This window comes from Alteromonas sp. PRIM-21 (genome assembly GCF_027563165.1).
Taxonomy (GTDB): domain Bacteria; phylum Pseudomonadota; class Gammaproteobacteria; order Enterobacterales; family Alteromonadaceae; genus Alteromonas; species Alteromonas macleodii_A.
In genome coordinates this window covers 57,672-115,342 of the sequence record NZ_JADOEK010000004.1, presented here as the reverse complement: position 1 = coordinate 115,342, position 57,671 = coordinate 57,672, and the positions used below count along the sequence as shown (strand labels likewise).

At 45.0% G+C, this 57,671-nt stretch carries 48 protein-coding genes; 17 read left to right on the top strand and 31 right to left on the bottom strand.

What is annotated here, in order from left to right:
• Positions 1–107 precede the first annotated feature (107 nt).
• From IW644_RS08315 to IW644_RS08285, 7 genes are all read right to left on the bottom strand, one after another.
• Positions 108–1,424, bottom strand: a complete 1,317-nt coding sequence (locus tag IW644_RS08315) for a methyl-accepting chemotaxis protein (protein ID WP_269917220.1) — start codon at positions 1,422–1,424, stop codon at positions 108–110.
• Between the two features lie 302 nt (positions 1,425–1,726).
• Entirely contained in the window at positions 1,727–2,713 is a 987-nt protein-coding gene (locus IW644_RS08310) for a glycosyl transferase family protein (protein WP_269917219.1), read from the bottom strand.
• Positions 2,697–3,674: a uroporphyrinogen-III C-methyltransferase gene (gene cobA, locus IW644_RS08305; protein WP_269917218.1), complete on the bottom strand. Its 978-nt coding sequence runs from the start codon at positions 3,672–3,674 to the stop codon at positions 2,697–2,699. Before cobA ends, IW644_RS08310 begins: the two co-directional genes overlap by 17 nt.
• 12 nt (positions 3,675–3,686) lie before the next feature.
• Positions 3,687–6,626, bottom strand: a complete 2,940-nt coding sequence (locus tag IW644_RS08300) for a nitrate reductase (protein ID WP_442864432.1) — start codon at positions 6,624–6,626, stop codon at positions 3,687–3,689.
• 88 nt (positions 6,627–6,714) lie between these two features.
• A complete protein-coding gene (gene nirD, locus IW644_RS08295; RefSeq protein WP_269917216.1) occupies positions 6,715–7,083 on the bottom strand; it encodes a nitrite reductase small subunit NirD in 369 nt (122 codons plus the stop codon).
• A gap of 57 nt (positions 7,084–7,140) precedes the next feature.
• Positions 7,141–9,690: a nitrite reductase large subunit NirB gene (gene nirB / locus IW644_RS08290; RefSeq protein WP_269917215.1), complete on the bottom strand. Its 2,550-nt coding sequence runs from the start codon at positions 9,688–9,690 to the stop codon at positions 7,141–7,143.
• A gap of 328 nt (positions 9,691–10,018) precedes the next feature.
• Positions 10,019–11,584: a SulP family inorganic anion transporter gene (locus IW644_RS08285; RefSeq protein ID WP_269917214.1), complete on the bottom strand. Its 1,566-nt coding sequence runs from the start codon at positions 11,582–11,584 to the stop codon at positions 10,019–10,021.
• Positions 11,585–12,055: 471 nt separating this feature from the next.
• Here IW644_RS08285 and IW644_RS08280 point away from each other — a divergent pair, with 471 nt between their 5' ends.
• Positions 12,056–12,343, top strand: a complete 288-nt coding sequence (locus IW644_RS08280) for a hypothetical protein (protein ID WP_014948232.1) — start codon at positions 12,056–12,058, stop codon at positions 12,341–12,343.
• Positions 12,344–12,650: 307 nt separating this feature from the next.
• A complete protein-coding gene (locus tag IW644_RS08275; protein WP_269917213.1) occupies positions 12,651–13,991 on the top strand; it encodes a nitrate regulatory protein in 1,341 nt (446 codons plus the stop codon).
• A 94-nt stretch (positions 13,992–14,085) separates the two neighbouring features.
• On the opposite strand, the gene IW644_RS08270 is transcribed toward IW644_RS08275, so the two are convergent.
• The 6 genes from IW644_RS08270 to IW644_RS08245 all read right to left on the bottom strand — a co-directional run bounded on the left by IW644_RS08270 (position 14,086) and on the right by IW644_RS08245 (position 17,490).
• On the bottom strand, positions 14,086–14,289 hold the full coding sequence (locus tag IW644_RS08270) for a helix-turn-helix transcriptional regulator (RefSeq protein ID WP_025256580.1): 204 nt from the start codon (positions 14,287–14,289) through the stop codon (positions 14,086–14,088).
• Positions 14,282–14,764 carry a hypothetical protein gene (locus tag IW644_RS08265; protein WP_269917212.1) on the bottom strand — a complete coding sequence of 161 codons (483 nt, stop codon included), beginning with the start codon at positions 14,762–14,764 and terminating at the stop codon, positions 14,282–14,284. The genes IW644_RS08270 and IW644_RS08265 overlap by 8 nt, the downstream gene beginning before the upstream one ends.
• 377 nt (positions 14,765–15,141) lie before the next feature.
• Positions 15,142–15,783, bottom strand: a complete 642-nt coding sequence (locus IW644_RS08260) for a nucleotidyltransferase family protein (RefSeq protein ID WP_269917211.1) — start codon at positions 15,781–15,783, stop codon at positions 15,142–15,144.
• 2 nt (positions 15,784–15,785) lie between these two features.
• On the bottom strand, positions 15,786–16,478 hold the full coding sequence (locus IW644_RS08255) for a phosphatase PAP2 family protein (protein WP_269917210.1): 693 nt from the start codon (positions 16,476–16,478) through the stop codon (positions 15,786–15,788).
• Between the two features lie 32 nt (positions 16,479–16,510).
• On the bottom strand, positions 16,511–16,831 hold the full coding sequence (locus IW644_RS08250) for a BolA family protein (protein ID WP_269917209.1): 321 nt from the start codon (positions 16,829–16,831) through the stop codon (positions 16,511–16,513).
• A gap of 5 nt (positions 16,832–16,836) precedes the next feature.
• Complete coding sequence (locus tag IW644_RS08245) at positions 16,837–17,490, bottom strand: alpha-ketoglutarate-dependent dioxygenase AlkB family protein (protein ID WP_269917208.1); 654 nt, start codon at positions 17,488–17,490, stop codon at positions 16,837–16,839.
• 306 nt (positions 17,491–17,796) lie between these two features.
• Here IW644_RS08245 and IW644_RS08240 point away from each other — a divergent pair, with 306 nt between their 5' ends.
• Both IW644_RS08240 and IW644_RS08235 read left to right on the top strand, forming a co-directional pair.
• Positions 17,797–19,029 (top strand): methyltransferase, encoded by a 1,233-nt coding sequence (locus IW644_RS08240; RefSeq protein ID WP_269917207.1) that lies wholly within the window; start codon positions 17,797–17,799, stop codon positions 19,027–19,029.
• A 74-nt stretch (positions 19,030–19,103) separates the two neighbouring features.
• Positions 19,104–19,712, top strand: coding sequence for a peptidylprolyl isomerase (locus IW644_RS08235; RefSeq protein WP_269917206.1), 609 nt, complete (start codon positions 19,104–19,106; stop codon positions 19,710–19,712).
• A gap of 55 nt (positions 19,713–19,767) precedes the next feature.
• Here the strand turns inward: IW644_RS08235 and IW644_RS08230 are convergent, their stop codons facing one another.
• From IW644_RS08230 to efp, 5 genes are all read right to left on the bottom strand, one after another.
• Positions 19,768–20,286: a GNAT family N-acetyltransferase gene (locus IW644_RS08230; protein WP_269917205.1), complete on the bottom strand. Its 519-nt coding sequence runs from the start codon at positions 20,284–20,286 to the stop codon at positions 19,768–19,770.
• A gap of 39 nt (positions 20,287–20,325) precedes the next feature.
• On the bottom strand, positions 20,326–20,949 hold the full coding sequence (locus IW644_RS08225) for a gamma-glutamylcyclotransferase (RefSeq protein WP_269917204.1): 624 nt from the start codon (positions 20,947–20,949) through the stop codon (positions 20,326–20,328).
• A 189-nt stretch (positions 20,950–21,138) separates the two neighbouring features.
• Positions 21,139–23,613, bottom strand: a complete 2,475-nt coding sequence (locus IW644_RS08220) for a TonB-dependent receptor (RefSeq protein ID WP_269917203.1) — start codon at positions 23,611–23,613, stop codon at positions 21,139–21,141.
• Between the two features lie 179 nt (positions 23,614–23,792).
• A complete protein-coding gene (gene epmA / locus IW644_RS08215) occupies positions 23,793–24,761 on the bottom strand; it encodes an elongation factor P--(R)-beta-lysine ligase (protein ID WP_269917202.1) in 969 nt (322 codons plus the stop codon).
• A gap of 102 nt (positions 24,762–24,863) precedes the next feature.
• Positions 24,864–25,433 carry an elongation factor P gene (gene efp, locus IW644_RS08210; RefSeq protein WP_179982333.1) on the bottom strand — a complete coding sequence of 190 codons (570 nt, stop codon included), beginning with the start codon at positions 25,431–25,433 and terminating at the stop codon, positions 24,864–24,866.
• Positions 25,434–25,469: 36 nt separating this feature from the next.
• Here efp and epmB point away from each other — a divergent pair, with 36 nt between their 5' ends.
• Positions 25,470–26,495, top strand: a complete 1,026-nt coding sequence (gene epmB / locus IW644_RS08205) for an EF-P beta-lysylation protein EpmB (protein WP_269917201.1) — start codon at positions 25,470–25,472, stop codon at positions 26,493–26,495.
• Between the two features lies 1 nt (position 26,496).
• Here epmB and IW644_RS08200 read toward each other — a convergent pair whose 3' ends face one another.
• Positions 26,497–26,688: a hypothetical protein gene (locus IW644_RS08200; protein ID WP_269917200.1), complete on the bottom strand. Its 192-nt coding sequence runs from the start codon at positions 26,686–26,688 to the stop codon at positions 26,497–26,499.
• 278 nt (positions 26,689–26,966) lie between these two features.
• Between IW644_RS08200 and IW644_RS08195 the strand changes: the two genes are divergently transcribed.
• A complete protein-coding gene (locus IW644_RS08195; RefSeq protein WP_269917199.1) occupies positions 26,967–27,299 on the top strand; it encodes a hypothetical protein in 333 nt (110 codons plus the stop codon).
• A gap of 95 nt (positions 27,300–27,394) precedes the next feature.
• Here the strand turns inward: IW644_RS08195 and IW644_RS08190 are convergent, their stop codons facing one another.
• Positions 27,395–28,690 (bottom strand): hypothetical protein, encoded by a 1,296-nt coding sequence (locus IW644_RS08190; RefSeq protein WP_269917198.1) that lies wholly within the window; start codon positions 28,688–28,690, stop codon positions 27,395–27,397.
• 169 nt (positions 28,691–28,859) lie between these two features.
• Positions 28,860–29,564 carry an HAD family hydrolase gene (locus IW644_RS08185; RefSeq protein ID WP_269917197.1) on the bottom strand — a complete coding sequence of 235 codons (705 nt, stop codon included), beginning with the start codon at positions 29,562–29,564 and terminating at the stop codon, positions 28,860–28,862.
• A gap of 295 nt (positions 29,565–29,859) precedes the next feature.
• Between IW644_RS08185 and IW644_RS08180 the strand changes: the two genes are divergently transcribed.
• A complete protein-coding gene (locus tag IW644_RS08180) occupies positions 29,860–30,453 on the top strand; it encodes a hypothetical protein (RefSeq protein ID WP_269917196.1) in 594 nt (197 codons plus the stop codon).
• A 96-nt stretch (positions 30,454–30,549) separates the two neighbouring features.
• Here the strand turns inward: IW644_RS08180 and parE are convergent, their stop codons facing one another.
• The 5 genes from parE to nudF all read right to left on the bottom strand — a co-directional run bounded on the left by parE (position 30,550) and on the right by nudF (position 35,089).
• On the bottom strand, positions 30,550–32,445 hold the full coding sequence (gene parE, locus IW644_RS08175) for a DNA topoisomerase IV subunit B (RefSeq protein ID WP_269917195.1): 1,896 nt from the start codon (positions 32,443–32,445) through the stop codon (positions 30,550–30,552).
• 119 nt (positions 32,446–32,564) lie between these two features.
• A complete protein-coding gene (locus IW644_RS08170; RefSeq protein ID WP_269917194.1) occupies positions 32,565–33,146 on the bottom strand; it encodes a YqiA/YcfP family alpha/beta fold hydrolase in 582 nt (193 codons plus the stop codon).
• Between the two features lie 61 nt (positions 33,147–33,207).
• The gene (locus IW644_RS08165; RefSeq protein ID WP_269917193.1) at positions 33,208–34,029 is read right to left on the bottom strand and encodes a metallophosphoesterase; all 822 of its coding nucleotides are present in this window, start codon (positions 34,027–34,029) and stop codon (positions 33,208–33,210) included.
• On the bottom strand, positions 34,026–34,421 hold the full coding sequence (locus IW644_RS08160; RefSeq protein ID WP_269917321.1) for a DUF1249 domain-containing protein: 396 nt from the start codon (positions 34,419–34,421) through the stop codon (positions 34,026–34,028). Before IW644_RS08160 ends, IW644_RS08165 begins: the two co-directional genes overlap by 4 nt.
• Positions 34,422–34,462: 41 nt before the next feature.
• A complete protein-coding gene (gene nudF, locus IW644_RS08155; RefSeq protein ID WP_269917192.1) occupies positions 34,463–35,089 on the bottom strand; it encodes an ADP-ribose diphosphatase in 627 nt (208 codons plus the stop codon).
• A 296-nt stretch (positions 35,090–35,385) separates the two neighbouring features.
• Here nudF and tolC point away from each other — a divergent pair, with 296 nt between their 5' ends.
• Positions 35,386–36,783: an outer membrane channel protein TolC gene (tolC, locus tag IW644_RS08150; protein WP_269917191.1), complete on the top strand. Its 1,398-nt coding sequence runs from the start codon at positions 35,386–35,388 to the stop codon at positions 36,781–36,783.
• Positions 36,784–36,900: 117 nt separating this feature from the next.
• On the opposite strand, the gene IW644_RS08145 is transcribed toward tolC, so the two are convergent.
• Positions 36,901–37,053, bottom strand: a complete 153-nt coding sequence (locus tag IW644_RS08145) for a hypothetical protein (RefSeq protein ID WP_179982321.1) — start codon at positions 37,051–37,053, stop codon at positions 36,901–36,903.
• Positions 37,054–37,241: 188 nt separating this feature from the next.
• Here IW644_RS08145 and IW644_RS08140 point away from each other — a divergent pair, with 188 nt between their 5' ends.
• Positions 37,242–38,078 carry an ion transporter gene (locus IW644_RS08140; RefSeq protein WP_269917190.1) on the top strand — a complete coding sequence of 279 codons (837 nt, stop codon included), beginning with the start codon at positions 37,242–37,244 and terminating at the stop codon, positions 38,076–38,078.
• A gap of 172 nt (positions 38,079–38,250) precedes the next feature.
• Here IW644_RS08140 and prsT read toward each other — a convergent pair whose 3' ends face one another.
• The gene (gene prsT, locus IW644_RS08135; RefSeq protein ID WP_269917189.1) at positions 38,251–41,025 is read right to left on the bottom strand and encodes an XrtA/PEP-CTERM system TPR-repeat protein PrsT; all 2,775 of its coding nucleotides are present in this window, start codon (positions 41,023–41,025) and stop codon (positions 38,251–38,253) included.
• 305 nt (positions 41,026–41,330) lie between these two features.
• Between prsT and IW644_RS08130 the strand changes: the two genes are divergently transcribed.
• From IW644_RS08130 to IW644_RS08120, 3 genes are all read left to right on the top strand, one after another.
• On the top strand, positions 41,331–43,112 hold the full coding sequence (locus IW644_RS08130; RefSeq protein ID WP_269917188.1) for a DEAD/DEAH box helicase: 1,782 nt from the start codon (positions 41,331–41,333) through the stop codon (positions 43,110–43,112).
• Positions 43,113–43,241: 129 nt separating this feature from the next.
• Complete coding sequence (cysG, locus tag IW644_RS08125; RefSeq protein ID WP_269917187.1) at positions 43,242–44,627, top strand: siroheme synthase CysG; 1,386 nt, start codon at positions 43,242–43,244, stop codon at positions 44,625–44,627.
• A gap of 207 nt (positions 44,628–44,834) precedes the next feature.
• A complete protein-coding gene (locus tag IW644_RS08120; protein WP_269917186.1) occupies positions 44,835–45,812 on the top strand; it encodes a hypothetical protein in 978 nt (325 codons plus the stop codon).
• A gap of 113 nt (positions 45,813–45,925) precedes the next feature.
• On the opposite strand, the gene IW644_RS08115 is transcribed toward IW644_RS08120, so the two are convergent.
• Complete coding sequence (locus IW644_RS08115; RefSeq protein WP_269917185.1) at positions 45,926–47,323, bottom strand: PhoH family protein; 1,398 nt, start codon at positions 47,321–47,323, stop codon at positions 45,926–45,928.
• 307 nt (positions 47,324–47,630) lie between these two features.
• Positions 47,631–49,706: an extracellular solute-binding protein gene (locus tag IW644_RS08110; RefSeq protein ID WP_269917184.1), complete on the bottom strand. Its 2,076-nt coding sequence runs from the start codon at positions 49,704–49,706 to the stop codon at positions 47,631–47,633.
• Positions 49,707–49,927: 221 nt separating this feature from the next.
• On the opposite strand from IW644_RS08110, the gene IW644_RS08105 reads away from it, so the two are divergent.
• The gene (locus IW644_RS08105) at positions 49,928–51,292 is read left to right on the top strand and encodes a hypothetical protein (protein ID WP_269917183.1); all 1,365 of its coding nucleotides are present in this window, start codon (positions 49,928–49,930) and stop codon (positions 51,290–51,292) included.
• 9 nt (positions 51,293–51,301) lie between these two features.
• On the opposite strand, the gene IW644_RS08100 is transcribed toward IW644_RS08105, so the two are convergent.
• Entirely contained in the window at positions 51,302–52,093 is a 792-nt protein-coding gene (locus IW644_RS08100) for a DUF4019 domain-containing protein (protein WP_269917182.1), read from the bottom strand.
• Positions 52,094–52,491: 398 nt separating this feature from the next.
• On the opposite strand from IW644_RS08100, the gene rapA reads away from it, so the two are divergent.
• The 4 genes from rapA (at position 52,492) to IW644_RS08080 (ending at position 57,615) form a co-directional block, all read left to right on the top strand.
• Positions 52,492–55,353 carry an RNA polymerase-associated protein RapA gene (gene rapA / locus IW644_RS08095; RefSeq protein ID WP_269917181.1) on the top strand — a complete coding sequence of 954 codons (2,862 nt, stop codon included), beginning with the start codon at positions 52,492–52,494 and terminating at the stop codon, positions 55,351–55,353.
• A gap of 50 nt (positions 55,354–55,403) precedes the next feature.
• Positions 55,404–56,120: a bifunctional tRNA pseudouridine(32) synthase/23S rRNA pseudouridine(746) synthase RluA gene (rluA, locus tag IW644_RS08090; RefSeq protein WP_269917180.1), complete on the top strand. Its 717-nt coding sequence runs from the start codon at positions 55,404–55,406 to the stop codon at positions 56,118–56,120.
• A gap of 141 nt (positions 56,121–56,261) precedes the next feature.
• Positions 56,262–57,149: a DUF3530 family protein gene (locus IW644_RS08085; protein ID WP_269917179.1), complete on the top strand. Its 888-nt coding sequence runs from the start codon at positions 56,262–56,264 to the stop codon at positions 57,147–57,149.
• A 142-nt stretch (positions 57,150–57,291) separates the two neighbouring features.
• On the top strand, positions 57,292–57,615 hold the full coding sequence (locus IW644_RS08080; protein ID WP_179982310.1) for a hypothetical protein: 324 nt from the start codon (positions 57,292–57,294) through the stop codon (positions 57,613–57,615).
• Positions 57,616–57,671: the final 56 nt, after the last annotated feature.

Below are 57,671 nucleotides of genomic sequence, written 5' to 3'. Positions count from 1 at the left end.
GCACCAAAACGGGGGAGGTGTTCAACCGTGGTGCGAGTTAGTAAGCACCACTATTGAATAAATTTAAACGAAGAAATGCGCCCAACACGAGTGGTAGGCGCTATGCCCTATAGACGTTTTGTGAACTGTCCGATAGCGCTCACTACCTCATTCGCTCCACTTTGAATTTCACTCATCGCGTTACCCGATTGTGTTGAATATTCTAATGCGTCGCGGGCTTTTTCCTGCCCAGCCTCAATAAGCTGAACGGCATTTTCAGTAAGTTTTCTGTTCTCTACCACCACGTTGACTATCTCTTCCGTAGCGCTACTTGTCCGTGAAGCCAATTGTCTTACTTCATCGGCCACTACAGCAAACCCTCTACCCTGATCTCCTGCGCGAGCGGCTTCAATAGCGGCGTTCAGCGCAAGTAGATTGGTTTGGTCGGCAATTCCACTAATACTTTTAACCAAATCAGCAACTTTTTGAGATTGCTCATCGAGGTCTTTGATGCCTTCGCTCGCATTACCCATCTGTGCGGTAAGTTCGTTCATTGCTTTCACTGTAGCATTAAGTACTTCATTACCTTTGCGGGCTTGCTCACCCGTCTCTTGCGATATGTTAAACGCGACGTTAGCCGCTTCAGAAATAGCAAATTCACGCTGCATTTGCTCAGTAATTACAGTGGCGAACTTAACGACTTTATAAAGATTTCCGTCTTCATTTCTAATTGGGTTATACGACGCCTCTAACCAAACTTCGTTGCCTCTACTGTCTATTCGCTTAAACCTACCTGACTCTAATTTCCCTTCAGATAAGTCCCGCCAAAAGTGCTTATATTCTTCTGAGTTAGCCTCTTGTTCGGTGCAGAAAATTCTGTGATGCTTACCTTCTATTTGCTCTAGGGTGTAACCCATACCTTTAAGAAAGTTGTCATTCGCTGTTATTATTGTTCCATCTAGATTGAACTCGATGACAGCAGAAGAGCGGTGAAGCGCATCAATCATATCGCGCAGTTCGTTGCTAAGAGTGATATTTCGCGTTTGTTCGGCCATGTAGAAGGCGATATACTTTACATTACCGTTTGCATCATCAACGGGCTGTACAATACCTCGCACCCACATTTCTTGGCCTTTCGCATCGATAAAGCTGACAGCACCGTGCCAATGGCGGTGCGTTTTAATGGCACCTAGCATATCCTGACCGGCAGGCTTTCTGAGCGCATTTTGGCTCATCATATTCTCAAGAGACTTTCCCTCTAATTCACCTATTGAGTAGCCGGTTGCTTGAGAACACAAGTCATTAATAGCATTAACCCTACCGTCAGGGTTCAACTCTATATAAAGCATTTCTTCGCGCAGCTCCTCCTGAACTGTCTGATATGCTTCAATTTCCTTTTGCAAACGTGAGTTTTCAGCTATCAACTCTTTATTTTTGAAAAACATCCTCTGCTCCTGATGAACTAAGCGCGCTTATTCTTCAGCCTGTAAGTCTTCGGTGAGGCAGCACACTACAGATAAGACGTGCAATATCACTCACAATTACGGTTAGTGTCTGAAACGATAAGCTAATTTTTTCGGTTTTGATTAAAGATAGCAGAGGAATTGAAGTTTATAGTGAAATATCAAAAATAAGATACAAGTGGCAAAATTAATTAGTGTTTTCACAGCGCTTACTAGAAACGCTGCGAGCAAGAAATATTAAGCTGCAATTTGTTAAAAATAAGGGCTGTTTCGCCCACGAAAAGCTAGAATGGCAATGCCGTTTTTTGTCTTTTTGACCAAAGCTCCTTAGCTTGAGATAAGGCATCCGCCACATCACAATTATGAAGAAGTACTAAGTAGCTGCTAAGCGTACTTAAAATGGCCTGTTCACCGTAAAGGCTATTCGCTTTACCTGTCCACACATCAAGCATGTCGTCTACGTTCATATCTCTATCTTTAAGCGCCCACTTGTCAGCAACCACCGGCATTATTACTTCGTCAGTTTTACCATTACGGGTAATGAAGAGTTCGGTTTCTCGTTCTCCGTTAACCTCGGGGTCGCCACCATCGCCGCGAAAACAAAGGGCGTTTATCGACGGGTAATTTTCATTAACGCGACAATGCTTATGGTCAAGGTGCATGTGGTAAACCCCCTGCACACAAAACTCTGCGTGAGTGGGGTTCAATAGCCTGGCTAGGGTGTTAGCACAAGAGCGCAGCCCAAACACGTCGCGCAGCTTAATAATGGTATCAAGCGCGGGCAGTAAGTATGATAGGTCGAGATAGGTTACGCCTTTATCAGCAAGCTGCTGGTTTGCCTCAGCGATACTGGTGACCTCAACAAGGCCTAACTTGGGTAGCGCTATGCTTGCATAAAGGCGCCCTGAACCCGGCTCATGGGCACCGTGAAGCATAATGGAATAGCCGTTTTTGGCCAGTACGGCTACCGCCAGTAAGTACCAAGGAAGCTGGCGACGTTTTCCTGCATAACACCCAATATCTAACGTTGGGGTAAGTGTCTTAACTTCTGGCTCAATCAGTTCTCGGCACGCATCGACAAAACCAATCACTTCTTCTGGCGTTTCTTCACGGGTGCGAAGTAACATAAGAAATGCGCCCCGTTGATCGCCGGTCACTTCATTGGCCAATACCATTTTCATGGCATGATAAGCTTCATCACGGGTAAGGCTGCGCCCCCCTTTTTGACCCTTACCAATAATTTTTATGTAATCGCTAAATGGTTGCTGCATGCTCGGATGAATGTAGTAGAAGTGTATTTACCTGTTGTCGAGACTCTACCACCTTTCCAAATATAAGTAACGTGGGCCCAGTTAAATTTGCAGCCTTTACTTTGCCATAAATATTAGCAAGCTCGCCAGTAATTACGCGCTGTTGAGGTGATGTAGCATTTTCAATTGCCGCTACCGGCCACGAACATGGTACCTTGTGCTGCATCAAACCTTTGCAAAGCCCCTCAAGGCGGCTTAGCCCCATATAAACCACCATGGTTTGCTTTAATACATTCTGCGCCATTGGCGCCATTTCAGGCCATTGCTCTGCATCTTTAAAATGTGCAGTCATAAAACTCACCGATTGGGCACAGCGCCTGTCGGTTAGAGGGATACCCGTATAGGCAGACACGCCCGAGGCGGCTGTAATACCAGGGACAATAGCAAAAGGAATGTTAGCTTTTGTTAGCGCATCGGTTTCTTCACAGGTTCTCGCAAACAAGGCTGGGTCACCACCTTTTAGTCGCACTACGGTATGACCCAAACTGGCAAGTTCAACCACCCGCTTGCAAATAGCGTCTTGGGTAAAACTATGCTTCTTACAGCGCTTTCCTACGTACTCTTTCGCTACACTAGATGGAATGAGCGAAAGAATATCTTCGCTTACAAGTGCGTCAAACAATACCACATCGGCTTGCTGTAAAAGGCGAAGCGCTTTTAAGGTAAGTAGCTCTGCATCGCCAGGACCTGCGCCTACAATAAATACTTGGCCCTGCTTCTGACGCTCATCGCCAAGGTTTGTTGTATTCAGCCACTTGTTTAGGTACGAATACTTAGCTAAAGATTCGAAATTGTCATTACGCTTGCGAGTGGTCGAAGTCTTAGTCGAAGTTGCATCGCGATAAAAAAGATTAAACAGAGGTTTCTGCTGTTTGAATAAGGTGCGCAAAAACGGTAAAGACCAACTAGATGCAATTGACATAATTTAACGCTCCTAAACAGATTGGGTTTCTATAACTAAATGCTTGTCTATAAGCTCAGACAAGGCGGGCTTGCAAGAACCACAGTTCGTGCCGCATTTTAACTGCTTACCAAGTTCGCTTACCGATGAACAGCCTTTGGTGATGACATCTGTAATCGTCTTTTCACGCACTTCAAAACAGCTACAAACTACATCGCCATTTAAAAATGCTTCATCCGCTTGGCCTCGTAATAAATTGCGTTGTGACTCAGTGGAAATCGCCGTATTTAATAGGCTGGCAAGCCACGCATTTGGTACTGACCAAGTGCTTTGTGTGTGTGCCTCCGCTTGAGCGGAACCTGTTTTTTCTGGCTCATCACCTAAAAATGCGGCGAAGCACAGTATGTCATCGACAAGCGCAAGGCATACCGAAAAAGTGTGATGATGAAACTGTAATAGCACCGCGTTTTCCGGTAACTGTGGTATCAAGCTTTGAGTAAATTCACGCCGGCTTTTGTTCGAAGCTACGTTTAACACTGATAGTGCTTCTTCAGAACTACTTCCTTTTGATGTAGCGCCTTTGGCCTCAAGCGGTGTTTTATTCCAGTAATCACATACTTTCTTTAGCGCTTCTTGATTATCGATGCTGGGATTATCAATGCTGGGATTATCGATGCTAGGATTATCAATACTGGGGTTATCAATACTGGTTTTTGAGTCATGTGACGAATGTAGTTTTGATGATAAAAAGAGTTTTCCATACGTAGCGTAACGTACAGGTGCAATAGCCACTGCAGCATGTTTTAATTCCGGCTGCCCTGAAATCGGATCTACCGCGCTCGCGTAAAGTGCACCTAGCTTACTGTGAGAACCCCATTGCGCCGACCAGTGTATGGGTATAAACACTTCTTTTTTGCGCATGTTCGCATCTGTTTTTACCGGATAGATAACTGGGGCGTCTTGACACACCGCACTTGTCAGAGAAACGAGGTCATTATTTGCAACACCTAACTCAGCGGCGTCTTTAGGGTTTATGTAGACAGAGGCGCTCGGCATATGGGCAAGTAACTTTGCAGCTTTCCCCGTGCGCGTCATGGTATGCCATTGATCTCGAGCCCGACCGCTGTTAACGACAAAAGGGTAAGCGTCTGACGTAACCTGCAATGGGGCTTTATAGGTTACGGGAATGAGTTTAGCCTTACCGCTAGGCGTGGAAAACTGCTTATCTTCAAAAGGACGCTTACTGATAAGGTTGGGCTTAGTGTTTTCGTTAAGCTTGGTACCGGATGAAGGCGTATTCAAAACTGTGTTTTGAAAAGGCCACTGGATAGGTGATAGAGCGTTGTACTGCGCTTCATTTAGACTTTGCAAAGGTGATAAGTCTAACTGGCGTTTGCCATTATTGTGATAGCCAGTTAAGCCAGCGTATTCACAGAATATTTGCGACGGATGAGTAAAGCTAAATGCCTCGCCAAAACCCATTTTAGCCGCCACCTCGCACATAATTTGCCAATCGTGTTTTGCACTTCCAGGCGGGGGCAATATGCCCCGCTGACGTGATATACGGCGCTCTGAATTCGTTACTGTGCCGTCTTTTTCTGACCATCCCGAGGCAGGAAGGGCAATGTGGGCGTAGTTAAGCGTATCATTCGATTCGACAATATCAGACACTACGACCATCTCGCACTTTGAAAGTGCGCGCTCAACTTGACCTCGGTTGGGCATACTGACAACAGGATTAGTCCCCATTATCCAAACGAATTTCACCTTACCACTTTCTATTGCGTTAAAGAGGTCTACGGCTTTTAGCCCCTGACCTTTGGGCATAACCGGTGCATCCCAGTAGGTTTTTACTGTTTCGATATGCTCAGGGTTTTCTAAATCCATGTGGGCAGCTAGCATGTTAGCTAAACCACCAACTTCACGTCCCCCCATAGCATTGGGCTGACCTGTGATGGAAAATGGGCCACAACCGTCTTTGGCAATTAAATCTGTAGCCAGGTGGCAGTTAATAATGGCTTGGGCTTTATCTACGCCAGCGGAAGACTGGTTTACGCCCATTGAATAAAAGGTAATGGCACTAGATGCTTCACAGAATGCGTCGAAAAAGGCCTTAACGTTGCTTTTTTCTATATCGCATACGCTAGCCACGTCATCCAGCGTTAAGCCATTTAGACTTTCAAGCGCTTCATCAAGCCCCTCGGCATAGCTCTCGACGGTGGTTCTATCTATTCTACCTTGTGCGTCTGCATAGCTAAGTAAGCCGTTAAACAGCGCCACGTCGCTACCTGGTTTTATAGGAAGATGTAAATCGGCTATCGTACAGGTTTCAGTTTTGCGCGGGTCAACAACAATGACCTTCATATTTGGGTTCTTCAGCTTTGCCCGCTGAATACGTTGAAAAAGCACTGGATGGGCCCACGCCGTGTTACTTCCCGTAATTACCAATAAATCTGTACACTCTAAGTCGGTGTAATCGCAAGGCACCACATCTTCACCGAAGGCGCGCTTATAAGCAGCTACGGCTGATGACATGCAAAGACGAGAGTTGGTATCGATATTGGCACTGCCGATATAACCTTTCATAAGCTTATTGGCAATGTAGTAGTCTTCAGTAAGAAGCTGGCCTGATACATAAAAAGCAACGGCATCCGCGCCATACTGCGCAATGGTAGATGTGATCTTATCCGCAATCACATCGGTGGCCGTGTCCCAATCCACCGATTGACCTGCTATGGTTGGGTGAAGCAAACGCCCATTTAGGTCGTTTGTTTCAAGCAGGTTTGTTCCTTTAACACACAATCTTCCATAATTGGCGGGATGCTCTGGCGTGCCTTTAACAGTGTCCAGGGTTACGGCACGCTTGCTTACGTTGCAACTGATATCTACACCACACCCTACGCCGCAGTATGGGCATGTTGTTTGTCTTAATTGTTCAGACATCATGTCGGGTTGTCGTGTAGCCATATTCATTTCATTACCTTTTTCGATATCGAAGTAGTTGAATGCGTTTTTGCAAGAAGGCTCTATTTATTTGGGCATTCAAATAGGATCTGCTTGCTTAAATGCCTACAAAGACCTTCTCGCCCTCGACCTTCACAGGGTAAGCCGTTACGGATACATCATCGTGTTCTTTACACAATCCTGTTTCTAAAAAGTAATGCTCTTTGTACAAGGGCGAAGCGACAACTGGCGCGCCGCCTATCGACCCCAAAAGCCCGCGATAAAGCACATTTGCTTTACCAATAGGGTCGTAGTTACTAATGGCAAAAACCTGAGTTTCGCCCTTTATTTTCAAGCAGAAAATGGCCACTTGCTGTGAGTCAACAAGGGCGCAAACGCCACTGTTTGTCACTAGGTCCTTCGTCTCACAAACTAGGTGCCATTGCACTGCCTGTTCCGACGCTATTACGTTTTGCGCAGCTGTCATAATTTGTATCTCCTAACAAGGTTGATAAGCCAATGGCTACACCATTAAGTCTATGGACTACACCATAGAGACGGGAATAAACTGATCTTTCCCCGCTACTTTTTCAGCTTCAGTGGCTGGACGAACCTGCCCTCGCTCTGAAACAAACTGAATATTGGTGTCGCTGGCACTACTGTTTACAAATTGACGGAAACGCTTACGAGATTCAGGATCTTCAATCGTGGTTTTCCACTCACATTGATAAGCGTCCACTACAGCATCCATCTGTGCTTCAAGCTCTTCATTAATGCCAAGTGCATCGTTAATCACAACATCTTGCAGATAAGCTAACCCACCTTCTAGGTTGTCCATCCACACCGATGTTCGCTGTAAGCGGTCGGCCGTTTTCACATAAAACATCAGCACGCGGTCGATGTATTTAATTAGCGTTTCCGTATCTAGGTCGGTGGCGAACAAGTCTGCATGTCGTGGTTTCATACCGCCGTTTCCACACACATAAAGGTTCCAACCTTGCTCGGTAGCGATAACACCAATGTCTTTGCTTTGAGCCTCTGCACACTCACGGGTACAACCCGATACGGCAAATTTGATTTTGTGCGGTGCACGTAGGCCTTTGTATCGGTTTTCTAAATCAATAGCCGTGCCTACTGAGTCCTGCACACCGTAGCGACACCATGTACTTCCCACGCACGATTTCACTGTACGCAGCGCTTTCGCATACGCGTGACCGGTTTCAAACCCACCGGCTACTAGCTTTTCCCATATATCAGGTAAGTGCTCTACGCGTGCGCCAAATAAATCGATGCGCTGCCCACCAGTGATTTTGGTGTAAAGGTTGTATTCTTTCGCCACTTCTCCTAACAAAATGAGCTTCTCGGGCGTAATTTCTCCGCCAGGAACGCGAGGCACTACAGAATAGGTACCGTCTTTTTGCATGTTGCCAAGATAGATGTCGTTGGTGTCTTGCAGGGGTAGGTGTGAAGCTTTTAGGATGTAGTCGTTATAGACTGATGCCAGAATAGACCCCACAGCAGGCTTACAAATTTCACAACCTAAACCTTCACCATGCTGTTCAAGTAGCTCGTCGAAGGTGCGAATGCCGTTAACCTTAACAATGTGAAACAGCTCTTGTCGGGTGTAATTGAAGTGCTCACAAATCGCTTTTGATACTTCAACACCGCGCTTTTCAAGCTCGCTATCTACTACATTTTTAAGCAACGCAGCACATCCACCACAACCAGTACTGGCTTTAGTTTCACCCTTTACATCGCCAACGCTGCAACAGCCACCTTCAATAGCTGATACAATGTCGCCTTTCGTTACATTTAGGCACGAGCATATAGACGCGGTGTCTGGCAGTGCATCGGCACCTAATGCTGGTGCGGCATCGGATGATGGCAGAATTAGGCTCTCTGGGTGTTCAGGCAATTCGATGCTGTTAAGCGCATATTGTAATAGCGTATCGTAGTCGCTGGTATCGCCAACGAGTACGGCACCAAGCACGAGCTTTTGCTCGCTATCTACTACCAGCTTTTTATACACGCCTTCAGGCTGATTTAAGTAGGTGTAACTTAGAGCACCTTCCGTACGTTCATGCGCATCGCCAATAGAACCCACTTCTACGCCCATTAGTTTGAGTTTGGTACTCATGTCTGCACCAGCGAACTCGGCATCGCCACCTGTTATATGACTTACTGCCGTGCGCGCCATGGTATAACCAGGTGCAACCAAGCCAAAGATTTTGTTATCCCAAAGCGCACATTCGCCCACTGCGTAAATATTAGGGTCAGAGGTCAGGCAGTGATTATCAATGACAATACCGCCGCGCTCACCAAGTGTTAGCGCTGATTTTCTGCCGAGCTGATCGGAAGGTCGAATACCGGCAGAGAATAAAATCATGTCAGTTTCTAACGCAGTGCCGTCTGCAAACACCATTTTATAGCGGCAGGTATCGCCAGCTTCGATAGTTTGGGTTGCTTTTTGGGTATGAACGGTTACGCCTAAATCTTCAATTTTGTCTTTAAGTACGGCACCACCGGTTTGGTCTAGCTGCACCGCCATAAGCTGTGGTGCGAATTCAACCACGTGAGTATCTAGCCCAGCTTGCTTTAAGGCATTCGCTGCTTCTAAACCTAGAAGACCGCCACCAACGACAACGCCTACTTTGCTCACCGCTGCTGACGCTTCAATAGCGAGTAGATCGTCTATGGTGCGGTACACTAAGCAATGCTCTTGGTCGTTCCCGGGAATGGGGGGCACGAATGGATAAGAACCAGTGGCAAGAACCAGCTTATCGTAGCTAAACACCTGCCCTTCTGAAGTCGTGACTTTATTATTATCACGGTCAATATCGGTCACTAAGGCATTGGTGACTACGTTTACGCCCCATTCAGCGTATTGAGCGGGTGTGGTAAGCGCTAGGTCATCAGCACTAGCGCCACTAAAAAATGATGACAGATAAACGCGATCGTATGCGAGGCGAGACTCGCCGCATAAAACGGTTATTTCTACATTGGCATCGCTTTGGTGAAGCTGCTCTACAAAATGATGCCCCACCATGCCGTTGCCTACGACGACAATTTGCGTTTTTGAGTCCAATGAAGTCATGATATTCCCCTTTTTTCGGGACAAAAAAAAGCCCGCTTCAACTTTCGTTGATGCGGGCTTCGTTGCCTATTTTGCTAGTACTGACACTTAAGATCAGCATGCTCTAGCTAACACATTTTACGGAGTGTTATAAATCACACAATTTTCAGCGATTGACACAAATCACCAAAACACACTTTACGCTTATAGCTATCCAAGTTCAGTGCCAAAATCGTAATCTATTGTTTTTATTTGATTTACTACAAAATAGGCATTATTCAGACTTCACAACTGCACCAAACAAACGCAAATCTGTGTTTACTTGGTGCATTAAGCGCTATCAAATAAACTAGGCCAGTTTATCCGTTGCTACGCGGTAGCGAGGATCTTCGACTACGTTAATTTCAACAAACTTGTCGGCCTTGCGAAGCAACGAACGACACTCATCGCTGATATGACGAATGTGTAGCTTCTTACCTTGCTCTTCATATTTATCTGCAAGGGTATCTAGTGCATCGATGCCTGATGAATCCCAGATACGAGAGTCTTTAAAATCGATAACTACATCTTGCGGGTCGTTAGCGATATCAAACAAGTCTTTGAAATGCGATACCGAGCCAAAGAAAAGCGGACCGTCTAGCTCGTAGACTTTCCAGCCGTCGTTATCAATGTGCGACTTCGCTTCTATATGACGGGCGTGTTTCCATGCAAACACAAGGGCAGAAACGATAACACCGACAACCACCGCAATAGCAAGGTCAGCAATAACGGTAACGCCTGTCACTAGAAATAGTACAAAGGCATCTTCTTTGTTTACGCCGCGAATAATTCTGAATGACGCCCACTCAAATGTTGCAATAACCACCACGAACATAACGCCAACAAGGGCAGCGAGAGGAATCATTTCAATTAGCGGAGCTGCAAATAGAATGAAGCCTAATAATACAACCGCCGCGGTGATACCAGACAAACGGCCACGGCCACCAGAGTTAATATTAATCATACTTTGACCAATCATGGCGCAACCGCCCATACCGCCAAAGAAACCGTTAACAGTATTTGCAACGCCCTGGCCAACACACTCTTTATTACCGCGACCACGGGTATCGGTCATTTCATCAATTAATGAAAGCGTAAGAAGCGATTCAATAAGACCCACCAAGCAAAGAATCACTGAGGTTGGTAGTACTATCATGAACGTTTCCCAGGTGAACGGCACCATAGGGATAGCGAAGCTAGGAAGCTCGCCAGCAAGCGTTGCAGTGTCGCGCTGGTCAGCCGGTAGCAAGTCACGAACAAAGTCGATTACCGTACGTGCTTCTAAGTCGAGGCCGTGTACTAATGCTGTTACCGTAACAATCGCTACTAGCGATGCAGGAACAGCTTTGGTTAGCTTAGGCAGTAAATAGATAATGGCCATGGTTAACGCCACGAGCCCTAGCATCCAGTAAAGCAGCGTACCTTCCATCCACTGCAATTCTCCAGCAGCGTTAGTAACTTTAAACTGGCCTAGCTGAGCTAAGAAAATAACGATTGCAAGACCGTTTACAAAGCCAAGCATTACCGGATATGGCACTAAACGAATAAACTTACCGAGCTTGAATATACCGCACATTATTTGCAGTAAACCTGCCAAAATAACCGCGGCAAATAAATACTGCACGCCGTGTTGGGCAACCAGTGCCACCATTACAACGGCCATGGCGCCGGTAGCACCAGAAATCATTCCAGGGCGACCGCCAATAGCAGAGGTAATCAACCCCATCATAAAGGCCGCGTATAGACCAATCATTGGTTCTACGCCGGCTACAAATGCAAATGCGACGGCTTCAGGGACCAGGGCAAGTGCCACTGTAATGCCTGATAGCACGTCGTTCTTAACGTTGCTGTCTTTACTGGTAATTAAATCGAACATGTTCTCTCAGAAGCTAAGATGTTAAACACAACAACCCACCGTGGCGTAAACCGCGTGATAGCAGTACACCAAGTAGGCAGGATGATTTTTCGGCGATTCTATCACCATTGTAGCTTAAAATCTTTTAATAGATTGTTACTGACGTATAAACACAGTTCAGAGGGCCCAGCGGCAAGACAACAAAAGCAAAAGCCATTTAGTTTCTTGTTAACACCGCTTCTCGTTTAGTTTCAGGTGCGCTAAATTTTTAGGGTCTTTGCTGACAAAAGGCCTCTTACGTGGCATCGTATTGCAGTATTTTAATAACCTAGCCCATCGGTGCGCTTAGCTCGTAGCATTAGCTCGTAGCTTTAACTCGTAGTATTAGCTCGTAACTTTAGCTCGTATTATTGGCCCGCTACTTCGCGTTAAGTTGCACTTAATGATGTGGCAATGATGTAAGGCATAGGTCTTATTTAACGAGGAGTTTACGTGGTACCTTATATTCTTACCATTTTGTGCGTGTTAGTTGCAGGCGCTATTCATTGGATGTCGCCAAAGGCTTATTGGAAAGCCACCATTATGTCTACCGCCGTTATCTTACTATTTTCTGTCGCTGCGCTGTTTATTTTCAAGGCTTCAGGAATGCTGGTAAGTGAACATACCGGGGAAAATGCAGACTTCTCAGGACAGATGCTCACCATTACAACGATGATTGCCTTCTTCGGCTTCTTGATTTCTCTCTTTGTCGGTTGGTTTCTTCGCGTAGTAAGAAACTAGCTTTTGAAATTAAATCTAAGTATCTACAGGCGGATTGCACCACTAAAGTGCAATACCGCTTGCGCTCTCTCCTAAAGTGCCCGTCATTTTTTGACTCATCAAATAGCAATTAATTTTGCTTAACACCTATAAAAGTCACGCCTGTTGCGTATTCAGCACATTACAAACCCGTCTAAGCCTTGCCTAACTACATTTTTATAAACAGGGCATAAGTGTTGCTTAATTTAGTGTGCTTTGAAGCAATACTTCGCAAAAAACTATCAATAAAAAAGCGAATTGCGTAAACCAACATTTAGCAGGACCTCTTATGCTGCACGAACCTGAACAAAGCATTGCGCTTTGTAGCGATGCGACCAAACGTTTTTTGCTGGCCGCAAAACATGCAGAAATCACGGTGTTAGAACAGCTTTCTAGTAACTGTCGTATTGTTATTGCGGTTCGTGAGCTTATACATGAACTGCAAAAAGAGCGCGGAGCCAGCAATATATTTCTTGCGTCTAAAGCCGAGCGCTACCAAGTTGAGCGAATGCAGTATGTCAGTGCTAGTGAACAAGCAGAGTCAATGCTAAAAAGCCATTTGAAGTCTCTTTACTTAACTGATGAGATCACCTCTGGTAACCCGCGCTTATTAAGCAGTATTACTTTAGCCATGCAGGCGACAGACTATTTGCCACGCTTAAGAGAACAAGTCAGTAAGCAGCAGCTAACGCCACTAGAATCAACACGAGCTTACAGCCGCTTAGTGGCAAGTTTGCTTACTGTCATTTTTGAAGCAGCTGATATAGCAAGCGACCCAACCATTACCCGTTTACTTGTTGCTTTGTTCAACTTCATGCAGGCCAAAGAGTATGCTGGGCAAGAGCGAGCGTGGGGAGCAATTGGTTTCGCAGAAACCCATTTCGACGCGCGTTTATGTGAAAAGCTTACTGCGCTTCAGCACGCCCAAGAACATCACTTTAATATATTCTGTGAGTTTAGCTGTAAGCCGCATAAAGAGGCATTCGAAGCTTTAAATAAAAGCCCTGCCGCAATAGATATTACACAGCTTAGAAATATGATCGCGCAGCTTGGAGACGGCAGCCCGATTGCCGGTGAAATATCAGAAGTTTGGTTCGATGTAGCGACTCGTCGCATAGATGCAATGCAAGGTATCGAGGTAGCACTGACCGAAGCCTTAACACAGCAAGCTAACAGTAAAGTAGCCAATGCAAAAAATGAAATGGCCAATCATCAACAGTTACTTACGCGCTTTAACGATGAGCACGCCAATGATGGCTCTCCGCTCACCTTACTGTTTGACCCCAGCATGCCCGGTTTAGCAGAAGATACAAAAGACGACGAGATTAAAACGCTATCACTCGATGAGCAGACTAAAACCTTATCGGCCCACCGCTCTTTTTACGACTTACTGCGTTCACAAGCCCAGCATATAGAAGACATGGGGCGAGAGCTTGAAGAAGCTAAACGTGCAATTCAAGATCAGAAGCTTATAAGCCGAGCAAAGCTGGTAGTAATGGAGCAATTTGGACTAAGCGAAAACAACGCTTATCGCCGACTGCAAAAACAAGCTATGAGCGAAAATACGACCATAGCGGCTATTGCCACTAAGATAGTTGATATTACTACGAAAAATTCTGCCGTAAGGTAAGTAGAAACTAATACTGATTCTGCGGTCTTCAGTAGCGCTGCTGTCAATTATTGGCAGCAGCCACTACATTTTAGTTTTATATTAAGCTACCACCTTATTTAAGTTCGAACACTTGCTCTACTGGAATAGCAAAATGGGCAGCAATTCTTAGCGCTATAACAACCGATGGTGTGAAGCGTCCTGTTTCCACGGTACTTATGGTTTTTCTGGAAACACCAATCGCATCGGCTAATTCTTGCTGAGAGATTTTATGTTGCAATCTGAGCTTGTGAATGTGGTTATCTAAATCTTCATTCATCTAGGTCTTCCTCTCGCAGTTTCCATAAAATAGATGTTCCATGGGCGGCTGCGGCTACACCGAGTAATACTTGAAGTGCATTGGTAATCTGATAGGGAGCAATTAATTCTACAAACCACCTGCTATCACCGCAAATAGCGAGCATGATTGTGCCAAAAATCAGTACATGACAGGTAACGCGCAAGCTAAATGAGCTGACATAGTCAACGTATTCATCGTCAAATGTAAGTGTCCAAAAGCCCAAACGAGATATATTTTTGGCGAACTTCATTGATTTAACCCCTAACACTACACAGTAAATAACACTTACTAAAGACGCTAACCCTAATGAAAAGTAGATAGCTGAGTCCGTATCGTTAGTCATTGATAATGCGGCTCTGACTAAAACAAAGAAGGCTAAGGCGAGGCTGATTTTGCCAGTTAGTGTTAAATACTCTTGCTCAGTCTCTGGTGGTACCAAAATTGATGTTGCCATTTTTAAATCCTTTAATATTTAACGGCGCATTAATGCCGTTTACAGCTCACTGCGTTTTAATGTCACGTATGATACCTAAACAGCCCATATGTAACCCATAGGTATCAATGATACCTTAAGGTTACATTGTTGCAAGTTTTTTATGCAACTTAAGTGTTGCGCGTTTGCTATAACTGCGTTCGTTGGTAATTTTTCGATGAAAGATACAAAGGAAATACTGGGATAAAATGTCTATTTATTAATGCTTTACTGATGGTATGAGTTCAAAAAAGAACAACGCTTTGTTATGCAGAGAAAGGTCAGCTATTGCTTTACTCCAACACGGTAAATTCTTAAATGGTAAGGCTTAATACGCTTAAATACGCACTACTTTCTGGCTATCTTTGAACCTTAAGCAAAGGCCACACATCAAGCCAATTCTTAGATGCAACTCGCTTACTAAAAATATCGGGTCTTGGGTATTGGGGGTTAATACTTATGGTGCCGGCGAAGTTGGCTTCCAAGCCAAATGGTGCAAGTACGTCTAAATCATCATTCGTTAATAAGCGAACCGCAACACAAGTTTCACGTTCTATCCAATGTGAAATGGCTGCGTGACTGCTTTTATAGGGAGAGTGCCCGTGAGCTAAGTGCATACGCGCTTGGTTTTTCACCTGCCAATTAGCTTGGGGCATTATTTGGGATAACTGGCGTTCAATGGCTTTTTCTTGGGTTTTTATTTCTGATTTAGCGGCTGCAGTTATTAGTGAGTGTTCTTGTTGTTGAAATGCTGGTTCTGTTGAAGTCTGGGCTATTGCAACATTGTGAGATACTGTGATTTCATCGCTAAAGTAAATCACATCAATATCGTTAAGCGGCGTTGGTTTAACCCTTTCATGCAACTCATCCCATATTGCATTTCGCACAAACCCTGCACCTATGTAGCCCTGCGGTAAATCAAGCGACCGCAAGGCATGAAGGCAATCCATTCTGAAAGGATCCCGCTTGATAACATCACCAAGCCGTTTGAGATCTTGCACGCTTAACCTTTGTCTTTAATACGCAGCTTTCGCTTCCACTTAATCACGTAAAAACAAAATGCCGCCATGCTTCCGCCAGCAAACCAGCCTGCGATAATATCACTAGGCCAGTGCACGCCCAGTAAGACACGGCTAAGGCCAATACAAAATACCAGCAGAGTAGTCGCAAGGTATATCCATACTCGTACCTTCGTACTTTGCGTTAAATGTGTGAGCAAATGAGCTACATAAAAGTAAACCAAGGTTGATAGCGTGGCGTGAGCCGAAGGAAAACTTTGGGTATACACATCAACATGTTGCATGTTCAGCGATGGGCGCGGTCTGTCGATACCCGCTTTAAGAAGAAACGTCATCGCAATTCCCGCCGCAACAGCAATAATAAAGGTAACGGCCTTTTTCTTCTCTCCCGCCATACCTAAAGCACCAGCAACGGCTGCCACAACAAAAATTAGTACCGTATTGCTACCTAGCGCTGTGGTATCTCTAAGCACATCACGCTTCCACCCCGACACATTGCCTAGCTCGCTAATTGTATTAAACACTGCATTATCAAATGAAGTTAAAACGCCCATGTAGACAAACAGCATCATTAACAAAAAGCCTGTCCCAAGTAGTAAAACCTGAATAGCGGGTGTTTTTATTATGCTTAGATAATCGGCGATGGCGCCATTTTTTGTCTTTTCACTGCTTGTCATGTTTCTACTTCCATTTAGTACGATTGAGGGAGCTATTTATCGTGCTTGCTGCCGCCTAGACAGTTAGGTGATGCTAGCGACTCTCCACCTCGCGCTTCCCACTCGGCCGGTGTATATGTGTGAAGCGCCAAAGCGTGAACAGGCCCCTGCAGCGCTTCTGCCGCAAGCCCGTTTATTTCTCTGTGCCTTGCTATTAAACGCTTACCTTCAAAGGCGTCGCTCACAACGGTAACTTTAAAGTGACTCTGCGCACCGTCTGGCACATTGTGCATGAAGCTTTCATCTACAACCTCAAGATAATGTGGACTAAGTGCAGACTCGATCTTAGTTTCTAGAAACGCTTTTACTTGCATTTGGCTTACCTAGCTCTTTGAATAAGATGTCGAAATGTAAGATTAATTCTACCACCGATAGGCTTAGCAGTCTTTGCAATACCGTGCACATAATGGCTTTGTGTCGCGCCTGCCATAATCAATACGCTGCCGTGTTCAAGTACCTGCGTATGCTTTTCCTTTGTTTCTTTATGCTTAAAAACGAAAGGTCTTGCCTCGCCTAATGTAACTGATGCAATCACGGGGTTGATGCCTAACTCGGGTTCATCATCGGAATGAAAGCTCATGCTGTCTTGACCATCTCGGTACCAGTTGGCTAGCACGCTGTTGAACCTTGCTTTGTACTGTGACGCGCACAATTTTTCACACAGTTGCTCACAGCGCGCTTTAATGTTTGCAAGGCTTTCCGTCCAAGGGTTCGGTGACATGGTTAAATTTGAATAGGTGTAAGTACATTCGGGATCGCCGTGCCAGCTTTGAAGCCGAGGAATTTTTACCGGCTTGCCAAACAGCCTAATCGTATCCTGACGCCAGGGTAACTCTGCTTGCAGTTTTGCAAAAAAGGTATCTGCAGTAGCCTGCGATAGCGCGTTAGGAAAATAAGTGACATCACCTTCAACTAACGGGAGCTTATAAGACGTGCGCTTGTCTTCAGCCGTGTCGAACAGGGAAAATTGCATGTGTAAGAACTATAATTCCTTTGATATTTAATACTCGCTATCTACATAGCGGTTGACGGTGCCAATGCCCCCTTTAGAGCTTGTGTAATTACACCTTATTTTTAATGAGTACGCATGCTTTTCCAGTGCGGATTGCTCTGTCATCATTAAATGTCGTGCTTCATACAAGGTGCACCCAATACCGAAGAATAACGGGTTATTCGCTAGAGCCAAGTGGTTGATATGATAAGATAGACATTAGCACGTAAACTGAATGAGCATTCCCTAGTAGATAATGCTTTGAGCCTTCTCTAAAAACAGACCCCAATGAATACAGAATTTATATTTGCCGACCGCCAGTTCTCGCTGATTCGCTACCCTGAAAAGCACCAGCACGTAAGCCTTCAAGCATGGGATAGCGCAGATGAGCTTGTTATTGAGCACATCGAAACTTTATTAAGTGAAACATCACTCTCAGTTGGCAGCGATGGGAATGATGGGTCAATGATGATCTTCAATGATGACTTCGGTGCGTTAGGCTGCTGGTTTTCCCATTTAGCGCCTTACTGGGTGTCCGATTCCTATATTTCATTGCGTTCACTGTCTGAGAACTTAAAAGCCAATCAGTTACTAAATGCGTCAGTAGATGACAGTACAAGTGAGCTAGCGACCGCACCGCTTCAAACGTTAACCAGTGTACAAAGCTTAACGTTTAAACCAGAAACTGCACCTAGCCTTATCGTCATAAAAGTCCCTCGCGCCCTCGCTTTGCTAGAACAACAGCTTATCGATTTACAGAAATATGTTACGCCTGATACTCGCATCGTCGCAACGGGTAAAGTGAAGGCCATTACGAAGTCGGTACTTAACTTGTTTGAGCGATATATTGGCCCTACCACCACCTCTCTTGCTAAAAAGAAATCTCGGCTTATTTTTGCAACGCCTCGCGAGTCTCTGAAACTCGCTAACTCTCCCTATCCTACGCGCTGGCAGTGTAAAAGCACCATGGGCGCAGAGCTTACTCTCGATAACCTTGCCAACACATTTGCTCGGCAGTCGCTGGATATTGGCGCGCGTATTATGCTTGAACACATGACGGTAAGCGCCAATGACGTTGTGGTAGATTTGGGCTGTGGTAATGGTGTATTGGGTGTAAACGCGCTGTCTCTTGCCCCTGATGCCAAAGTAATATTCGTGGATGAGTCTTACATGGCGTTAGAAAGTGCCCGACTCAACGTGCTAAACAACTTTCCGGATAAAATCGGCCAGTGCGAGTTTGTGGCAAGTAACTGCTTAGAAACACTCTTAAATCGGGAAAATAAACCTGCTGTTACCAAGATTTTGTGTAACCCTCCGTTTCATCAGCAAAACGCGATCACCGACCATATTGCATGGCAAATGTTTACTGACTCTCGTGAATTGCTTATTAAAAGTGGTCACTTGGTGGTGGTTGGCAACCGACACCTCGACTACCACATTAAACTTAAAAAGCTGTTTGGTGGCGCCAAGGTACTTGCGAGTGATAAAAAGTTCGTTATCTTAGGCACTGCAAAACGCTAAGCGCAAAGAAAAGTGCATAAAGAAAGCTGCGCAAAGAAGCGCTCAAATTAAGGAATATTTTTAAAGGCATTTTTATGAAGAAAATACTTTTATCACTTATGACCGCTGTTATGCTGATTGGCAGCAGTTCGTCGGTAATGGCCAAGAAAGATGATGGGTCTCATGTTCAGCCCGATAATTATTACCCACGAGTAAAAATTGAAACGACCATGGGCGATATCGTGGTTGAACTAGACAGAAGACGCGCGCCAATTACGGTAAATAACTTTCTTCGTTATGTGGACAAGCGTGCCTATGAAGACACGATATTCCATCGCATCGTGCCCGGCTTTGTTGTGCAAGGTGGAGGCTATACTGCTGACTTCAATGGCAAATCAAACTTCCCCGATATTTTTAATGAGTCAGGTAACGGTTTAACCAACGACCTACACACCATTGCAATGGCAAGACAAAATGACCCGCATACCGCAAACCGACAGTTTTTCTTTAACGTGAACGATAACAGCAGCTTAAACCCAGGCAGAGACTGGGGCTATGCGGTGTTTGGCGTTATTGTGGAAGGCGAAGATGTTGTTGATGCGATGTCAGAAGTAGAAACTGAATACTCCCTTCGCCTTAACGCGAATAACGTCCCGATTGAGCCAATTATTATTAAAAAGGTGACCGTTTTACCACCGCTATAAGGTTGTAGCGGCTTTGGCCGCAAAGCGTTAGACATCAGCCATAGAGCGACCTCATCTATGGCTGAATATCCAGTCTAAACAAATGCTGTTTTGAAAAGGTTTTATCGAAGTAGAGGCCCTGCTTTTTAAACCCTAGTCGCTGCAATAGCTTTTGCGATGCCTTATTGTCTGGGTGCGTCATAGCGGTTAAAAAGCCATACCCTTCAGCAGTAGCCCAAGCTATAACCTTCTTGCATGCCTCGTGGCATAAGCCGCTTCCTCTTGCTTCAGGCAACATGGCGAAACCCAAGTCTGGGCATTCAAAGGCAAAGCGATTAAATAACCCACAAACTCCTAACGGTTGTTTAGTGTCATTTAACTCAACAGCAAGTAAACCGTAACCCCACTCTTCTCGTTGAGCATTGGTTTTCCCAATGTAGTCGCAGGCGTCATCGAGTGTATTTACATTCTTACTTCCAATGTATTTAAGCCACAGCTCGTCTTGCTGTAATGCTAATACCCAGTGTTGATCATCAAACGTAAGCGGTCTTAAAGTAATTCTGTCGGAGGTTAAAATTGATGCTTCAGTATTCACACTAAACTCTCTGCCTAAGGGCGTTTGTTACTGCTAAAACTAGCGCTTCGCTAGAATTCTGTCTATATGCTCAATAGTTTCATTATTTACTTTTGCGGCACGTGGGTATTTGGGTTGTGCTCTATCGTTTATTCTTGGGTGTTCCCATAGCGACGTGTGCATTACAAATCGCTCCGCTTCTTCAATGCCGCCGTGTTCTAAGCAACCGGCCATACAAGTATCAACATAGGTTTGGCTAACAGGAAAAGCTTCGGTTGCTGGCTCGCAAGCGAGTGTTTCACAAATCCAGAAAGTGAACTGAGCCAATCGCTCATTTAACGCGTCTGTTGCTTCACACTGGTGAAGTCGAAAACTAAGCGCTTTAGGACTTACTTGTACAAATCGATAGTCTTTCTCGCGTTCCTGTAATGCGGGGTTAATTTGCGTGGGGATAAGCTGAGCGTTCAGCTGGCTATGAGCGTTGGCTAAGGCGCCTACATAGGTTTGCTCTTCATGGATACTGCGCGTCACCCAAGCTCGTTCGAACCCTGATACGGTTACAGGGATCCCTTTTGTGAAAATGTTCGAGTAGCGCTCTCGACTATCTTTGCTGAGTAAGCTTCCGTAACCTAAAACCATGTGCTTTTCGGTTTGCGCACTTAGCCAATTCGCTATCTCATTCATTTGCACCTCTACTTCATAGCTGCATCATCGTCACTATTTTAGGGCTGTTTATCTTTACTTTATATAGCCCTAAGAAAAAATTGCGTTACGCATTTTTTCTCGCTGCATAAATACTTTTTCACACTTCATAAATGATAAAGGCGGTGTAACACGTTACACCGCCTTTGCTTACTACAGTAAAACTGTTAATTAAAACAAGGCTCGCACACCCATAGTAAAGTTTCTACCTGGAAGCGGTGCTTGGTCTTTTAAGAAAGACGTATGAACACGAGCTTCTTCATCAGTCAGGTTTTCACCTCGGGCAAACACCACCCAGTCGATACCTTGCGAACCAAATTCGTATTGAACGCTAGCATTTACTAGTGTGTAACCATCGGTTGAGGTTTCAAACGAGGCGACGTGATCTTGATCGTCGTACCATGTAAAGCCTACGTCAGCACTTAAACCATCGTTCACATAGCTTAATTCACTGCCAAAGCGCATAGGTGGCGTACGCGGAAGGTTGTCATCTTCTACTTCTGCGCGAATATAGTCACCAAATACAGTTAAGCGTAGCGTATCTGTTAAGTCTACGTAAGTTTCTGCTTCAAAGCCCCAGATGTCAGCATCAGCTTGTTGGAAGTAGTAGATAGGCAAGCCTTCTTCATCGCTGTGCTCTTCGTGTTCGCCTTCTAGCTCTTCTTCCTCATGCTCGTCGTGTTCTTCATGTTCACTAAGTGCAATTAAACCCGTGCTCGTTTGGAATATATAGTCATCCGCCTGATTGTAAAAGAACGACGCGCTGTAGCCCCAACTTCCGGTAAATTTACGGAAAGTAATATCTAAGTTGGTGCTAACTTCTTCGTTAACACTTCTTAAGTCTTCTTCAATATGGCCTTCTTCGTCCATATCGAATACCAGACCCACTTCGTAGCTTTGAGTTGCTAAGTGCTGACCTGCAGAGAAAAGTTCTTGCTGGCTAGGCGCGCGTTCGCTGCGTGATAAGGTCACAGCAACTGAGTGGCCTTCCTGGTATTCCCAGTTAGCGCCCGCTGAAAGCGACAGGCTGGTGAAGTCATAATCAGGGAAGTTGAAAGCAACAGCGTGCTCTTCATGCTCTTCACCCTCATGCTCTTCATCGTGCTCTTCGCCTTCGTGCTCCTCTTCTTCATGTAAAACGTCAAGCTCTACTTCGCTTGCTTCAGCATCCAAGGTTGTGCGTTCAAGTCGGCCACCCAACTCAAAGGTAACGTCACCTACTTTTTTCTGCTCAACTACATAAAGTGCATAGCTTGACGTGGTATTGGCTGGCGTGAAAGCTTCTTCGCCGACAGCATTATAATCGCTATGGTTAAACTGTAACCCGAATACGCCGTGCCATCCGTTTACTTCTTCATGGTAAGCAGACAGGCGAATATCGCTTGATTCGTTGGTGAATACAGTACCCGGCTCGCCGTCTTCAATTTCTGCGTGCTCATAATCGGTATAAGCCGCGGCAAACTTAAGATTAGTTAGTCCCTCGAAAGGAGAATGCCATTCACCGGCTGCTTGATAGCGAGTCATATCTACATCAAGTAGCACGCCTTCTTCTTCATGGTCGTGATCGTCTTCGTCGTGGTCACCATCTAGCTCATCATGCTCGTCTTCGTCATGTTCTTCTTCGTGCTCATGACTGTGGCCCGGTACGCCATACTCGTTGTCTAACTGCTCAACCGCGAAACCGAAGTAACCTTCTTCTGCTACATAAGATAGGCCTGCAACCACGTTGCGGGTCTCCATGGCGCTGCTTTCTAATTCACCGTATGGTTCATCTTCATCAGGTTCGACAGACGCGAAGCCTGGGATGTCAGCATTATCTGTGTCGCGATAGAAACCGTCTACATGCCACACAATATTGCCACTACCGCCAGTCACATCAGCGCGAGTGTACGAACCATTGTTAACCGTGCTGTAGCTAGTTTCTGCTTCGCCTTCTACGCCGTCTATTTGGTACTGGGGAATGCGTTTATCTACTACGTTAACCACACCACCGATAGCACCGCTGCCGTATTGAAGTGTTGCTGGGCCGCGAAGTACTTCTACCTGGGTTGCGCTTGAAAGCGTAGTCGCTACGTTATGGTCTGGCCCAACACGCGATACGTCAGAAACATCTAAGCCGTTTTGAACTATCTTTACGCGAGGACCATCGTTGCCGCGAATAACTGGGCTACTTGATACTGGACCGAAATACGTGCTGTGTACACCCGGCGCGTTTTTAAGGGTCTCGCCTAGAGTTGGCGCTTCAATTTTACGTAGTTTATCAGCCCCGATGACAGTTACAGGTGTAACCGATTCAAGTACCGATGATTGAAGCGCATTAGCAGTTACAACAATATTTTCAACAGATGCGGGCTGTAAAACAAAGTCGACGTTTTGATCTGCGTTTACGTCACCTAAGTCGTTATCACCGTGGATATAATTTGAAGAGTAAACATGTAAATGTATATGAGGCTGTTTTACGTCATCGAAGCGGTAAACGCCATTTTCATCGGTGTAAGCAACGCGACGGCTACCTTCAATTTTAACTTCTGCACCAGCAACTGGTTGGCCAGCAGTATCGGTTACTTTTCCCGTTACTGTAGTGGCATACACAGGCGCACTTAAAAGCCCTGCTATGGACAAACTTAGCAGCGAACGCATTTTCATGAGGTTTCCTTCAAGGATGTTATAACATTATCGAGTGATGTTATAACATTTTTCAGTATTGACCTGCTTATGTCAACCGCTGCCTAGCGTAACTTCCCTTTGTTCTAACGTAATTTAATGTTTTATGACTATTTAGGTGCAAAGTTAACACTTTTCGCCCCCACATACGCAACAGTTGTTTAAGCTCTGCTTACATTAAAGTTAATAACTTCTTTAATATGTGACGCGCCTGTTTTTAACATAAGTAACCTGTCGACACCTAAGGCTACGCCTGCACATGCAGGCAACCCAGTATCAAGGGCACTTAAAAAATTCTCATCAATGGGCTTTGTTGGCAACCCGTTTTCTTTGCGCTTTTCGTTATCTGTCTCAAAGCGAAGCCTTTGCTCATTCGCCGCACTTAGCTCATGAAAGCCGTTGGCCAGTTCAGCACCTTGGTAATACACCTCAAAGCGTTCAGCAACCCGCTCATCAGCAGAACTTAACTTTGCAAGCGCAGCCTGAGAGGCCGGAAAGTTGTAGACAAAACAAGGCCGTTCAATACCGATCTTGGGCTCGATAACATAGCTAAATAACAGCTGTAATTTGCTGTCATAGCTAAGGCTTTGTGGCGCATGAATATCTATATGGTGCTGCTCCATTGCGCCTAGCAAGATTTCATCATCAGCGCTTAGTGGGTCAATATTTAGATAGTGCTGAAAGGCTTGCTGGTAAGTCATTTTATCGGCTGAGGCGGTGTTTAAGGTTTCTTGCAATAAGGCGTCAACCTCGTCCATTAAAGCGAAGTGATCATAGCCTAAGCGATACCACTCTAACATGGTAAACTCTGGGTTGTGCCAGCGCCCTTCCCCTTCGTGGCGAAACGCTTTACACACTTGATAAATACTGCCGCTACCAGCGCACAGTAAACGCTTCATGGCATATTCTGGCGAGGTCTGAAGATACAACTTACTTGGCTTACCAGATGAGGCAAAATTAAACTGTGTATCAAAAGCATCTAGGTGTTCGTCAGTAACTGTGCCATTTGAAAGTAAAGGCGTGTCTACCTCTAACACGTTTCTTGCGTAAAAAAACTCTCGGATGGTTCTGAGTAATTCTGCACGCGCTACGCGCGCATCGTGTGTAGTAGTCGGCTGCCAAGGTTGCATGTATTAAAACCTAAATAGTAAAGCTTAAACAAAAAACCGGTACACAAGGCACCGGCTTTTATACGTTAACAATATGCGCCTATAGCGCTTTAGTTTTCGCTATTATTTTTGTGCACGAGACACATATTCGCCAGAGCGCGTATCAACGCGGATAACTTCGCCTGTTTGTACGAATAGAGGAACGCGAACAACTGCACCAGTGCTAAGTGTCGCTGGTTTACCGCCCGTACCTGCTGTATCACCTTTAAGACCTGGATCCGTTTCAGTGATTTCTAGCTCAACAAAGTTAGGTGGCGTTACCGTAATAGGAGAACCATTCCACAGTGTAATAGTACAAACGTCGTTTTCTACCAACCACTTTTGGTTCTCGCCTACCGCTTTTTCGTCTGCAGCGATTTGTTCGAATGTATCGTTGTTCATAAAGTGGTAGAATTCGCCATCGGTGTACAAGTAGGCAAGCTCTGTATCCATTACATCAGCGCCTTCTACTGATTCACCTGAGCGGAAAGTTTTTTCTAAAACTTTACCTGAAATAAGCTTGCGGATTTTTACGCGGTTAAACGCTTGGCCCTTACCCGGCTTTACGTATTCGTTTTCTAGAATGTTGCAAGGTTCGCCGTCCAGCATGATTTTCAGGCCGCCTTTGAACTCGTTAGTGCTGTAATTAGCCATAATTCCTCTGTCTAAACATAAGGTACAAAAAGTTTCGTGGAACAAATAATACCTAAAAAACCGATTTCTGTAGAGCATAACTGGCAAAAAGAATTGGCAAGTAGCTACACCGATCCTGCAAAACTGTTGCAGCACTTAGGTTTAGACGAAGAAAAATACGCTCAACATATTAAAGCACGCCGCCTTTTTCCCATGCGTGTTCCACGGCATTTCGTTAGCCTTATGGAAAAGGGAAACCCTAACGACCCCCTGTTTTTACAGGTTATGCCGCTTAGCGACGAGTTTCTCACCTCACCGGGCTACAGCGAAGATCCTTTAGATGAGCATGACACAGCAGGTAAGGGTATTTTGCATAAATACGATTCTCGTGTGCTGTTGATGGTACGCACTGGCTGTGCAGTAAACTGCCGTTACTGTTTTCGTCGCCACTTCCCGTATGCCGACAATTCGGTAAGTAAACATCAGTGGCTTGATGTACTTGAATACCTTCGCAGTAACAGCAAAATTAACGAGGTGATTTTTTCAGGTGGCGACCCTCTTATGGCGAAAGATAATCATTTGTCGTGGTTAGCTAATGAAATTGCAGCCATTCCCCACATAAAACGCCTGCGCATACATAGCCGCTTGCCTGTGGTATTGCCAGAAAGAATCAGCCATGACTTTATTGAATGGTTTACGGCCTTGCCTCTTCAAAAAGTGCTGGTGCTGCACGCGAACCACGCGAATGAAGTCTCTGAGCCCTTAAAAAGGCGACTGCGCACATTGCGAGACAAGGGCGTCACCTTGCTCAATCAGTCGGTATTACTTAAAGGTATTAATGATTCTGGCGAGGCCATCAGTAACTTAAGCGAGTCACTTTTTGAAGCGGGTGTCCTGCCTTACTACTTACACGTGTTAGATAAAGTGCAGGGTGCAAGCCATTTTTATGTCAGCGATGATGAAGGTCGCCTGATTATGGAAGAAGCGATAAAGCGCCTGCCAGGCTTTTTAGTGCCAAAACTGGTGAGAGAAATTGGCGGTCAACCCGGCAAAACGCCTATCGACTTACATTTGCATCCGTAACTTACGCGTAGGTATCGATGTTGGCGCCTAACGCGGGGTTTGAAGATGACGATTTTGGTACGTCAGCGGCTGATTCCAGCAGCTGAAGCGACGCTTTACCCTCTTGCTCTTGTTGGCTTTTTGCCAACTTAAGAGAGGCCAACTCAAGTGACGCACCGGACGCTCCAGAGGCACTAGCACCTTGTAGATCCATACCATTTTCCTTTGTTGCTTGTAGCAAAGTAAAAAAATGGGCAGAATTGCCCACCCTTACAATGTGTTGAGCGTTACGTAACCAGCGAGTTCGTTAGTGAACCGTAGGTTTTGTAATTTACAACATCGTTACGTTATCGGCCTTGAAAGGCGAAACTTTAACCATTATTTACCGAAATACATTTGGCGTGGCAAAAAATAATTGCGACGCAAACCATATAAACTTAGGTGTGCAGGTAATACGCACACCTAATCACATTAGAAATAAAAGGCGTGACTATGCAACAGAGCCAAGAGATGCAAGCTGTCCATCAACAACTTCAAGAAACACTTCAAACGCTGCACCGCAAAGCCGTTGATGCCGACCAAATTTTAGATAACTTACAGCGCGATCAAAAAGGTAAGTTTGCAGCCGTATTCGCTGACGATAGCGGTTTTACCACATCAGCCAAGCGCTTTGGCCCCTATGTACAAGAGATAGCGAACGACTGGCAGTCGCTAAAGGAACTGGATGACGATGCCGCTAAGCAGGCACTTGCGCCTTTGGTTAAAAAAATAGAGTTGGCTCTTGTAACCATTGCACAGTTTCAGCAGTCTCTTGCTAAAAAGTAGTGTAGAACTGCAAGTGAGTAAAACAAAGCCCGCTTTAACAGCGGGCTTTTTAGATTAGCCTCTCACTTTCGGCGCACTCTTACATGCCTTAGCGCTTATTTTTGGTAAAGCGGCAACAAGCTGATTCTACGCTTAATTTCCTTTACTTCTTTTAAATAGGATTCACTGTCCACGCGCTGATATTGTTCAGTGAAGGCTTGCTTACTCAAGCCTTCAGGCAGACCTTCAATAGGCGGGACTATTTCCAATTCACTTTGAATGCGCGCCATGGCGTTTTGTACTTCCATTGCGGTGTTTGGATTTGTAGCAACCTTAGCAAACTCAGTACCCGACATATCTGCCGCTAAATCTACAAAGCTATAGCCCGAGCCACCGTTGCCTCGGTCCATTAACTCTTTAAACTCGCCAATTGCTAAGGACATACCTTGTTCGGCCATTAGCTCTAATGCCGCAGAGATAATAAAGTGACGAGCCAAGTCATTGCGATTATGAAGTACCGCGCCCCTGCGCGGCTTTAACGCCCTATCGGGATCTGGTTGGATATCGCCGACAAGTGCACCCACGCGGTGATGACCCACGTAAACCGCTAGCGCGAGAATTACAGCATTGTTGTGAAGTACGGCATCTTGCGACGTTTGACTTTGCTCTCGCGCTCTAGCCATCCCTTCACGCAAGTATTCAGTAAGAGAAACCGGCTTGTTTGATAAGGCTATTTCTCTTCCAGACAAGTAGCGTAGGTAGTAAGCGGAAAGCTGCTGAAGCTCAGTCTGTTCGCTAACCGACATATTTGATGTCACGACGTTTAACTCACTTAGTAGCTCATCTAAGCGCCCAACATCAAGGGTTAGTTCACCGCGCCCCATTGTTACTCGCTCTACCCGAGACAGCGCAATAGTGGCTATTTCCGATTGGGTATAAGAATTCACTGTGCGTTCTAAAAAGCCGAGTAAAAAACGGCCTGGAATGGTTAAGTCGCCTACTTGAACTTGCTCTATACGCAAGCTATCTCCGGGTAATACTAATGCCGAGGCATTAATGTAATAGCCTGTATTATCAATGGCGTAAGTAACATTTACAGTGCCTGCTAATGGGGTGATGTTTACTACGCCTTTAAACTCAGGTAAGGCCCGCTGTAACACGCCCACCAAGCTTTCGACTTGCGTTTCGGTAAGCGTTACCTGATGACCTTCTTCTCGGCGTGAAAATGCCTGTTTTAGCTGGCCGAGAAGTTCGTTAACACTGTCAGCACCATCGAGCTGCGTCGGCGCTGTCGATGCCACCAAGGGTGCTTTTTGTACAGCCATAACGGTAACCGTAGCCACGCCTACTACAAGCAGAACAAGGATGATGGCGATAGTTATTAAAAGCCATTTGAGGCTACGCAAAATCATAAGAAATCAGCTTTACCTGTAATTACAACTAATCAAAAGAAATTAGCGCCTAATGCGTTGTCGAGAAACGAAACACAATAGGCGCTAAGGTGCTGGTTATACTACGTTATCTATTTTCGCGCCACCAGTGACAAGTGGAATGACAAGTTGTCGTATATAACCTTTATAATTAACGTGTCTTGAGCTCGCTATCGCTCCACGCTTTCAAGCTATCGTAACGCACAGTAGCACGGGACAAATCGTGATGCTGCGATAAATCTGTAGGTATTACAATACAAGCCAACTTTGCTTCAAGTGCTGCTGTCATACCGGTTTGCGTGTCTTCAATGGCTACACACTCGCTAGGCGATTTACCTAGCTTATCCATTGCTAGGGCATAACAATCCGGGGCGGGCTTACTGTTTTCTACGTCTTCTACGGCCACCACACAGGAAATATAATCACTTAACTCATATTGAGATAACGTTTTTTCTACAGCCTTTTTACTTCCTCCCGTCACAATGCCAATAGTAAATCCCTTCTCTGCACATTGTGTAATGGTCTCCCTAGCAAATGGCATCAAAGGAAAAGCTTGTTTATCGAGGTAGTCACTCACGCTTTTGTGTTTCTGCTGAGCCAGTAACTGCGGTTCAATATCAATATTAAAATGCTCAACTAAGTCCACAGCATTTTGTTTGACCGGTATCCCCGCCATCACTTCGCAATAAAAATCCTTGCTTAGCTCAACATCATATTTCAATAAAATGTCTTTCCAAAGGTCAAAATGTACGGTTTCTGAGTCAATCAGGGTGCCATCGTGGTCAAATAATAGCGTTGTGGTGTTATCGCTCACCGCTAACTGGCGTGTAGATGAAGAAACTGAATGCAATGCCAAAATAAACCTCCTTGCTATTAAAACTACATTTCGGTGTTGAGAATACATAGAACGCTATCGGCACCGAAAAACCGATATCCTTCCACTTTAAGATCCAGACTTTATCCAATATTTCTTCGCGCCCAGCTTACTCCTGTAAAGCATAGGCCGGCTGCTACGTGGTACACTGGAAGCCTCTCACCAGTTTAAACATTGTTAACGTGGAGCTGACTGCGTGCTTTACCACATATTAGGCTTTGCTAGTGCCGCGCTTTTTTTACTGACTTGGTTAGGCTTATGGTCACAGATTAAAGCTATGACGCACCATCAAGTGTCCGTTACAAGCGAGAAAAGCGATGCGAACCACAGCCTGTCGCTAAACCAGTTTGGTTCTAGCTATTTTGCGTTTTTCTCTATTTTCCTATTCGGCATTTCGGTAGAGCCTTTTAACCATTACTTGGTTTGGACGCGTTTTGGCGCGCTCATTCTTACGCTCATAATAATTTGGAAAATATGGCAACACAGGCGAAATACAATTTCAGGCTACGTTGCCGCTATTGCTCTGTTTGCGCTTGTTGGCGGTACCCTTTCCATTGCTTTTCGCCCCTTCCCAACGCTTGCGCAACTTGGCGCAAACACGTTGATGCTGGTAGTCACCGTCATATTATTTCAAGGTTCGCTGCATCAGTGGTTTGTGTTGCAGCGTAGACAAAAAGTAGGCTCGCTGTCCTTTGCGTTATTTCGAAACATCTTGATTAAAGACGTTAGCACCTTAATGTTCGGCTTAACAATGCCGTTAAGCCAAAGCTGGCCGCTACTCATCTTAAACGGCACCAGTGTCATAATGCGTGGCAGTATTTTATTGCAGATGCACAAACTAAAACGCCGAGAACTCCATGTTTCAGGATAGTATCTCGGCGTTTTCTATTCACTTTTTGTGACGTTTTGCTATTTGACCAGCTTTTAAAGCATCGACGTTAATTCTGTGCGTTAGCCCTTACAAGCGCTATAGCGCCACTTCTGCCATATTGCCTTTGCTTTCAAGCCAAGTTTTACGGTCGCCTGAACGCTTCTTAGCAAGCAGCATATCCATTAGCTCCATCATCTCTTCAGCATCTTCAATAGTCAGCTGAACAAGGCGACGGGTGTTCGGGTCCATTGTAGTTTCGCGAAGCTGTAGCGGGTTCATTTCACCCAAACCTTTGAAGCGCTGTACGTTCACTTTTCCGCGTTTCTTTTCTGCTTCAATACGATCCAGAATACCCTGCTTTTCGCCTTCATCTAGAGCGTAATACACCTCTTTACCCACATCTATTCTAAATAGCGGAGGCATGGCGACATACACATGGCCTTGCTCTACCAAGGTTCTGAAATGACGTACAAAAAGCGCACATAGTAAGGTTGCAATGTGTAGCCCGTCAGAGTCAGCATCGGCAAGAATACAAATTTTACCGTAGCGTAAACCAGACAGATCTGTTGAATCTGGATCTATACCCAGCGCCACAGAAATATCGTGAATTTCCTGTGATGCCAGTACTTGAGAAGAGTCTACTTCCCAGCTATTTAAGATTTTACCGCGCAGGGGCATGATTGCCTGAAACTCTCTGTCACGCGCTTGTTTAGCCGAGCCACCTGCCGAGTCACCCTCTACTAAAAACAACTCAGAGTAAGAAGTATCTTGCGATGAACAGTCGGTTAATTTACCCGGTAGTGCAGGGCCTTGTGTAACCTTTTTACGGGCAACTTTTTTCACCTGTCGAAGACGACGCTGTGCATTGTTAATACACATTTCAGCCAGCGCTTCAGCAATTTCAGTATGTTGGTTTAGCCACAAACTAAATGCGTCTTTCACCACACCTGATACAAACGCACTGGCCTGACGTGAAGACAAACGCTCTTTGGTTTGTCCCGCGAACTGAGGGTCCTGCATTTTAGTTGAAAGAATATAGGCGCAGCGGTCCCAAATATCGTCCGGCGATAGCTTAACGCCACGGGGCATTAAGTTTCTAAATTCGCAAAACTCGCGCATCGACTCAAGTAAGCCTTGGCGCAATCCATTAACGTGTGTACCACCTTGCGCGGTAGGAATAAGGTTAACGTAGCTCTCTGTAACCAAATCACCACCTTCAGGCAACCACATCACAGCCCAATCGGCGGCTTCTGTGTTGCCACTAAACGTGCCTACAAATGGCGTATCTGACGGTAAGGTTTCGAACTCTTCCACCGCTTGGTAAAGATAGTCTTTTAGGCCATCTTCGTAATACCACTCTTGGCTTTCTTTGGTAATTTTGTTGTCAAAGCGAATGCGTAAGCCAGGGCTCAATACCGCTTTGGCACGCAGATTATGAACAAGACGGCTAACCGAGAACTTTGCAGAATCAAAATATTGCGGGTCGGGCCAAAAATGAACACGGGTACCTGTGTTGCGCTTGCCGCAAGTATCGATAACCTGTAAATCTTCTACCTTGTCGCCATTTTCAAAGGCGATTTGATATACGTTACTGTCTCGTCGAATTGTCACTTCTACGCGGGTTGAAAGCGCATTAACTACCGAAATCCCCACCCCGTGAAGACCACCAGAGAAGGCGTAGTTTTTATTTGAAAACTTACCGCCTGCGTGAAGCTTACATAATATAAGCTCTACGCCTGATATTCCCTCTTCAGGGTGTATATCCACCGGCATACCACGACCATCGTCGATAACTTCTAACGATTGGTCTTCATGCAAAATAACTTTGATATTAGAGGCATGGCCGGCGAGCGCTTCATCCACACTGTTATCGATAACTTCCTGCCCTAAATGGTTTGGGCGGGTGGTGTCGGTATACATACCAGGACGGCGTTTTACGGGGTCAAGGCCGTTTAAAACCTCGATAGCTTCTGAATTATATTGATTTGACATAGTTATGGTTGTTATTTAAGCCAGCGATAAGGAAAGAAAGCACACACTACTGTGAGTAATTACAGCACTGCACGGCGTATATTTGATGTTAGCAGGGCTAGTAAAGACTGGCAATGCGCTTATTTTAGCAAAAACTCTGCGATAGCAGGTAAGTGGTTTTCATAACCAACAAAGCTGTGATCGCCACCTTCTTCAATAAGTAAGTGACTTTGCTGGTACTTCTCTGCAGCCAAGCGGTAGTCTAGAGTTTCATCTTCCGTTTGAAGCAGCACTTTGTAACTAGCTGGCTGTTTAATTGAAGCAGCCTCCAAGGCTTTTATAACCCCCATATCGCTTTCTACTATCTCAAACTTTTCTCTGCTGTATGGGTTCTCATGAGTGCCTATGAAGTTTTGCAGCAGTTCATAGGGGCGTACCGCTGGATTTATTAATACGGCTTTGCCACCAAACTTCTCTAGTAAATATGTAGAGAGATAGCCGCCCATTGAGCTACCAATCAGTTTAAGCCCGTTTTCGAGCAGTGCTGGGGTACTATCAATAAGCTCAAGCAGCTGACTTTCAACTTTACTAGGAAAATTAGACAGTTCAGGTATATGTAAGGTGACGTTTGAGTGATGCTGCTCAAAATATTGTTTAGTGGCTTGGGCCTTTATGGACTTCGGGGAGCTCAAAAAGCCATGAAGATATAAGATGTGCTGCATACTGTTCTCTACTGTGTTGCTCTCTACTGTATTGTTCTCTGTACTTTGGACTATTTTAGACCTAGACCTCGATAACCCTAACGTCTACCGTTCCATTATCCATCAAATTAATTACCTGGTACCCAGGTGCCGCTTCGCTTACACCGAATTCAGCGCGCATTTGCCACTGCCAGCAGGTAGACGGGCTTCCGAAAGAAGGCGTGCTATTCCTTCCTATTTCTTGGCGCAATGGCGAATGGATATGACCGTGAATTAACGCCTTTATTTGCGGATATTCATTGATAAGCAACTCAAAGTGCTGCGCATTAACCAAAAAATGTTTATCCATCCAGCTTTTCGAAGGCAATACATGATGATGGAGCGCAACAAGGTGGTTAACGTTCGATGATGCATCTAGCGATTGTTTTAATGCAATTAAATCGCTGTCTTTTACCTCGCCCGCAGCCGTGTGCATATTGCCTGAAGTGCGGGTATCCATACCGTGTATTTGCCAGTTCGAAAAGCTTATCGGGTTGGTACTCTGCAAGTGACGACTACCGAGATAGCTTTCGAAATGCGGATTATTGTCGTGATTCCCCGCAAGAACAAACCAGTCTATATTTTCTGGCTCGATATATTGCTCCATCAATGCGGTAAAGTGCTGATAGCTTTCGGGGGAGTTATCGCCACTGATGTCTCCAGTAATCAGCACTATCACTTTCGGCTCTTGACCAATAGTTTCTTTATTAGCGCTTTGCTTTTTTGAATCAGCAATATCTGCAAGGACCTGCCGAACAGCGCTAAGTACACGCGTTAGTGAGTGATAAGGCGCTATACCCGCGTAACCGGTTTTGTCTTTGTCCTTAAACAAGTGGCAATCACTTATCTGTATTAGTGATATCACGCTTCTGAGGTAACGTTTGTTGAATGTTGCAGGCAAAAGTTTAGCCACTCAGCTAAAAAGATATTTACCATATGCTTTTCGTTGCGCTGGCGCATTTTCAAATTAGGGTATTCGTAAGAAGGCTCAAGGGCCCCGGTATTTTGGCTATTTATCACTTCAGCCATGCGCGCATCATGATATAGACGAACCGTCATAGTTGGCGTTAGATACGACGGCATATCTTTGGTAGTTTGCTTGATGCTCAGCGTGCTGGTGTAGCGTGCAGAGTCCACTATCCTAATCTCATAGGCCAACCCCACGCCAACGGAAAATTCATAACTCAAGTCTTCCGTATCGCAGTCAGGTAGCATTCTAAGAACGTAAGAATAGTTCAGTTCGCAAAGCGCCTGCATTGACGGAAGATGAGGGATGTATTTTCGTTGCTTGCGTTGTGTCACGATGTCTGCCACTGCTCCAGAAGTTGTGTTTTATGCATAAAAAACCATTGTAGCGCAATTACTGCTGCGGCGTTGTCTATATGGCCATTTTCTAGCCATTCAAGAGCGGTATTCTCTTTTACGCGATGCACTTTGATATCCTCAGACTCGCTTTCAAGCCCGTGAATCCCCTTTGCCAAGCTTGCATCAGTCTTTGCTATAAATATATGTAATCTTTCAGTAGTACCGCCTGGGCTCGATAAATAGCTTAGGGCCTTGGTCAAGTTTTGTAACTCTATTCCCGCCTCTTCCATCGACTCTCTATGGCACACATTTTCTGGTGTTTCCCCCTTATCTATCATGCCTGCGATAATTTCTATTAACCAAGGGCTTGAAGATGTGGCTAACGCCCCAATTCTAACCTGCTCAATTAGCACGAATTCTTGAAGAATAGGATCGTAGGGCAAAACGCCCACCGCATGACCGCGTTCAAAAATTTCGCGTGTCACTGTGTTGCTCCATTCTCCATTGAAACACTTGTGCTTAAATTGATACTGATTCATGGTAAAGAAACCACGATACACTGGCTTAATGTCGGTGATTTCGACGTCATTTGAGGTAAATGAAAGGAATTCCTTGCTCATTTGCTGACACTTATGGTTCAAATAGATTTATCATACATAGTACATTTACACATCAACCATGTATACGCATGTAAAATGCGATGTTGAGTGTGTACGAATAACAGAAAACTCATATTACAAGTCGTCTATTACTATAAAAATTGCGTGGGTAGATCACATATTCTGTTACAGTTAATCGAATACTGTTACGAGTTTGGACTTTCGGTTTGTGGTTGAATTTTCATACACTTGGTTTTAATAAGTCGTCTTAACGAATAAATGACGACGCAACTTGAACACAACAGGAAGACGTAAGCATGAAACGAACACTTCTGTCGCTGGTTATCGGTGTTTCGATGACAACTGGTGCACTAGCCGATGACCTAATGCAGGTATATCAACAAGCACTGGCGAACGATCCATTGGTAAACCAAGCGAAAGCGCAACGTGATGCTGCGTTTGAAGGAATTAGTATTAGCCGTGCAAGTCTACTACCGCAAATCTCTGGCTCTGTGGCCTACACCATGTCAGATTCTGAACGCTTTCAACAAGCTGCTGGTGACAACGGCCTTCAGGTATTTACCACAGATACAGAAGTAGACACCATCGACTACGGGTTAACACTTTCAATGTCGTTGTACGACCACGCTAATTGGTTAGGCTTAGACCGCGCTGAAAAAATTGCTGAACAAAGCGATGCACAACTTGCGGCAAGCATGCAAGACCTTATTGTACGTACGGTTACGGCTTACTTTGACGTGTTGCGCGCCCGTGACAACGTAGAATTTGTAGGTTCAGAAAAACGTGCGATTGAACGTCAACTTGAACAAACCCGTCAACGTTTCGAAGTGGGTCTTACGGCTATTACGGACGTTCACGAAGCACAAGCAAACTACGACAGCACAGTCGCTCAGGAAATTCAGGCTAAAAACGAACTCGAATTTGCTCTTGAAGCGCTGCGCGTGATTACAGGTAAATATCACGACCGTCTTTACGGATTAAATAAAGATAATTTCTCGGCCACAATGCCGGTGCCTGAAACCGTAGATAGCTGGCTAGAAACCGCTCAAGACAAAAACTTAGCATTGTTGGTAGACCGTTTAGCTATGGACGTGGCGAAAGAAGACATTGCCATTGCCCGTTCTGGTCATTTACCAACCTTGTCGCTGTCTGGCAGCTATGGCCGCTCTAAAGACGATGTAGACGCTGAAATTCTTAACGACGATGGCTCAACGACTCCATTTGGTTATGAAACGCCGTACTTAAACAGTCAGTCTATTGGCGTGACGTTGAGTGTACCTATTTATGAAGGCGGCAGTGTAAGCGCGCAAACATCGCAAGCGAAGTACAACTACGTTGCTGCTAGCCAAGCTGCTGAGCAGACGTATCGTCAAACCGTACAATCTGTTCGTAGCTCGTTTAACAATGTAAAAGCATCTATCTCAACTATTCGCGCTCTTGAACAGTCAGTGGTTTCAGCAGACAGCGCCCTTAAAGCGACAGAAGCTGGGTTTGATGTAGGTACACGTACTATTGTTGATGTGCTTGATAGCACACGTAATCTGTTTGATGCGCGTCGTAATCTTGCTGGTGCGCGCTATGACTTCATTCAGTCTGTTATTACACTTAAGCAAGCGGCGGGAACCCTTACAGGTGAAGATGTGGCTATGATCAACCGCGGTCTTAAGCCGGTCGAGAGCAATAGCAACAAATAGGTTGTTTTATATCGCTAGATAAGCGTTTGAATACGACGTAAAGAGGGTAGCTACTGGCTGCCCTTTTTTGTACGTGTTTAGTGTTTATACACTATATATTGTGGTGTAAAAGCGTGCTTATTTGCCGCAAGAAAACTTTTGTAAAGCACCCAGCAGCTGCCGGTAGTCAGCACATAAGGCTTCGGCATTTTGCTTCGTCATTACAAAATTAGATAAACGCATTGAAACGACGCGTAATTTCTCTTGCAACAGCTGTAACTCATCATCCATGATTATGCCCTTTAAATTTGTCTCTATTTTTAGTGATGTTATTTTTGCCGAGTTTAAGGCTTTAAAGTCGCCTTTTTGCCCCTACATTTTGGCGCATAAAGTGTGGGAACAACAACTTTAGTATAACGCCAAGTAAGCTTACGACAAGCCTCTTGGTTTATTGTTTTTTTCTTGAGTGATAAATAAAAATGCAAGCCTCTGAACTACAAAATAAATTTGAGCGCATAAGAGCAAACAAATGGTTTGAAGCCTTTGTTATCAGCGTCATCGTGATATCCGCGTTATTAGTCGGTGCGAAGACCTATGAACTACCTCCTGGCATGTCATCTATTACTTTGTTTTTAGACTGGTTTATTAGCGCTTTCTTTCTAACTGAAATCACAATTCGCTTTTTAGCGGAAAAGCAAAAGCGTTACTTTTTCAAAAGCTTCTGGAACTGGTTTGATACCCTCATTGTAGTTATCAGTCTCATCCCGGCGGACGACACTGAACTTGCGCTGATTGCGCGTTTAGTGCGGGTCTTCCGCGTGCTTCGTATGATTTCAATCATCCCAGAACTTAGAATACTCCTTGTTTCTCTAGTGAAAGCTCTGCCACAGCTAGGCTATGTCATGCTGCTGATGTTTATCATCTTCTATATATACGCAGCGGTAGGCAGCACATTGTTTGAAAATATTAACCCTGTGCTGTGGGGCGATATCACCATCTCTATGCTGACGCTCTTTAGGATCATGACCTTCGAAGATTGGACAGATGTGATGTACGAAACTCAAGAAGTGTACTCACTAAGCTGGATTTTCTATTTAACCTTTATCTTCTTTACCGCATTCGCCTTCCTCAACATGGTTATCGGCATTGTGGTAAATGTGATGGAAAGAGAAAACGAAAAGGCAAGAGCAGAAAAAGAAGCCGCCTTACTTGAAGAGCAAATTGCACAAGGGAATATCGAACCTACGCTGCACGACGTGCTCAAAGAGTTACGGGAGCTAAAAGCGCAGGTCGCATCACAAAATAGCAGAGAATAACTGCCTGAGGCTGTCTAGACACAGGTTGTTAATCAAAAGCAACACAAGCAGTCAGGCAGACAGGTAAACAAAAAGAGAAGGCCACGATAAGTGGCCTTCTTTCATTTCAGTTTTTGCTACTAAAGAAAACTAACAAAGTCAGATAAATAGCTAAAACCTTTATCAAAGCGCTTTACACGCCGTATTGCTGCTTAAGGCTTTCTACTCTTTGCTTCGCGGCTTCAGAGGTAAACTCCCTACTTGCTAAGCGTCGTTTTGCTAACTCTTTTTTATCGAGCTCAAGCAATAAGGCGACGTGATTTAAATACACTTCATCGCTAGCAATGGGCCCTGTCGATATTTGCTCATACAGGGTTAGCGCTTCTTCTTTCTCGCCCTTAGCGATATAAATCTGCGCCAATGTATCCACAGCATCAGCATTTTCACTTTGCAGCGATACCGCTTTTTTCGCTAGCTCTTCTGCTCGCTGAAGGTCTTTATCTTCAAACGCTAAATACGACAAGTTGTTAAGCACCACAAAATTATCAGGCGTTTTAGTAAGTATAAGCTCATAGGTATCTATAGCTGCGGCTCTATCATTACCTATTTGACGCTCGGCTAACAACATTGCACTTTGTACGTCGTTATTGTGCGCATCTACATGCTTTTGCAAAAAGCTAAACGCTTGCTCTTTTTTACCTGACATCTCAAGGGCTGCAACAAGCAGCAAAGCATTATCTGAGTTTGAAGTAGCATCATAAGCGGCTTTGGCGTGGTCTACCGCCTGCTCTGGTGCTTTATCGATAAGATGTAAACGCGCAATAACGCCTCTTACGAACGGCAATGCCTTAACCTCGTCAGAGACATTATTGATAATTTCCCATGCTGGTTTAGATTGACCAAGACGGCTATGAAAATACGCTTTCAAAAGCGTTAGTTGGGCGTCTGGCCGCTTAGATAATACCTTGTTTGTGAGCGCTAACCCTTGCTTGAATTGCTTTTGAGAGTCGACGATAAGCAGCTTGCCCAATACCGCATTTTTATCTTGTGGGTAAAATGATAACCAGCGATCAAAGAAGGTCGTGGCTTCTTTTACGTTATTAGTGGCAATAAGTGCCTGGCCTTTTAAATTCCAGAAAGTCTGAGGTGATGACTCATCACCTTCAACAGCCCTTAACAGCGAAACAGTTTTATCTAACTGGTTAGTTAGCGAATACATTCTCGCGAGTAAAAGTCTTAGATTAATATCGCCTTCATTAGCATTAAACTGCGTTTGTGTATGCTTAACCACGGCGTCTGCATTGCCGCTTTCCATTGCGAGCGCGAACCACAGCGCCAAAGCTTGGACGTCAGCAGGGTTCTCGTCGATAAAAGCGCGGATAAACGCAACTGCATTTTCTTTATTGCCCTCGGCAACAAGCAATTTAGCTCTGGAGTACGTAACCTCATTACCAGCGTCGTTAAGCTCGCTTGCTTTATCTAGGTACTGCGCCGCGTCTTGATAAGCGCCTTCTGCTGTTGCAATATTTCCTAAATAGATCAAGGGAGCCGCAGTCTGTGGCGATGCTTCGTGCCACTCTTTGGCCGCATTTTTCGCCTTCTCAAGCTGGTTAGTCGCTATGTAGGCGCGCAGTAAGGTTGCTTGTGAGGTGACAGACTCAGGCGCTTGCTCAACCGCCTGCTCAAGGTTTACTAACCCATCAATGTCGTTTAATGAAAGCTGTAAAACACCTAAACGTGATAAGTCTTCGGCTGTGGTGCTAACCCCTTCTGATTTTTCTATCATCTGCTGAGCGCCAACAACGTTGCCTTCTCTAAGCAATTGATAACTGGCTTTCGAAAACAGGGCCGCATCAACACCTTGTTCACCTTCAACTCTAGCCAGAACTTCAAGGGCTTCATCGTTTTCACCTAGTTGGAGCATGCTGTCTGCCAGCATTCGAAGGCCTGGGTGATTGTCGGGCAAGCTCGACGCCACCATGGTTAAGTGGCGCTGGGCCGCCTCGAAATCTTGAATTTGATAGGCACTAAAACCCGCAACCAAACGCACAACCTGATCACTCCTACCGTTTTGAACGGCAATTTCCAAGTGTTCAAGGGCTTTCGCATAATTCTCGTTTGCCGATTCAATAATGCCTTTAAAAGTATTTAGCAGAGGATGGTTTTCGTTCAGCACCAACAAATCATCCACAATAGGCTGAGCTTTATCCAGATCTCTTATTTCGATAAGAAGCGCGGCATACGCAAATTTACTGGTAACGTCATCTGGAAACTGACTAACATAAACGCCATATACCTCTGCGGCTTTTTCAGGTTCGCCATTTTGCAGGTAAATTTTGGCAAGCTGTTGCAATACGTCTTTGTTGGTCGGCGCTTGCTCACGCAAGGCTTCTGTTGCGGCTAATGCGCCTTCCATATCGTTTTCTAGCACAAAGGCGTAACTATCAATAAGGCCCTTGTAAACCGAACTGGTATCTAGGGTAGAAAGCTCGGCTAGAAGCACTTGCGCCTCTTCGTTTTTACCAAGCTGCATAAGTGCTTGAAGCTTATAAAAGCCCACTTCTGCGGATTCAACCGCGGTCATTCCTTCTGCGCGATAATCTACTTCAGCAAGGGCATTTTCTGCTCCTGACTGCTGGTAGGCAACTGATAACAATGGAATAACTTGGCTTACGGGGTGGCCTAAGTCCATTGCCTTGTTAAGTTCTTTTTCTGCTGCCGCATAATTATTTTGTTGTAGGTACAGTTTTCCAAGCTCAAAGCGAGGTTCTGCCGCATTAGGCCCCTTTTGAATAGCGTTTTTGTATTCAACGATGGCGGCATCAAGCTGCTGTTGAGAGGCATAGTTTCTCGCATCTGCCAAATGGCTTTCCATCGACTTCTCGCTACACCCTGACAAAAGTGCACTGGTTAACATAACTGCTAACGTGGTGCGTTTAATTAATTTATTAGTTCTATGCTTTGTCATTGTAATTCCTTGCCCTTCCTCAGATTTTTGTCGTCACATTCCAGCTCTTTGTCAAAAGCACTGACTAAACTGCTTATTATTTCATCGAATTTGTGCAATTTCGTGGCAACCTGTCCATTATTCGAATATAATACTGTTTTTTGCAACACTGCTGGCAAGCATATCGCGAAATACGCTAAGAATACGCTTCATTAACTCGCCGGACAGGCCAGTTCAACGCTGTATAGCGTCTTGCGATAATAAACCGAAAAAGTACGGTTTAGTCGTATGCCGCACCCTCCTTACTTAATGCACCAGGACCCTTAATGACAACAACTGTCGACATGACATTTAAAGACCTCAATTTACCAGAACCAATCTTACAAGCCCTTGAAAAAGTTGGCTACGAGAAACCGTCTCCTATTCAGGCTGAGAGTATTCCTCTTATTCTTGAAGGACACGATTTACTCGGTCAGGCACAGACAGGGACAGGAAAAACCGCTGCGTTTGCCCTGCCTATGTTGGCAAATATCGATCCTGAGCAACGTAAGCCGCAATTACTGGTATTGGCCCCAACCCGTGAACTAGCTATTCAGGTTGCAGAGGCGTTTCAGGTTTATGCGAGCTTTAGTCAAAAAATTAAAGTACTTCCAGTATACGGCGGTCAGTCGTACGACAACCAAATTCGTCAGCTTAAGCGCGGCGTTCAAGTGGTTGTGGGTACACCAGGCCGTATCATCGACCATATAAAGCGCAAAACACTAGACTTAAGTGAACTTAAGTTCTTAGTGTTAGATGAAGCTGACGAAATGCTTCGTATGGGCTTTATTGATGACGTTGAACTTATTCTTAGCCACGCACCAGAAGAACGCCAAACGGCGCTGTTCTCGGCAACTATGCCTGGTCCAATTAAGAAAATTACTCAGCGTTACTTAAAAGACCCTAAGCACGTTAAAATTGCCTCAAAGGTAAGCACAGCAAGTACGATTCGTCAGCGTTACTGCCAAATCGCACCGCACCACAAACTTGAAGCGCTAACCCGCATCATGGAAGTGGAAGTGTTCGACGGTATGATCATTTTCGTACGCACGAAAACCGCTACTGTTGAATTAGCAGATAAGCTGTCTGCGCGTGGTTACGATGTAGAGCCACTAAACGGTGATATTCCTCAGGCAGCCCGTGAGCGCACTGTTGAAAAGCTAAAGCAGGGTAAAATCGACATTCTTGTAGCTACTGACGTAGTTGCCCGTGGTCTTGACGTTGAGCGTGTAAGTCACGTTATCAACTACGATATCCCGTATGACAGTGAGTCTTACGTACACCGTATTGGTCGTACCGGTCGTGCTGGTCGTCAAGGTGATGCAATCCTATTTATTTCTCACCGCGAAAAACGCTTGTTGTACTCTATCGAGAAAACCACTAAGCAGCCTATTGAAGCGATGCCTATTCCTTCAATCAGCGAAATCAATGAGACACGCTTAAGCCGTTTTAAACAGTCGGTTGCCGAAGCTACTCAAGACGATAGCATTGAATCATTAATGCCTATTGTTGAGATGATTAAAGAAGAAAACGAAGCATCGCCTGAAACCATCATGGCTGCGCTACTTAAAATTGCGCAAGGCGACGAGCCGCTAATTCTTAAAGAATCAGATCGACCAGACATTAATAGCAAGCCTCCGCGCGACAACCGTGATAGAAACTCTCGCGATGGTCGCGAAAGAAAGCCAAGAGTGCCACGTGGCAACCGCAAGCCAGAAGAAGGCATGCAGCGCTTCCGTATTGAAGTAGGTCATGTTCACGGCGCTAAGCCTGGCAATATCGTAGGCGCCATTGCGAACGAAGCAAACATAAACTCGAAGCACATTGGTGCTATCGAAATTTATGACAACTTCAGCACAGTAGACCTTCCTGATGGCATGCCTAAGGAAACCCGCGATACACTTCAAGGCACACGTGTTGCAGGTCAGCGTTTAAATATTCGCGAATGGTCTGATACGCCACCAGCTAAGCGTGAAGGTCGTGGTAATCGCGGCGACAGAGCACCTCGCGGCAACCGTGAAGACCGAGGCAATCGCGGAGACCGCGAAAACCGTAAGCGTAAGAACTAAATAGCAACACATTCAGCCTTTATATAACTAATTGCAATATGAAGGCTGTTTTCGTTGTTTTCTAATTAAAAAGAATTGGCGCAAAATAGTGTCAGTTCTTTTTTTGTATTTAAAGCTAAGAAAACCTTTATGGATTACTTTCCGCTATTCCTAGACGCTAGAAAACTCAATGTCCTTATTGTTGGGGCCGGTGAAGTGGCCGCCCGTAAGCTAGAGCTTATTATGAAGACGCCTGCGACCATTACAGTAGTTGCTCCTTGGGTTTGTGACACGGTTAAGCAACTAGCGTTAAATGAGAAAGTCACGCTGATTGAACGTGAGTTTGAAAATAGCGACCTTACCCATAAAGACATGGTGTTTATTGCCACCGACAAGGGCGATGTTAACCAGCATATTCATGACTTAGCTCGCGCCAACAAAGTGTTGGTTAATGTGGTAGATAACACGCCACTATGCCAGTTTATTACCCCTTCTATTGTTGACCGCTCCCCTATTATCATTGCTATGAGTAGTGGCGGTGTAGCGCCTGTACTGCTTCGTTATTTGCGCCAGAAGTTAGAAACGGTATTACCTGCTAACTTAAGTAGACTTGGTGCGTTTTCTGAAAAATTCCGCGAAAAAGTAAAACAGACACTCAACGGTGTAACTGCAAGACGTTACTTTTGGGAAGACGTTCTTGACGGCGACATTGCAGAAATGGTTGAAAAGGGTCAAGACCAAAAAGCTGATGAAGCGTTTGACTTAGCGCTGCAAGCTGCCGCTGAAGACAAAAAAGTCGAAGGACAAGTGTATTTGGTCGGGGCAGGTCCTGGCGATCCAGACTTACTTACCTTTCGCGCCCTTCGCTTAATGCAAAAAGCTGACGTTGTTGTTTACGACCGCTTAGTTTCACCACAAATTCTTGAGCTTGTGCGTCGCGATGCTGAGAAAATCTATGTAGGTAAGGCTAAAAGCAATCACACGCTTCCTCAGGACGATATTAATCAGCTAATGGTTGATGAAGCGAAAAAAGGTAATCGCGTGGTGCGCTTGAAAGGCGGCGACCCTTTCATATTTGGTCGTGGCGGAGAGGAAATTCAAACCCTTATTCAGCATGGTATTGAGTTTCAGGTAGTTCCCGGCATTACCGCAGCAAGCGGCGCATCAAGCTATGCTGGTATTCCGCTTACCCATAGAGACCATGCACAGTCTGTCGTGTTTGCTACAGGCCATTTAAAAAACGGCACTATAGAACTTAACTGGCCTGCTCTTGCCCAAAAAAACCAAACCGCTGTGTTTTATATGGGGCTAACAGGTTTGCCTATCATTTGTGAAAAAATGATTGAACATGGGCTTGATGCCTCAACGCCAATAGCACTGGTTCAGTCGGCCACTACTGAAAAGCAGCAGGTGTTAACCGGTACGCTAGAAGACATTGTTGCTAAGCAGGAAAAAGCGCAGCTTCAGCCGCCCACACTGATTATTGTGGGTAGCGTAGTAAGCCTTCATGATGAATTAGACTGGTTTCAAGAATAGGCGACATATGTCGCCTTTTTATTTATCGCGCGACTGCTCGTGACCACGTTTCTCAACATACCCAGACCGAATTCAGCATAAACTTGTTTTTTACACATAGGCGCGCATACTCAGTAATGTAATGAATATGTGGGATATGATGTGGTAAACAGTGTGAAGTGCAGTGCACAGACAGTAATTAGAAATGCGTTGAAAAGATATGTATTCGTGTCTCAATTTCGCGGGTTTAGCACATTAAAACCAGCCAGCATGCTTATGCTGTTTTCTAGCCTCTGTTTAGTGGCTGCAGCACACGGCGAACAACTCAAATACAGCAAAGTTAACACGGATACTGGGGTAAATTTTAGCTACGAATGGCTAGATAACAATAACAGGCTACAATCCATTTCTTTTGAGTTATCTAATAGTGCATTAAAAGAAGCCCCCTCTCAGCAAGCTAACTACAAACCGAAAATAGCACAGCGATACATCATTGTTGCATTAACCAAAGAAGCTAAAAAAATAGACCCTAAAGTTGCGCGTGTGAAGATAACGCCGAAACGAGAGTCTATTGATATTAAGGTTACAGGCTCAGACGAAGCGCAAGTTGAAGAAATACTCAATAATTTAAAAGCTATTCAACAGCAAGAGTACGATAGGTACTTGCGAGATCATTACTTTACTCGCTTCACTACTTTGTTTAATCAAAAAGCGATAAAACCGGATCACGTGCGATATGCAGCCGAATCGGTAAAACCATTGATAGCAGCATCCCAAGCGTTTTATGAAAAGGTAGCTTCAAAATCAGATTCCAGAGCCTATTTTTCATTACTTCTTAGTTGGCTTCAAAGTATCCCTTACGACACATTGGAAGACAGAGTTGTAAGTAATGGCTCTGGCTATTCGCCGCCTGTCAGCGTACTTATGCAGAACCTTGGTGATTGCGATAGTAAGGCAGTACTGGCATCGTCGATGGTGCGCGCATTTTTACCGTCCACGAAAATGATCATGGTATTTTTACCAAATCATGCCTTGCTCGGTATTGCCCTGACGCCCATGGCCAATGACAGAACTATAGAGCACGAGGGCGACACCTACGTGCTTTACGACCCCACTGGCCCGGCACTTATTCCATTTGGACAAGTATCTGAAGATACCGAACGCCACATTGTCACTGGGCGCTATCAAGTGGAAACTGTCGAATAAAAGGAATAAATTTATCCTTGGTGTATTGGGAAAATATCTTCACTGAATATAAAAATAAAAAGCGCCTTTTTGACTAAGGCGCTTTAAATAAAACACTTGGGAAGAGTAACTCGCTAGAGGTTTTCTTCTGCAAAGCTCGCTAGTCGACTTCTTACAACGCCATCTAGATTAATGGTGGCACTGCCCGAGAAGTCTTTAAATTTCTCAACTAGATAGGTCAACCCCGAAGTCACAGCACTTAAGTAGTTACTGTCTATTTGCGCCAGGTTACCACCTACAATGAGCTTAGTTCCTTCGCCACAACGGGTGATGATAGTTTTAAGCTGCGACGCGGTTAGGTTTTGCGATTCATCCAAGATTACGATCGCGTTTTGAATGCTTCGCCCCCGCATAAAGTTTACCGACTTATACTGGATATTGGCCTTTTCCATGATGTAATTCATAGAGCCTTTGGTGTTTTCATCATGCTTGTGAAGCACTTCAAGCGAGTCAGTAATCGCCGCCAACCAAGGCAGCATCTTTTCTTCTTCAGTACCCGGTAAGAAGCCAATAGACTCAGCAATTTCTGGCGTACTTCGCGTAACAATGATTTTGTCATACATGTTGCGCTCTACCACCATTTCAAGGGCAGCCGCTAGCGCAAGTAACGTTTTACCGCTGCCTGCTGGGCCTGTAAGAATAACCATATCAATATGCGGGTCTAGCAAGGCGTGAAGCGCCATTGCCTGACCTATATTTTTTGGTGTAATGCCCCAAGCGTGGCGACCCATTAAGCGTTCGTAACCTAAATCCAGTACCTCTAAATGATCGTCTGTGATCTCTTCAACAAGGCCTGCAAACTGCCTTGTTTCATCGAGTAAGAACTCGTTTATATACGCCTCGGGCAACATGGATTTTGGTATGGTGTGAATGGTGTCGCGTCCCTCACTACGACTATCCACACTTTTTACGCTGTCCCAGAAATTTCCTTCAAAGGTATGGAACCCGCGAGATAAATATTTGATATCGGTAATAAGCTGGTCGGTTCGATAGTCCTCAACATGGGCAAGGCCGGCCCCTTTTGCCTTAAGGCGCATGTTTAAGTCTTTGGTTACCAACACCACTTTTTGCGGCGCAAAGGTCTTTTGCAAGTGCAGCGCAACGTTGATAATACGGTTGTCGTTCTCGTTGCTGGTAAAAACTTGCTGAGCTTCGACCATATTGAGATCAGCAAAGATAGATAGGCTACCTGTAGGCGCAGTTTGTCCCGCGCCAAGTCCTTCCATCGATACACCTGCAAGCATATCTTCTGGCGTTGCGTCGTGGAGTAAGTCCTCCATCGCCCGAATGGATACCCGTGCGTCGCGCGCCACGTCTTTCTTACTGTCTTTTATGTAGTCGAGTTCTTCCAATACGGTCATTGGAATAACAACATCATGTTCTTTAAAGGAGAGAAAAGCGTGAGGTTCGTGCAGCAGAATATTGGTATCGAGGACGTAAATCTTAGTATCGGTAGAATTTTTTTTTGGCATCCTTCACTCCGGTAAATAAAGCCAGGTTAGGCGTATAGTTCGTTTATGAACCCGCGCACTAACAAGCTACAGTTACGGTTGTAGGAGAATGCCGCTCGAAACAGGACTTCTTCCCCTACTCGCGTCGACTGAGAAGCAGTACTACACTTTCTGCCTCAAAGGTTCGTCAGTTGAATTAGCGAACCCTTAATTCCACCATAATCCAGTTTTTAAGATTTAGCACTGTTTTTTCTTTTTTTATTTTCATTTAGAACAAATGTAAAGCGCAATCGTCTTAGCCTTTTTTCACATACGCCATGCTAACAAGCTAGTTTCCTTTGTTCGTGAAGTACCCAGCGCGCTCTAAAATTATTTCTGTTTGGTTTTGGGCATTGTCTAATGCCACTTTCACGCTTTTTTTACCGGTAACCACGTCATTAATTTGTGCCCCTACTGCGTAGCCAATAGCAGTAAACTCTGGGATAGGAATAAACTGACGGCCTATCATAGAATTGCTCAAGTCATCGCTTGAAAGTAACTTCAATGCTTGGTGTTCAAAAGCTGCATAAGGCACAGCTTGCTGATAGGCACTTGAATACGTTGAGTGCCTAGTACCTGAAGGGGCCGCGTATTCACCGCTAACTTTCTTGAGGTCATCAATAAAGGTTTTTGATGTTAAAAAATGCGCAAGTTGCTGGGACTCCTTCACATAGCGCGATTGTTTCGGAACGGCAAAATTCCATGACCAAAACCACTGCGCTCCTTTCTGTTGCTTTCCGAGAGGCGCATAAGTAACGCCAGTGAATTCAGTAACCTTAGAGAAGTTTTTATCAAATAACGCGCCGCCTAAAGAGGAGGCGTCAACGAAAAACGCTAATTTGCCTTGAGCAAAGAGTTTTTGGTTCTCTTGCCACCCCATATCCTCATTTCCTGGGGGGCCAACGTTCTTTGCAAGGTCAGCATACATTTTCACGGCATTAAGCCACGCTGCGCTGTCTAGGGTAGGTCGCATTTTTTCATCTAACCACGATGCCCCATAGGTATTGGCCATGGTGCTCACTAATGCCATATTCTGTCCCCACCCCACGCGCGTTCTAAGCCCTACGCCGTAAATTTCTTTTTCGGGCATATGTACTTGTTGAGCTAGCGCCTTAACGTCGGTATATGTAAGCACTGAGGGAAGGCTTAAATTAAACTTCTCAAGCAGGTCCTTTCGGTAGAAAGTCAGTGTTGTTTCAGCGACAAACGGTAACCCGTAAAGTTTTCCGTCAACGGTGTTTGCATGAAGAGCAGCAGGAATGACGTCATTAATGTCATAATCGTCAGGATGCGTGTTAAAAGGGACGAGAATATCCCGCTTCGCCCAAATAGGAAGCCCGTAATTACCAATTAGTACCAAATCAAAGCTATTTTCATTAACTGAAAAATTACCGAGCAATCGGCGGCGTAAAACGGTTTCATCCATTATTCGCCATTGAATATTTGACTGTGATAGAGGGGAGCCGTATTTATCCAGGTATGCTTTTGCATTAAAAACAGCATTAATATCTGGCGCGCCAACAATTAATGCATCTTCGTTTTGTGAAGTGTTATATACACCATACTTTTCGAGTGTGCGCGCCAAAAGCCCATTCTGTTTTTGTTTCTGTAAGGCTAGGTTGAACTTCTCAATTAGCTTGGAAGACTTAGGGTTTTGTTTTGAAAGCGCTAGATGAAAAGAGCTTTGTACTTCCTCCCCAGGGATAAATATAAACTCACCTATGAGGCTAGGTCGCTCGTTAACTAATGCTTCCTTGGCGCTATACTTATCAATAAATAAAACATCAATTCTCTCTCTTCCAAGTAAATCTAATAGATTAACCGTAGACTTTCCTGGGTACATATTGAAAAACGCTTCATTTGATAAAAATTTCGGCGCTACTGTGCCTCTGAGGTACCCAATTCCTCGCAAGTTTTGTCGTTTGAGCCATTCAACTAGATTAGGTATTTCACTGCTACCCTTAAAGTCTTTCGTCCTAATTAGGAATCCACTCGCTCCCGCTGGGATAGCATCAGATAGAAGAAATGAATCATTAACACGTTCGTAGTCATGAACAGGAAATACACCGTCTAAGGCGCCCGTTTTCGCCAACATTAAAGCTCGGGCATGAGGGTAACGCTCTACATTAAGCGGCTCGCCCAACTCTTCAAAAGCCTTTACCACTATTTCATTCACGTACCCTTTCGACACGTCTTGGCTGTCGCTAAAGGGGCTTACCTCTGATGTTGCAAGCGCAATAGGGCGTGCATAGGTAAAATTGGTGCCAAGTAGAAAAACCAAACATAGCAAGTACAACCCTATCGCCTTTTTAGGTATCGACGTACGGGTAAGAGGGTAAACAACATCACCCGCTAAATTTGGCATTATATAGTTTCCAGTATTCATTAGATGTAAGGTTAAATAGCAGAAAAAAACAAAAAGTGCGTTACTATCACTTAATAAACTAACATTAAATTAGCCAATCCTCATTAACATTATTTTAACGCCGTTTGCGGGAAACAAACGCAAATACTGATATTGGCTACATTCGTAATACGCGAAAGAAAGCCATTATCACTACACTTAAAAAGGACCTTTTAGTTTTGATGCCCTCCTTACGAACTATAGCTCATCCCTTTCTTATCCTTTTAGTGTTGGTAATCACTAACTTTACGAATGGCGTAAGTCTCGCTAGTCAGGTCGACACCGTAATTGAAAAAACTCAGACAGAGAGCGGTGCTACCTGGGAGCTAAGCTATACCCTTAATAAGCCTTCACAACAGCTAGTATTTGTCCGAAATCCTGACGCATCTAGAACCACTCGCTGGCTACCAAAAAGTAGTGACATTGAGATTGCCTACGACACCATTTCACAACAAGAAATTGTGCGTTCTAAAACGGGAAAACCTATTTCTAAGGTTTCTTTTGTACTCACCCCCACTTACAAACACTTGGGTAAAGACTATGCGCCGTTTTCGCCTTTTTCGAACGGTGGCAATGCTTTTCATTCTGGTCGTCTGTTTGCTTGTGCTAATACTTGTGAAGATGAACATAATGAATGGCCTATTACCCTTAAAGTGCCAAGTGGCGAACACATCGTTTTAAACGGAAAAGTAGTTAGTGGCAGCGCCTCATGGGTAGATAAAAATAATGGCAGACAGGTTTATGTAGGTAAGCAGCAACCGATTATCACAGACAGCGCTGTTGCACTTATTGACCCAGCCCTACCTGAGAGCATACAAGCTAAGCTAGAGTACGACATGCCCAATATCATGGCTTATTTTTCACACTCTCTTAAACCACTTGCCACCGAAAAACCTATGCTATTTGCATCTTACGCCATGGTTAACGGTCATTCCTCACAAGGCGGCACGCTGCCAAATCAAATCTTTATGCACTGGAACAGGAATGATTTAGACAAACGCGCTGAGAATAGCGACTTTGCCAATAAGACGTTGTGGTTCTTTGCCCACGAAGCAGCACATTTATATCAGCCAGGTAATACCGCCGGTGTTTCAGAGAATGACGAACAATCATGGTTACATGAAGGTAGCGCCGACTACTTTGCGGCACTAGCTATGAACTACCTTTATGAAGATGCCAATAGCTATGTAAAAAGGCGTATAACCCACGCGTTTGAAAGCTGCACGCTAGGTTTAACGCAAAGCACACTTGCCAACGCTTACAAGAATGGACACTTCAACCTTTATTACTCGTGCGGAATGGTAATGCACCGCGCCATCGATAGCGTGGTGCAGCAAAAAACGTTGGGTGAGGAGTCGCTGTTCAGCGTATGGAAACGACTTCAAAAGGCAGTAAGTAGAGGCTTGCCGCCTGGCACAGCGACCTTCTTAGCATTACTTGAGCCTTATAATGCACCTGAACTTATTGACGCCATAAACAATGCAACAAGCGACAACGATAAAAAGGCGATACTGGGCTTACAGACCCTGTATCGCATGGGTGAGTGATAAAAGGGTCTACTTGATGAAGTACCCTATTGCTTTATATTCACCATTTACCTCTACCATAGAGAGTGTTTCTACATTCATAGAGGTACTTTCAGTGAACTGGGTGCTGAATGATAAGATTAGGTAATTACCTTTTGGCAACCCTGGTAGTGAAGAAGGCGCTTGAGCTAAAGCAAACTCTCGATTTTTTAGATCGCCTAGAGGCTTTCTAACAAGCTGAAGTGCTTCAGCCCATTTCGCTTGGGAAATATTACTTCTGAATATAGCCGCACTCTCTTGCCAGCTTTGTTCATATTCACCGCTATCAATCAAGCGCAACCAGTCTGTTGCGTTTTCAAGGGCTTCGCTACTTACATTCACTGGTTTGCCAGCTTCGATTACTTGGTTACTACCGTTATTTGCATTGACCGTTTGCGCATAGTAAATCGCTACAAACAAACTAATAGCGAGCGCTAACGTAACCCAAAGAACATTTTTGTGGTTTAACATTGTGGGACGGTAAACTTGATGCGGTACTGTATGATGTGCTGCTCGATTTTCCCTCGCAATAGAAGTTTGCGAGGCTTGCTGCACTTGAGCATGACTTGCGGCGGCATCGGGTTCATCCATAAAGAGGGCACCTGGCGTCGTTTCGAACACTGATGCAAGTGCTCCTATCGAATCATGGGATGCAGATTGGGTTTTCTCAATTCGCTGAATAGTGCGTAAACTCAACCCAGACACATCAGCCAGATACTGCTGACTCCATGCCTTAGCATTGCGTAGTTGTATAAGCTTTTGACTGTCTACTTTCATATCCATCTCGCGCTTCCTCCTGTTAACTGCGCTTCACATACGTTAGAAACGTGACCTCGTTAACAGTAAGAAATATCCATGGTCAGTGATACGACAGTTTTACGCCATCCCTATGACAAAGCAAGTCTGCTGAACATGTTAACGCGACTTTGTTCTTTCATTGGTATCGTGTGTTAAGTCATTTGTACCGCGTCTTAGAGGGGCAACAAGGTAGGTTTGGTTTGGTACTGATGCCTTACATACGACAGGAGTGCCGTTTAAAGACCATATGACTATGTTCATGCACGTCGTTAATTCTCTCTTTGCGCTCATATAGTAAAAACGACAACCAATAGTCTAGTATTAATGACTTATCACAACGCAATGCGTACAATACCGCCCCCCGAAAAACAGGTTGGTGATTTATGAGTTCAGATAGTCAATTTTTAGTTGGTCAGCGTTGGTTAAGCAACACCGAAATAGAGCTGGGGCTGGGCGTAGTTATCGGTAGCGATTTCCGTTCAGTTGAAGTGTTGTATCCGGCAACAGGCGAAGCGCGAAAATACACAAAGCAAGACGCGCCGCTTACGCGACTAATATTCGAAATTGGCGAAACGGTCAAAAGCCAAGATGGCTGGGAAATGACCATTACTGAAAAAGAAGAGAGCCAAGGTTTATTTATTTATCACGGGCTTCGTGAAGATACCAAAGCCCAAGTGCGCTTACCTGAAACCATGCTAGACAGCCACATTCGCTTAAACCAACCTGAAAAGCGCCTGTTTAGTCAGCAACTAGACAATCCGAAATGGTTCGACTTACGTGAACGCGCCCTAGATCATCAATACGAATATTTGCGTTCAAGTACTATCGGCCTTGCCGGTGCCCGTATATCGCTTATCCCGCACCAGCTACACATAGCGTCAGAGGTAGGCGGAAGACACGCGCCTCGCGTGTTGCTTGCCGATGAAGTAGGGCTTGGTAAAACTATCGAAGCCGCGTTAATTATTCACCAGCAGCTTAAAACTGGTCGTGCCGAGCGCGTGCTTATCTTGGTTCCAGACTCGCTCATGCACCAATGGCTAGTTGAGATGCTGCGCCGGGTAAATCTTCCTTTCGCCATTTACGATGAGAGTCGTTGCGAAGCAATAGAGAAGAGTGAAGGTCTAGAAGATGACGATACAGCTGACACAGGCGCAGTAAACCCATTTGAAAGCGATCAGCTGGTACTTTGCAGTATCGACTTTCTAAGTAAGAGCGAAAAACGCCAGCAGCAAATTCAAGCCGCAGGTTGGGATTTGATGGTTGTCGATGAAGCCCACCACCTTGCGTGGTCAAGTGAGGCTCCTTCTGCCGAATACCTGTGTGTTGAAGCACTAGCTAACCAAACACCTGGCGTATTGCTACTTACCGCAACGCCTGATCAACTTGGTCACGAAAGCCACTTTGCACGCTTACGCCTACTCGACCCGGCTCGCTTCCATAGTTACGACGCTTTCTTAGATGAAGAATCGAAATACAGTCAGCTCGCCGATGCGGTCGCGCCATTACTTTCAGACGCCGAGCCTAACGACAAGCAACGTAGCAAACTTGCTGAGTTTGCGCCTGACGTAATGGAACATGCGGGTGATTTAAGCTCGCCGGACAATCGCCATGCGTTGCTGCATCAACTTATTGACTGTCACGGTACAGGTCGCATGCTATTTAGAAATCGCCGCGCCAATATCGAAGGGTTCCCAGAGCGTAAACTAAGTGCATATGAATTGGCGTTGCCGGAGGTTTATTCAGAGGCAGTGAGCGGCGGCGACCTAACCTATTCACTCTACCCTGAGCGTATGGCAAGTGTTGTTAATAGCTGGACTAAGCACGACCCTCGCGTTGAATGGCTGCTAGATTTCATGCAAAGCGTTAAGCCAGAAAAAATTCTGCTTATTTGCGCCAGCGCTCGTACGGCACAAGAGTTAGGCGAAGTCATTCGCACGCAAACAGGAATTCGCCATAGCGTATTCCACGAAGGCATGAGCATAGTAGAGCGCGATAAGGCGGCCCATTACTTTGCTGACGAAGAAGACGGCGCACAAATACTACTGTGTAGTGAAATTGGCAGTGAAGGCCGTAACTTCCAGTTCGCTCACCATTTGGTTCTGTTCGACTTGCCTATTACGCCAGACCTGCTTGAACAACGTATTGGTCGACTTGACCGTATTGGCCAAACTCAAACTGTACAAATTCACGTACCGTATTTAGCGAAAACCGCTCAGCACGTATTGCTAGATTGGTATCACGAAGGACTTAATGCCTTTGAGAAGACCTGTCCGACCGGCTCTGGCGTGTTCGACGACGTGAAACCTTTGCTTATTGGTGCATGCTTACACCCTGACGATATGAGTGCCCGTGACGAGCTTGTAAACATGAGCGTTACACTAAACAGCCAACTGGTGGCACAGCTTGAAGCCGGTCGCGATCGACTTCTTGAGCTTAATGCTTCTGGCGAAGGCCGTGTAGAGCAACTGCTCGAAGATATTATCACCCTTGATAGCGAACAAGATTTATCTCGCTTTATGGGCCGTGTATTTGACGCTATCGGCGTCCAGCAAGACGAGAAAGGCAATGACTGCTTTATTCTTATGCCAACCGAGTCGATGGTGAGCCAGCTTCCAGGTCTTGACCCAGAAGGCATGACGGTTACTTACAAGCGCCGTGTTGCGACCACGCTTGAAAACGTACAGTTTCTTAGCTGGGACCATCCGCTAGTACATACCGCGATTGATGTAGTGCTGACCGACGTTCACGGAAAAAGCAGTATGGGCTTTATTGCTGAGCCTTCTCTGCCGAAGGGCGCCTACTGGATAGAAACCCTTTTTGTGCTGCACGCGCAAGCGCCGAAAGCACTTCAATTAAGCCGTTTCTTGCCACAAACGCCAGTGCGGGTATGTTTAGATGCGCAGGGCAATCCTTCTGACTTAAGTTTTGATGTTAAGCGTAAAATTGGTCGCAAGATTTCTTCTCAACTTCTAAAAGCACTGCAGCAGCCCCTTGAACTTGCTATTGAGAAAGCGCGTAAGCTTGCCCATCACGAGGCTAACCAAAAGCAGCATGATGCCCTTAACGATATGCACAGCACATTGAATGATGAAATACAGCGCTTGCGGGATCTTCAAAAGCGCAATCCCGCTGTGCGCGATAGCGAAATTGAATTTATTGAAACGCAAATGAATGCGCTCGATAAGGTCATTCAGGAAGCTGATGTTCAGCTAGACGCAATACGTATTGTGGTGAACAACCCGTAAATGCGAAATGTTAAGCACTGAAAGAACAACGTTGAAGTAACGAGTACATAATGCCAAACCCGAGTTTTGTTTATAACCCGCCTATGACGCCTTATCTTGATATCCTTTATCAAGATGAGGACATGCTGGTAGCGCACAAGCCTAGCGGGCTATTAAGCGTGCCGGGTAAGGCCTTAGAGCACCGAGACTCGCTCATTAGCCGGGTTAATTGTGTATACCCCACTGCCACGGTAGTTCATCGGCTAGATATGGCGACATCGGGTATCTTAGTGCTGGCACTGAATAAAGAGAGTCATCGCCATATATCAAAACAATTTGAGCTTCGACAAACTAAAAAGCGCTATTTTGCCCGAGTACATGGTCATGTAGCACAAGACAGTGGAGAGGTTAATTTACCCCTTATTTGCGATTGGCCGAACAGACCGAAGCAAATGGTAGACTTCGAGCGCGGTAAGAAAGCAGTAACGCATTTTGACGTTGTCGAGCGTTCCCATGATGAAAAAGGTTTGCCCTACTCTTTAGTTGCCCTATACCCCATCACAGGTCGCTCTCACCAATTGCGCGTGCATATGCTTGCTTTAGGCCATCCTATTTTAGGTGACAGACTTTATGCCCATGAAGAAGCGTTATCTATGGCCTCTCGCTTACAGCTACATGCAGAAAGCTTAAGCTTTTCCCATCCTACATTCGGGCATTGGCAGCATTTTCACATCCCTATCCCTTTTAGCCAGTACCAACCCAAAGCCCTTTCTGAAACTATTGAGTAGTGCTGCTCTATTTTATCTATAGACTTCATTTCAGTTTTAAAAGGTACTGCCGATAACCTTCGTAGAATACTTGGTGTATGAATTGATTTGATGCTTCCGTGACCGCGCAAATCAACAATAGGTAAAGGCAAACCGTTTTTTATGAAAAGGCACGCTCTTCTTATAACATTTGCAGTTATCGTCTTGCTGCTGCCTGTAACGGCTCATTGTGATTTTTTCACAGATGTAAGTAATGCCTATTTGCCCGGAGAAGTGGACGCGTTAATGGTTGGCGAAGAGAAAGCCCCTGTTATTGTCATCGAGGCACAAACTCCGCTCCCTTTAGGTGTTGCAGTCGTACTCACTGAACCCTTTCCATCTAGTCTTACTCTTGCTCAAGGTAACAGCTTAGCGAGTATGCTTGCTGAGAAAGGATGGAACGTAGTTATCAGCCCATTTAATTTGTCGCCAAACTCACCATCAGTGCTAACTACTGAAGAACAAACCAGTGAAGCGCAAGCAGAAAGCGCATCATCATCGATGGATAGCGAATCAATCATCCACCCTAGAAGTGATCAACTTACTCAGTACCTTGACTTTGAATCAACGACGACGGCACTAACGCTGCAACTCAGTGCTTTAGATAATTATTTGCAAGATAGAACGGGATACCGCATGGTGATTGCGCAAGGAATGCTTGCAACGGCCTACTTGTCTGCAGTCGAAATGCAGCCTGGTTTACAACCAGATTCATTTGTCGCTATATCGCCATTTTGGCCACAAGAAAAGACAAATAACTTAGTGATTGATACTATCGCGAAAGCCAGCTTTCCCATTCTTGACTTGTCTTTAATAAACTTTAACGACTGGGAAGCAAGCACCACAATGAAAAGAAAAGTTCGTGCAAAAAACGAACTAAAGTTGCACTATAGACAAGTCCACCTGCCAAATAATTCTTTAACCTTTAGTATAAAAGAAATCAACAAAACCCCAAACATTCATATAGTTGCAAATAGCATCATAGGCTGGACCAGACATCTAGGCTGGTAATTCCTCTATCTTAGGATTAGGCTAAATCATTACCCAAAACAGTTACCTACCTATATTCATACGAATAATGGGGTGTAGAAGTCAATGGTAATCATGTAATGGGCTATACTATTTTTAGCAAACAACGACGGTTGAGTGACTTGTGAATGTTCAGAATTTTGTAGATAACAAAGCGAAACAGCTGTGTTTCTATTTGAGAGCATTTTGGCAGGGAGAGCTTCCTATCGAGGAGATCGAGCTATTCTTTTGGGATAGTATGGAAGAATGGGGGCAAATTGAATGCACATTAACCCAGCCATATACGCAAAAAGAGCGTGTTTTTTGGCATTTGCTTCATCAAGTGCATTACTGGAATGAAGATAAACTGACAAAAGACCAGTTTCTTGTTGATGAGTTAACAAACTGCGTTAACTTTCTGGAAGGTTTGGGACATTGCCCTTTAGACTGTGTTGGTATTCGCCCGTGAACAGGGTTCACTTTACGGCGGCTCACCCTATATTATTAGTATCTCTTGCTTACCTC

What these genes read in the sequence shown, in the direction of transcription:
- IW644_RS08315 (WP_269917220.1), bottom strand. Translation starts at nt 1,424, where the DNA reads ATGTTTTTCAAAAATAAAGAGTTGATAGCTGAAAACTCACGTTTGCAA.
- IW644_RS08310 (WP_269917219.1), bottom strand. Translation starts at nt 2,713, where the DNA reads ATGCAGCAACCATTTAGCGATTACATAAAAATTATTGGTAAGGGTCAA.
- cobA (WP_269917218.1), bottom strand. Translation starts at nt 3,674, where the DNA reads ATGTCAATTGCATCTAGTTGGTCTTTACCGTTTTTGCGCACCTTATTC.
- IW644_RS08300 (WP_442864432.1), bottom strand. Translation starts at nt 6,626, where the DNA reads ATGAATATGGCTACACGACAACCCGACATGATGTCTGAACAATTAAGA.
- nirD (WP_269917216.1), bottom strand. Translation starts at nt 7,083, where the DNA reads ATGACAGCTGCGCAAAACGTAATAGCGTCGGAACAGGCAGTGCAATGG.
- nirB (WP_269917215.1), bottom strand. Translation starts at nt 9,690, where the DNA reads ATGACTTCATTGGACTCAAAAACGCAAATTGTCGTCGTAGGCAACGGC.
- IW644_RS08285 (WP_269917214.1), bottom strand. Translation starts at nt 11,584, where the DNA reads ATGTTCGATTTAATTACCAGTAAAGACAGCAACGTTAAGAACGACGTG.
- IW644_RS08275 (WP_269917213.1), top strand. Translation starts at nt 12,651, where the DNA reads ATGCTGCACGAACCTGAACAAAGCATTGCGCTTTGTAGCGATGCGACC.
- IW644_RS08270 (WP_025256580.1), bottom strand. Translation starts at nt 14,289, where the DNA reads ATGAATGAAGATTTAGATAACCACATTCACAAGCTCAGATTGCAACAT.
- IW644_RS08265 (WP_269917212.1), bottom strand. Translation starts at nt 14,764, where the DNA reads ATGGCAACATCAATTTTGGTACCACCAGAGACTGAGCAAGAGTATTTA.
- IW644_RS08255 (WP_269917210.1), bottom strand. Translation starts at nt 16,478, where the DNA reads ATGACAAGCAGTGAAAAGACAAAAAATGGCGCCATCGCCGATTATCTA.
- IW644_RS08250 (WP_269917209.1), bottom strand. Translation starts at nt 16,831, where the DNA reads ATGCAAGTAAAAGCGTTTCTAGAAACTAAGATCGAGTCTGCACTTAGT.
- IW644_RS08245 (WP_269917208.1), bottom strand. Translation starts at nt 17,490, where the DNA reads ATGCAATTTTCCCTGTTCGACACGGCTGAAGACAAGCGCACGTCTTAT.
- IW644_RS08240 (WP_269917207.1), top strand. Translation starts at nt 17,797, where the DNA reads ATGAATACAGAATTTATATTTGCCGACCGCCAGTTCTCGCTGATTCGC.
- IW644_RS08235 (WP_269917206.1), top strand. Translation starts at nt 19,104, where the DNA reads ATGAAGAAAATACTTTTATCACTTATGACCGCTGTTATGCTGATTGGC.
- IW644_RS08225 (WP_269917204.1), bottom strand. Translation starts at nt 20,949, where the DNA reads ATGAATGAGATAGCGAATTGGCTAAGTGCGCAAACCGAAAAGCACATG.
- IW644_RS08220 (WP_269917203.1), bottom strand. Translation starts at nt 23,613, where the DNA reads ATGAAAATGCGTTCGCTGCTAAGTTTGTCCATAGCAGGGCTTTTAAGT.
- epmA (WP_269917202.1), bottom strand. Translation starts at nt 24,761, where the DNA reads ATGCAACCTTGGCAGCCGACTACTACACACGATGCGCGCGTAGCGCGT.
- efp (WP_179982333.1), bottom strand. Translation starts at nt 25,433, where the DNA reads ATGGCTAATTACAGCACTAACGAGTTCAAAGGCGGCCTGAAAATCATG.
- IW644_RS08200 (WP_269917200.1), bottom strand. Translation starts at nt 26,688, where the DNA reads ATGGATCTACAAGGTGCTAGTGCCTCTGGAGCGTCCGGTGCGTCACTT.
- IW644_RS08195 (WP_269917199.1), top strand. Translation starts at nt 26,967, where the DNA reads ATGCAACAGAGCCAAGAGATGCAAGCTGTCCATCAACAACTTCAAGAA.
- IW644_RS08190 (WP_269917198.1), bottom strand. Translation starts at nt 28,690, where the DNA reads ATGATTTTGCGTAGCCTCAAATGGCTTTTAATAACTATCGCCATCATC.
- IW644_RS08180 (WP_269917196.1), top strand. Translation starts at nt 29,860, where the DNA reads ATGACGCACCATCAAGTGTCCGTTACAAGCGAGAAAAGCGATGCGAAC.
- parE (WP_269917195.1), bottom strand. Translation starts at nt 32,445, where the DNA reads ATGTCAAATCAATATAATTCAGAAGCTATCGAGGTTTTAAACGGCCTT.
- IW644_RS08170 (WP_269917194.1), bottom strand. Translation starts at nt 33,146, where the DNA reads ATGCAGCACATCTTATATCTTCATGGCTTTTTGAGCTCCCCGAAGTCC.
- IW644_RS08160 (WP_269917321.1), bottom strand. Translation starts at nt 34,421, where the DNA reads ATGCAGGCGCTTTGCGAACTGAACTATTCTTACGTTCTTAGAATGCTA.
- nudF (WP_269917192.1), bottom strand. Translation starts at nt 35,089, where the DNA reads ATGAGCAAGGAATTCCTTTCATTTACCTCAAATGACGTCGAAATCACC.
- tolC (WP_269917191.1), top strand. Translation starts at nt 35,386, where the DNA reads ATGAAACGAACACTTCTGTCGCTGGTTATCGGTGTTTCGATGACAACT.
- IW644_RS08145 (WP_179982321.1), bottom strand. Translation starts at nt 37,053, where the DNA reads ATGGATGATGAGTTACAGCTGTTGCAAGAGAAATTACGCGTCGTTTCA.
- IW644_RS08140 (WP_269917190.1), top strand. Translation starts at nt 37,242, where the DNA reads ATGCAAGCCTCTGAACTACAAAATAAATTTGAGCGCATAAGAGCAAAC.
- prsT (WP_269917189.1), bottom strand. Translation starts at nt 41,025, where the DNA reads ATGACAAAGCATAGAACTAATAAATTAATTAAACGCACCACGTTAGCA.
- IW644_RS08130 (WP_269917188.1), top strand. Translation starts at nt 41,331, where the DNA reads ATGACAACAACTGTCGACATGACATTTAAAGACCTCAATTTACCAGAA.
- cysG (WP_269917187.1), top strand. Translation starts at nt 43,242, where the DNA reads ATGGATTACTTTCCGCTATTCCTAGACGCTAGAAAACTCAATGTCCTT.
- IW644_RS08115 (WP_269917185.1), bottom strand. Translation starts at nt 47,323, where the DNA reads ATGCCAAAAAAAAATTCTACCGATACTAAGATTTACGTCCTCGATACC.
- IW644_RS08110 (WP_269917184.1), bottom strand. Translation starts at nt 49,706, where the DNA reads ATGCCAAATTTAGCGGGTGATGTTGTTTACCCTCTTACCCGTACGTCG.
- IW644_RS08105 (WP_269917183.1), top strand. Translation starts at nt 49,928, where the DNA reads ATGCCCTCCTTACGAACTATAGCTCATCCCTTTCTTATCCTTTTAGTG.
- IW644_RS08100 (WP_269917182.1), bottom strand. Translation starts at nt 52,093, where the DNA reads ATGGATATGAAAGTAGACAGTCAAAAGCTTATACAACTACGCAATGCT.
- rapA (WP_269917181.1), top strand. Translation starts at nt 52,492, where the DNA reads ATGAGTTCAGATAGTCAATTTTTAGTTGGTCAGCGTTGGTTAAGCAAC.
- rluA (WP_269917180.1), top strand. Translation starts at nt 55,404, where the DNA reads ATGCCAAACCCGAGTTTTGTTTATAACCCGCCTATGACGCCTTATCTT.
- IW644_RS08085 (WP_269917179.1), top strand. Translation starts at nt 56,262, where the DNA reads ATGAAAAGGCACGCTCTTCTTATAACATTTGCAGTTATCGTCTTGCTG.